Here is a 56467-nt window from a genome sequence, read left to right as displayed (position 1 = left end):
CCTCGCGGCGCAGGTTGCCGCTGGTCGCCGCAAGTCACCGTCAGAGCGCGGAGTCATTCCGGGCCAATAGTATGAAGGACGATCGCCGCGCGGCCTGTCGGCATTGTTCAGCTGCAGCCGCTCGCTAGCCCTGATCGCCGCCGCCGACCGGCAGCACGGTGCCGGTGATATACGACGCTTCATCGGAAGCGAGGAACAGGATCGCGCCGACCTGTTCGTCGATCGTGCCGTAGCGATGCATCAGGCTCGACGCGATCGTCTGATCGACGATGCCCTGATACCACGTCGCTTCCAGCTCGCTTTGCGGTGCCGTATTGCGCGGCACGCGGCGCGGCGGCGCTTCGGTGCCGCCGGTCGCGACCGCGTTGATGCGGATGCCGTGTTCGGCATGCTCGAACGCGAGGCTCGCGGTCAGCGCGTTGACGCCGCCCTTCGAGGCCGCATACGGCACGCGATAGATACTGCGCGTCGCAATCGACGACACATTGACGATCGCGCCGCTCGCGCGCTTCAGCATCGCGGGCAACACCGCGTGGCAGCACCATAGCGTCGGGAACAGCGAACGCCGCACCTCGGCCTCGATCTGGTCTGCTTCATATTCCTCGTACGGCTTCGCCCAGATCGTGCCGCCGACGTTGTTGACGAGCGCGTCGATGCGGCCGAACGCCTCGATCGCGAAGGCCGTCATCGCGGCCGCGCCCGCATAGGTTTCGAGGTCGGCGATGAACGCGCGCGCTTCGCCGCCTGCGCACGTGACCTCTTCGGCCACCTCGTGCACGATCGGCGAACGGTCGACCAGCACCAAAGCCGCGCCCTCGCGCGCCGCGCGCAACGCGACGCCACGGCCGATGCCCTGGCCCGCGCCGGTCACGACGAGCACCTTGCCCTTGAAGCGATCGGTAAAGGTCGAAGTCATGCTACGTTGCTCGCCGAGAATTTTTCGTAGTAGAAGTTCACGGGCTCGACGCTGCTGTCGCGCAGCCAGCCCTGCACCGCTTCGACCATCGCGACCGGGCCGCATAGGTAGACATCGACGTCGCCGTCGTTCAGCCATTCACTATCCACATGCGCGGTCACGTAGCCCTTGCGCTCGTGGCTGCTCGAGGAATCGCCGACACAGGTGCGATAGCTGAAATTCGGCAGCGAGCGCTGCGCCTCTTCGATCTGTTCGAGCGCGACCAGATCGATGTCGTTGGTCACGCCGTACACGAGGCGCACCGGCTGCAGGTTGCCGCTCGCCTTCAGCACGTCGAGCATCGACAGAAACGGTGCGATGCCGGTGCCGCCCGCGAGGAACAGCACCGGACGCTGCGGATCGCGCAGATAGAAGCTGCCATACGGACCCGTGAAGCCGATCCGCTGACCAGGCTGCGCATCGTTGCTCAGAAAGCCGCTCATCTTGCCGTCCGGCACGTTGCGCACGACGAACGCCGCGCGCGTCGCGCCCGGCGCCGAGCTGAACGAATACGACCGGCTCTCGCCGCTCGCGCCCGGAATCTCGACGTTCACGTATTGACCCGCGAGAAAGCTCGGCGCGCTCGCGTCGTCGATATCGATCGAGAAATGGATCGTCGAATCCGACAGCCGTTCGACCGCCGCGAGCGTGCCTTCGAAACGCGACACCCCAGTCTTGCACGCCGCCGACGACGCCTGCACGCGAATCACCAGATCCGAGCGCGGCCGCGTCTGGCACGCGAGGATATAGCCCTGGCTCGCTTCCTCTGGGGTCAACGCATCTTCGACGTAGCTCGACTCGGGCATGTCGTACGCACCCGATTCGCACAGCCCCCGACAGGTGCCGCACGCGCCTTCACGGCAATCGAGCGGAATGTTGATCTTCTGCCGGTAAGCGGCATCCGACAGCGTTTCGTTCTCACGGCAGCTGATGAAGCGCGTGACGCCGTCTTCGAACTGAAGGGCAATAGTGTGTTCCATGACCTGTCTCCTGCAACCGCACCGGCTAGATGTGGTAGATGTCGATGACCTGATTGATGTAGTCGTTCTTCAGCACGACGTACTTGCTCAGGATTTGCGGCTGCGCGCCGTTGAAGTCGATCACGTAGCGCGACATGCCGAAGTAGCTGTAGTTCGTCTTGTAGCGATGGCTCAGCGTGTGCCAGTTGAAGCGCACCGTGTACACGCCGTTGTCCGCGCTCTCCACTTCGACGTTGGCCAGGTTGTGGCTCGTGCGCGTGTCGGGCATCGTCGCGCTCGAACGCTCGGTCTTGATGCGGAACACGCGGTCTTCGAGGCCCTGGCGGTTCGGGTAGTAGATCAGCGAGATCTCGCGCTGCGGATCGGTGACGAGCTTGTCCTCGTCGTCCCACGACGGCATCCAGAACGACGCGTCCGGGTGATAGCAGGCGAGCCACTCGTCCCATTGCTCGTCGTCGAGCAGGCGGCTTTCGCGGAACAGGAAAGCCTGAATATCGGTGATGGCGATGTTGCTCATGCGCGGCTCCCCGGCGCATTCAGCGCCTTTTTCATCGTGTCGATCCAGTAGCGGTGCTGCACCGTGTAGAGGCCCTCGTCCTCGGTCTTCACACCGCTCATCACCGGATTGAGGCCGATCTTTTGCGCGGCTTCGTCCGCGCCGCCGATCCAGTGCTTCGAACCGCGGCACATGTCGTTCCATTCGACCGCGCGGCCCGCATAGCCCAACTGGCAGGCGCGGAATTCCTCGAGGTCGTCGGGGGTGGCCATGCCGCTTACGTTGAAGAAGTCCTCGTATTGACGGATGCGGCGCGAGCGCGCTTCGTCGGACTCGCCCTTCGGCGCGATGCAGTAGATCGTCACCTCGGTCTTGTTGACCGACAGCGGCCGCAGCACCCGAATCTGCGAGCCGAACTGGTCCATCAGATACACGTTCGGGTAGAGGCACAGGTTGCGCGAGTTCTGGATCATCCAGTCCGCGCGCTCGGCGCCGCAGCGCGCGGCGAATTCCTCGCGGCGGCTGAAGTTCGGACGGTCTTCGGGATTCGCCCAGCGCGTCCACAGCAGCATGTGACCGTGCTCGAACGCGTAGAAGCCGCCGCCCTGACGGCCCCAGCTGCCGGCATCCATCGCGCGGATCTGGTCTTCGCGCGCGTTCTCTTCCTTGCGATGATTGGTCGTTGCCGCATAGTTCCAGTGCACGGCCGACACGTGATAACCGTCCGCGCCGTTTTCGGCGGTCAGCTTCCAGTTGCCTTCGTACGTATAGGTCGACGAGCCGCGCAGCACTTCGAGACCGTCTTCCGACTGGTCGACGATCATGTCGATGATGCGCGCGGCTTCGCCGAGGAATGTCTCGAGCGGCGGCACGTCATCGCTCAAGCTGCCGAACAGGAAGCCGCGATAGTTGCCGAAGCGCGCGAGCTTCTTCAGGTCGTGCGAGCCTTCCTTGTTGAAACAGTCGGGATAGCCGGCGTCCGCGGGGTCCTTGACCTTCAGCAGCTTGCCGCTGTTGTTGAAGGTCCAGCCGTGGAACGGGCACGTATAGGTCGCCTTGTTGCCGCGCTTGTGGCGGCACAGCATCGCGCCGCGATGCGTGCACGAGTTGATGAACGCGTTCAGCTCGCCCTGACGATTGCGTGCGATCACGACCGGCTGACGGCCCATGTAGGTCGTGAAGTAATCGTTGTTGTTCGGAATCTGGCTTTCGTGGGCCAGGTAAATCCAGTTGCCCTCGAAAATGTGCTGCATTTCGAGCTCGAACAGACGCTCGTCGGTAAACGCGCTGCGATGCAGGCGGTAATCGCCGCGCTCGCTGTCTTCGACGAGAAAGTCGTCGATGTTCTTCAGTTGCGGAGTGTGATCCGGGTAGATCGGAATCATGCGTGTCTCCTGATTCGGACTGTCGGTATGCGTGCGACGCACGCGTGTAGGGAGCGGCCTGCCTGCCGGGAGGCCGGTGGCCGGTTGGTCTTTCACGTCGGGGAGCGGAGGCGGTGCGCCTCCGTATGGCGTCAGGCCGTGGCGCGCAAGCGCTCGACCTTCGGCACGGGAGGTGGGACCTGGTGCCTGAGGGAATCGGTAGACAACCCTTGCATCGGGGTTGCGATATCAGCATGTCTCATTGCTGCTCCTGAACTCTTTCTAGGTCTTGGATCCCATGCGCGGAGGATTTGCCTGCGCCGTCTCCAGGGGCCGACCGACGCTTCAGACCGGGCCGAGTTATCGATGCTCGGGAGGTATAATTTTGTGGGGCGTCTACGGTAACTGAAGGATAGTTCTACGCCATTTGCATCGTCCAACACTGATTTGGTATTGCGACGATACTTAAAAGGTATTTCTATGGAACTGCGCCATCTGCGCTACTTCGTGGCCGTCGCCGAGGAATGCAATGTCACCAAGGCCGCCAAACGTCTGCATATTGCGCAGCCGCCGCTGAGCCGGCAGATCCAGCAGCTCGAAGACATCCTTGGCGTGCAGTTGTTCGAGCGCAACTCGCGGCCGCTGAAGCTGAGCGAGGCTGGCCGCTTCTTCTATTCGCACGCCGTGCAACTGCTCGCGCAAACGACGGAAATCGAGGCGATGACGCGGCGCGTCGGCAAGATCGAGCGCAGTTTGTCGGTGGGCTTCGTCGGCTCGACGCTGTACGGCATGCTGCCGAAAATCATCCGGCGCTTTCGTACCGAGAACAGCACCGTCGAGCTGAGCCTGCACGAGATGTCGACGATGGATCAGATCAAGGCGCTCAAGGAAGGCCGCATCGACGTCGGCTTCGGCCGCATCCGTCACGAAGACCCGAGCATCCGGCGCGTCGTGCTGCGCGAAGAACGGATGATCGTCGCGCTGCCGCTCGGCCATCCGCTGATCGCCGCGAAGCCGGTGCTGTCGCTGCACGACCTGACCGGCGAAACGCTGATCATCTTCCCGAAGGCGCCACGGCCCAGTTACGCGGACCAGGTGCTCGCCGCGTTTCACGATCGCGGTCTGAAGCCGCAGCGGCTCTACGAGACGCGCGAATTGCAGATCGCGCTCGGCCTCGTCGGCGCGGGCGAAGGCATCTCGATCGTGCCGGCGAGCGTGTACGGCTTGCAGCGCGGCGATGTCGCCTACAAGGACCTCGACGATCAGAACCTCGTGTCGCCGATCATCATGAGCATGCGCATGCTCGACGAATCGGCCGACATCCAGCGCATGCTCGAACTGATCTACGCGCTGTACGACGAAGAGCACATGACCTATCTGCCGCCTTCGCATTCGTAGAGCGGATTGCGCGGTTCGCGACCCGACGCTCAGGCGGGGCGTCGCCGTAACGAAGTTGTATGGACAAGATATCCGCCACGGTATAGACCGCGGGTATGCGCGAAAATTCCGGCTGCGCCCGCAACCCTTCAATTAGCCTTTCAAGCTTGTCCACAAAGGCTTTCACGCCTATTCCCTGTCTCCTTTCCGGGTGCCCGTAAGCACTAACCCCGATTGCCGCTCATCGCTCGTACGGATAATTTGTCTATACAACATCGCACCTCGCAGCATCCCTCCTGGAGACTTTATGAAGAAACTCGCCTTGTCCCTCGCCCTCGCGCTCGCTGCCACCGGCGCCTTCGCCAAAGATTGGTCCACGGTTCGCTTCGGCGTGGATGCGAGCTACGCGCCGTTCGAATCGAAAGCGACCGATGGCAAGCTGGTCGGCTTCGACGTCGACCTCGGCACCGAAATCTGCCGCCGTTTGAACGCGAAGTGCGTGTGGGTCGAGCAGGACTTCGACAGCATGATTCCGGCACTGAAGGCGAAGAAGTTCGACGGCGTGCTGTCGTCGATGTCGATGACGCCGCAACGCGCTGAGCAGATCGTTTTCTCGTCGAAGCTGTTCAACACGCCGACACGTCTCGTCGCGAAGCAGGGCTCGGGCATCCTGCCGACCGCCGATTCGCTGAAGGGCAAGACGGTGGGCGTCGAACAGGGCACGATCCAGGAAACCTACGCGAAGACCTATTGGGAGGCGAAGGGCGTGAAGGTCGTGCCGTATCAGAACCAGGACGCGGTCTATACCGACCTGCAGTCGGGCCGTCTGGACGCAGCGCTGCAGGACGCCGTGCAGGCTGACCAGGGTTTCCTGAAGACGCCGCGCGGCGCGGGCTTCGACTTCGTCGGCAAGACCATCGACGATCCGAAGATCCTCGGCAATGGCGCCGGCATCGGCATGCGCAAGGAAGACGCCGATCTGAAGACGAAGGTCGACAAGGCGATCGCCGACATGATCAAGGACGGCACCTACAAGAAGATCGAGCAGAAGTACTTCAACTTCGACGTGTACGGCAGCTGAGTCCGCCCCCACAAGCCCGCTCCACCCGATCGCCAGGCCCCGCGCGCATGCGCGCGGCTCGCTCCTTCAACAAGGCCCCCCCCATGCTGTTTCAAGGCTTCGGTCCGCTGCTCCTCGCGGGCACGTGGGTAACCATCAAGCTCGCGGTGCTGTCACTCGCGGCATCGTTTGCGCTGGGACTTCTCGGCGCCGCCGCGAAGCTGTCGACGAACCGTGCGATCTCGCGCATCGGCACGATGTACACGACGCTGATCCGCGCCGTGCCCGATCTCGTGCTGATGCTGTTGCTGTTCTACAGCATCCAGATCTGGCTCAATGACCTGACCGACATGTTCAGCATGGAGCAGATCGACATCGATCCGTTTCTCGCCGGTGTGATCACGCTGGGCTTCATTTATGGAGCGTACTTCACCGAAACCTTCCGCGGCGCGTTTCTCTCCGTGCCACGCGGGCAGATCGAAGCGGGCTTCGCGTACGGCATGAGCGCGCGGCGCGTGTTCACCCGCATCCTGTTCCCGCAGATGATGCGCTTCGCGCTGCCCGGCATCGGCAACAACTGGCAGGTGCTCGTGAAGGCCACCGCGCTCGTGTCGATCATCGGTCTCGCGGACGTGGTCAAGGCATCGCAGGACGCCGGCAAGAGCACGCAGTCGTTCTTCTTCTTCACGCTGGCGACCGGGGCCATCTACCTCGCCATCACCACCATTTCGAATCTGGTATTGAACCGCCTCGAGAAGCGCTACTCGATCGGCGTACGGAGGGCCGCGCTGTGATCGAACTGACTCGTCAATACTGGCAGAACTACCTGTTCACGGACGGCTTCAACTACACCGGCCTCGTCATCACGCTGTGGTTGCTGGTTGCGTCGATCCTGCTGGGTTTCGTGTTGGCCGTGCCGCTCGCGATCGCGCGCGCGTCGCGCAACCGCTACATCTCCGGACCCGTCTGGCTTTACACCTACATCTTCCGGGGCACGCCGTTATACGTTCAATTGCTGTTGATCTACACGGGCCTCTACAGTCTGCATTTCGTCCATTCGCACCAGATGCTCGACAGCTTCTTTCGCAATGCGATGAACTGCACGCTGCTCGCGTTCGCGCTGAACGAATGCGCGTATGCCACCGAGATCTTCGCGGGTTCGATCCGGGAGACCTCGCACGGTGAAATCGAGGCGGCCCAGGCTTACGGCATGTCGAAGTTCAAGCTGTACACGCGCATCATCCTGCCTTCGGCGCTGCGCCGGGCACTGCCCTCGTACAGCAACGAGGTGATCCTGATGCTGCACGCGACGACACTCGCGTTCACGGCGACCGTCCCCGACATTCTGAAAGTGGCGCGCGACGTCAACTCCGCGACCTACGCGACGTTCCAGGCGTACGGCATCGCGGCGATCCTGTATGCGGCGATCGTGTTCGCACTGATCTGGGGCTTCCGCAAGATGGAAATCCGATTGCTGGCTTATCTGAAACCGCAAGCGCATTAAACCCGGACGCATTCGCGTCCTGATGGAGCATACGAGCATGTACAAGCTGACGGTCGACGACCTGCACAAGAAGTTCGGCGACAACGAGGTATTGAAGGGCGTCTCGCTGAAGGCGAAGGCGGGCGACGTGATTAGCCTCATCGGGTCGAGCGGCTCCGGGAAAAGCACCTTCCTGCGGTGCATCAACTTTCTCGAATCGCCGTGCTCCGGGCGCATCACGCTGAACGGAGAGGAAATCAACACGAGCAGGGATCGCAACGGCTCCCTACGCGTGACCCATCCGAAGCAGTTGCAAACGATGCGCACGCGTCTGTCGATGGTGTTCCAGCATTTCAATCTGTGGGCGCATATGACGGTGCTCGAGAACATCATCGAGGCGCCGATCAGCGTGCTGGGATTGAGCCGCGCGCAAGCCGAGGAACGCGCTCGGAAGTATCTGACCAAGGTCGGTTTGCCGGCCAGCACGGAGAAAAAATATTCGTCGCATCTGTCCGGTGGTCAGCAGCAGCGCGTCGCGATTGCTCGCGCGCTTGCGATGGAGCCGGAAGTGATGCTGTTCGACGAACCGACTTCGGCGCTCGATCCCGAACTCGTCGGCGAAGTGCTGCGTGTGATGCAGGCGCTCGCCGAAGAAGGCCGCACGATGATCGTCGTCACGCACGAAATGGGCTTTGCGCGCAACGTGTCGAATCATGTCGTATTCCTGCACAAGGGCAAGATCGAGGAGCAAGGGCATCCGCATCAGGTGCTGACGAATCCGCGCAGTGAGCGGTTGCAGCAGTTTTTGGCGGGGCGGTTGAAGTAGCGGCGGCGGGGTATGGCGCGTCGTTCAGCCTCGCGCCTTACCCCGGATCATTTCCAGAACGACTGCGCCACTCACCAGATTGCACTGGTCTCCGCGCGGTTCACAGATACACCGTGTGTTCGCTCTCGCCCTCCGGCAGCACGAGGATCACGCCTGACTCCTGTGACCGCGCCGCGAGGCTGCCCGCATCGCGCAACGCGGGCCCTTGCCGTAAAAGCAGCGGCAATCCTGCTTTGACGCCATGACTTCGGATCCGAAGGACATCGCCGCTGCGCGTCACGCTCACTCTCGTAATCGCCGCACCGTCCGGGCCGCGCAACGTCACGCTCGCCCCTTTGCCCGAATCCAGCTCGAACAGGTGCAACGCGTAGTCGTAATCGGGACGCTGGTTCTCGGTCCCGATCGCAAGCAGCGTATTCGGCCGCACGTACAACGGTAGACTCAGAAATCCGTGCCGTTCGCGCACCCACCTGCCGCCCTCGACCTGCTTGCCGGTGAACAGATGGGTCCAGCGCTGGCTCGCGGTTGAGCGCGAAATGCGGGCCACGGTCGAGCGCGCCGGAAAAGTGTTCGACGCGCACACCGATCACGCCGCTTTGCGGCGAAAAGAAGCGCCACGTAAAGAGCCCGGTATCGAGCTGTCGTTCGCGGTTCGATACGTCACGCGCCGCCACGTGCACGAGCAGTTCGTCGCCGACGATCTCCACGCTGTGCGGTGCCGCCGAATACGACACGTTCAGGCCGTCACGGATCAACCAGTTGCCATCGCGGAGCGAGCCCGATGCGGAAGGCCATAGCCGGTACGTCACCGGAGGGCTGCTGTCGAGACTCGGACGAGACGGCTTGAATGTCCTCGACAGGGTCAGGCGAGCGTCGACTAAGGGTTCAACACGACCCACGCATTCCCGTCGACCGCGATCTTCACCGCATCGAGGTTCGCCCCCGCGCACGGTCCCTCGATACAGCGTCCATCTTCGAAGCGGAAAAGCGCGCTGTGATGCGCGCACATCAACACCTGCGCGCGATAGCACAGCACATCGCCGGGCTCGAAATCGAGCGGCACCGAAAAATGCGGGCAACGGTTCGCGTAAGCCCACGCCTGCTCGCCACGCCGCACGACCACGACGGGCACGCCGGCGGCCGTAGCTTCGACGACCCGCGCGCCGCCATCGGGCACGTCGGCAAGCGGGCACAGCGGTGTTTCGTTCATCGCTCAGACTCTCCGTTCCGGATTGCCGAGGCTCCAGTCCCACGGACGGATCTCGACGCAATCGAACAGCCCCGCCTGCATATACGGATCGTTGCTGACGAACTCCATCACATCGTCGATACGCTCCGCTTCGACGACCAGCAACGTGCCATTCATCGCATCGCATTGCGGCGCGAGCGTCGGACCGCCGAGGCGCACGAACACGCCACGATGCGTATTGCCGCGCAACCACGTCCGATGCACCGGACGCACCCGTTCGCGCACTTCGCGCATGCCGGGCTTGTCGGTCGCGAATACCGCGAAAAAACGTGCCATCGTCGTCAACTCCGATCGAGGATGAAGTCGTAGCGCGCTTCGCGGAACGGTCCATCGAAACCGAAGCGGCGCGCGAGTTCGTGATCCGCGCAGCACTCGCGATAGTCGACCATCAGCGAAGGTTTCACGCCGAACACCGCGTCCGAACCCAGATACGGATCCTCGCGATCGAACACATGCGTGACCAGTGTCCGATGCCCCGGCGCATCTATCATGAAGTGCAGATGCGCGGGTCGCCACGGATGCCGTCCAGTCGCTTCGAGCATGCGGCCGACCGGGCCGTCGGTCGGAATCGGATACCTGACTGGCACGATCGTCGAAATCGCGTAGCGGCCTTCGGCGTCGGTGCGAAAACGTCCGCGCAGATTGCCGTGCGGCTGCTCGGTGTCCTGCCCCGAGTACATGCCGTTATCGGCGGTCTGCCAGACGTCGAGCACCGCGTTGGCAAGCGGCTCACCGTCCGTCGACAGCACGCGCCCATGCACGAGTGCGGGCGTGCCCGGCGTGAACGCGATGTTCTCGCCGTACGCGCGCTCGGGCATGCCGCGAATATAGAACGGACCGAATACGGTGGTGTCGGTCGCGCCCGTCGCGAGACGGTGATTGATCGCGTCGACGAGCATCGATACGCCGAGCGTATCCGACAACAGGATGAATTCCTGACGCACGAGGTCATCGCACATCTTGCCGGTGTCGGTCAGAAAGCGAATGGCCGACATCCATTCGGCCTCGGTCGGCTCGACTTCACGCACGAACGCATGCATGTGCCGCACGAGGCTTTGCATCAGCGTGCGCAGCCGTTCGTCGGGCGTGCCCGCGAAGCTTGCTACCACCTGCTCGGTCAGGGCCTGCTCGGCCTCTTTACTGTCTGTCGACATGTCTTCCTCCATCGATTGTTCTGGCGGCGGTGCGTTGGCCAATGCTCAGGCGGGTTCGGCGCCCTGCCACGCACGTTGCAGCAGCGCGCGGATCGCGTCGCGCTCCACGGGACGCGGGTTCGCATACGGATTCTTGCACGCGAGATCGGCCGCTTCGTCGAGTCCCTGCTCGGGCATGCCGATCTGCGCGAGCGCCATCGGAATGCCGAGCGCGCGGTTCAGTTCGAACAGCAGCGCACCCGCGTCGGCCGCGCGCTTGCCGCCGAGCGCGCGTGCGACGCGCGCAAGCGCATCGGACGCGGCGCCGTGGTTGTAGTGTGCCGTATGCGGCAGCATCGCCGCATGCGTTTGCGCATGCGGCAGGTTGAACGTACCGCCCAACGTATGACACAGCTTGTGATGCAGGGCCATCCCGACCGCGCCCAGACAGGTGCCTGCGAGCCACGCGCCGTACAGCGCGCTGCTGCGCGCGGGGGCATCGTCCGGTGCGCGCACGATCGCGGGAAGCGCTTCGCCGAGCGCGCGGATCGCTTCCTCGGCCATCAGGCTGATCACCGGGTTCGCGTCTTCGGCATACAGCGCTTCGACGGCGTGCGCCATCGCGTTGATGCCCGAGGCCGCTGAAATGCCCGCCGGCAACGACAAGGTCAGCGACGGATCGTAGATCACCGTGCGCGGCAGCACGCGCATGTCGCGGCCGGTGCGCTTCAGTCGGCCCTCGGTGAGGCCGTAGATCGGCGTCATCTCGGAGCCTGCATAGGTGGTGGGTACCGCGATGATCGGCAGCGACGATTCGAGCGCAATCGCCTTGCCGAGGCCGACCGTCGAGCCGCCGCCCACCGCGACGCAGCAGTCGGCATCGAGCGCGGCAGCCGCATCGCGCGCTGCTCGTGCGACTCCGATCGGCACGTGCATCACGGCTTGCGCATGCACACCCGCCGCGCGCGCCCCAAGCACCTCCGCGACCCGATCGGCCAGCGCGTGCTGCTCGGGCGTCGCGAGAATCAGCGCGCGCTTCGCGCCGAGCCGCTCGAGCTCCGCGGGCAGCGTCGCGAGGCCGCCCCATTCGAACACCACACGCGACGGCGTGCCCTGATAGACGAAGCGCTCCATGCGGTCCTCAGCGTTTGAAATGCGGCGGCACGTTGCCGTCGACGTTGACCCACACCGAGCGCGCTTCAGTGTAGTCGTGCATCGCCTCGAAGCCCATCTCACGACCGTAGCCCGACTGTCCGACGCCGCCGAACGGGCTGCCCGGATTGACCCGCTTATAGCAGTTGACCCAGCACATGCCCGCCTGGATTCGCGCGGCCATCGAATGCGCGCGCGACAGATCGCGCGTCCACAGGCCGCTGCCGAGGCCGTAGTCGGTGCCGTTGGCGATCGCGAGCGCTTCGTCGTCGGTACGGAAACGCAGCACCGTGACGAACGGGCCGAACACTTCCTCCTGCGCGACGCGGTCGTCCGGACTCGCGGCCTCGACGACGGTCGGACGCACGTAGTAGCCATTCGCGAGCGTTGCGTCGCTCGGCGCGGCGCCGCCGGTCAGCACGCGACCGCCCTGCTGGCGCGCGATGTCGACGAACGCGAGCACGCGCTCCTGATGCTGCTTCGACGTGAGCGGACCCATCTCGGTGTCGGCATCGAGCGGATTGCCGAGCCGGATCGACGACGCAAGCGACACGAAGCGTTCGAGGAACTGATCGGCGATGCGCTCGTGCAGGATCAACCGCGAGCCCGCGATACATGCCTGGCCCTGATTGTGGAAGATCGCCCAGGCGGCGCCGTTGATCGCGGCGTCGAGATTCGCGTCGTCGAACACGATGTTCGCGCCCTTGCCGCCGAGCTCGAGCTGGACGCGCTTCAGATTGCCCTGCGAGGCCTCGACGATGCGCCGTCCGGTCGCGGTCGATCCGGTGAAGGCGATCTTGCCGACGCCCGGATGCCCGGCGAGCCGCTGCCCTGCCGTATGACCATAGCCCGCGACGATGTTGACGACGCCCTCGGGAACACCGACCTCGGCCATCAGCTCGACGATGCGCAGCGTGGACAGCGGCGTGATCTCCGACGGCTTGAGCACGACCGTGTTGCCGGCCGCGAGCGCCGGGCCCATTTTCCAGCTCGTGAACATCAGCGGGAAATTCCACGGCACGATCTGTCCGACCACGCCGATCGGCGCGCGCTGCACGTAGTTCAGAAAGCCCGCTTCGACCGGAATCACCGAGCCTTGCAGCTTGTCGGCCATGCCGCCGAAATAGCGGAAGCATGCTGCCGTACGCGGCACGTCGAGCGAGCGCGAATCGCGGATCGGGTGGCCCGTGTCCAGCGATTCGAGTTGCGCGAGTTCTTCGGCGTTGGCCTCGATCGCGTCCGCAAGCTTGAGCAGCAGGCGGCCGCGTTCGGCGGCGGGCAGCGCGGCCCACTTCGGGAACGCGCGCGCGGCGGCGTCGACAGCGAGATCGACATCGGCGGCGGTGGCCGCGGCGATCCGCGTGATCAGCGAGCCGTCGTGCGGATTGAGCACGTCGATCGTGCCGCCTTCGACGGCGTCCGTGAAGCGGCCGTCGATGAACAGTTGGGTTTGCATGAATGATCCTCGGTGAATGCGGGCGCGGGACTCTTCGATCGAGCCTTCAGAAATCGACGGGGTACGGCTTCAGCTCGCCGCTCTCGTAGCGTTTCGGCAGATTCGGCGTCGCGTTCTCCCATACGAGCAGCATCGAGCGCTTCGTCGAATAACCCTGATGGCGGATATCGGCTGGCATTGCGCAGATGTCGCCCGCGCGCATCGTGATCCGGGCGCGCGGCGCGCCGGTGTTCTTGTCGCCGATATCCCAGACGATTTCATCGGACAGTTGCAGGAACCACTCGACGCGATCGTTGCCGTGAAAAACCGGCAGGATGTATTCCTCGGTGGTCGGGCAGAACAGGCTCTGGCCGCACACCGACGTGACCGACGGATTCCAAGTGACGTCCGAGCGCGACAGATACTTGAACAGGTTGAACGCGTGCAGCTGGCCCTCGAAGCCAGGCTCCACGTGCACCTCCGGATCGTCCTGCGTGACGTCGGCGAACGCTCGGTTCACCGGCAGATCGTCGCGCAGCGGCGAGTCGTCTTCGAGGCCCGGCATGCGGCGCGTCGCGATGCGCGTGCGCTCGATCGCGGCATCGTTGTCGCCATGCTTGCGACCGAACGCGGTGCCGGTTTCCTCCGGGGCGGCGAATGGGTCGAAGCCCTCGTTGGTCCAGTCGTGCAGGATCGCCTTGAAGGTCGCCATGATCGTCGGCGTCTCGAAGGTCTCCACGTAATCGACGCCCGCGTCCTTCATGATGCCGTTGAACGAGCCCGCATACACGTCGACCTTGCCGTAGTGATTGCGCGTGCCGAACACGTGGTCGAAGTTGACCCAGCCGTAGAAGAAGCCCCAGGCGACGTCGCGCATCATCGCGCGCAGGAACGCATCGGCCGGCACCGCGTGGGTGCGGGTCTGGCCTTTCGCGGGCCAGTTGATCTTGACGAAGTACTCGTCGCGCAGGAATTCGAACGCGCCGAGCGTGAAGCGGCGATAGCCGGTGACCGCGTCGGGTTCGCTGGCGCGCACGGTGTCGGCGCCGAAGCCGGCCGGGTGATCGAGAGTTTCGAGGGATGCCATGTTTTGTCTCCTGTGTCGACCAGAGTTGGCGCTTTAGCTGTCGACCGGTGTTGGCGCTTTAGCGCCTACTCCGGTCCCATGCAAAGCTCTTACTCTGGTCCCATGCAAGGTACTTGCTAGGTAGTCTGCGTATCAGTGCAGGCAGATGTCGGCCCACTTCTCTACCGACAATTCCCCGAGCATCGTTTGCACGAGCGCGACGCCGGGTTTCTGCGCGGTGAAGCGATATGCGCAGCCGGCCGGCAGCAATGCCTGATGACCGCGACGCAGCACCACGTGGCCCATCGCGCGGCCGGCGGGTTGCGCTCCCGCTGCGACGGTGCCCGTGCCGCTCTTCGGCGGGTTGTCGAGCTTGATGAAATCGATGCGCACCTCGCCGTCCATCAGAATCGCGAACTCGTCGTGCGCGCAGGCGAACCATTGCGATTGGCCTTCGGTGCGCAGCGCCTCGATCACGTAGTCGAGGTTCTTGCCGACCACGACCTTTTCGTACGGCGCGGCTTCGGATGCGACTTCGAAGATGTTGGAAAACACGTAGTGGCGCGCTTCGCCGCTCGTGATTTCGATTTCGCCTTTGCGGTAGCCGTCGAGCGAGCCAAAGACGGTGTGGAATGACTGTTCGGTCATTGCTGTCTCCTTGTTGGAAGCGGGTGCTGTTGGAATCAACTTTAGAAGCGCAACAGGATGGCAACAACCGGCGATCGGGCGATTACACCATTTGCACTTTGCAAATAATCGCCGCGTGAGCAGCCGCCTTACGTCACCCAGCCACGCTCGATAAGCGGCCGGTCCCACGCGGGTTCGGGACCCAGGTACTCGGCCAGAAACTCGACCAGCGCTTTCACCTTGAGCGCCTGTCGTTGTGTCGCGGGATACACGGCCGCGAAATTCAGCGGCGACAGCGTGTAGTCGGTCAGAATCGGCACCAGCGAACCGTCGAGCAGCGCGGCGCTCGCGACGAGCGTCGGCAGACAGACGACGCCGCCGCCCGTCAACGCATAGTCGCGCAGCAAATGCACCGAATTCGAACGGATCATGCCCGGCAGCTCCATTTCGACGACCTCGTCGCCGTGCGCCATGGTCCAGCGATTGCGCGACGGGTAGCCCGAATACAGGGCCGTGGTGTGTTGCAGCAAATCGCGCGGATGCTGCGGCGCGCCATGCTCGGTCACATATGCGGGCGTCGCGCAGAAAAGGCGCCGCACTTTGAACAGCCGTCGCTCGATCAGCGATTCGGCGATCGGCGGAAAAATCTGGAAGGCGACGTCGAAGCCCTCTTCGATCGGATCGACCACCCGGTCGTTGACGATCACGTCGAGCTGGATGCCCGGATAGCGCCGATTGAACTCGGCGAGCGGCGCCCCGAAATGGCCGAGCGCGAAGCCCGGCAGCATCTGGATGCGCAAGCGGCCCGTCGGTGTAGCGCGCAACTCGCGCATCTGATCGGTCAGTTCGTTGACACGTCCGACCACCTCCGCGCATTCGCGATAGAACGTCTCGCCCACTTCGGACAGGCGCACGACCCGTGTGCTGCGATGAAAGAGCGGCGCGTTGACGAACTTCTCCAGCTGCTGGATGCGCGTCGTGATCACCGAACTCGTCACGCCCAACTGCCGCGCCGCTTCGGCGAAGCTGCTCGTCTCGGCCACGCGTACGAAGGCCTCGATGCTCAGAAAACGGTCCATGCTGCGTCCTTGTCCACTCGTCCAGCCTGTCAGTGTATCTGGGCTGGGGCGCGTGAACGCGCCGCTCGGTCGGCGACAACGGTCTTGTCGTAGAGCTCGGCGCCCACTGCGTTGCCGAGCGCCGCGCCGACCGGTTGCAGCGCATCATTCCGGTTGCTCACCGGCCGGCAGGTCGAGCGATGGCGTGAGCCTCTGACGACGCACTCGGGCCGGCGCGGTTTCCTCGAGCAGCAGGCTCACACCGATGCCGAGCAGCACCGCGCAGATCGGCAGCCACAGGATGTGCTGGATGCCGAAGTGTGTCGCGACGAAGCCCGCCAATGCCGGCGCGATGCCGCCGCCAAAAATCTCGCCCGCGCCGACGACGACGCCGATCGACGTCGAGATCATGCCGATCGGCGCAGCTTCGGTCGCAACCGGACCGGACAGCAGCGACACGAGTCCGAGCGTGAAGAACGACGCAACGAACAGTACCGCGAACAGCTGCACCGGCTGCGCGCCCAGTCCGCGGAACAGGTACAGCATCACCGCGGTGCCCGCAAAGCCGACGATGCTCGCCGCGCGCCGCCCGGTCAGGTCCGACAGCCCCGGCAAACCGAACTGGCCGATAAAGCCGCCAAAGCCGATCGCGGAGACGACGACGCCCATGCGCTGCGTGTCGAGCGACAGATACTCGGTCAGGTACAGCGGCAGCATCGCGCCGAGCACGAACACGCCGGTCATCGCGCAGAACAGCGCGGCCATCGCGATCGGGATGTTGCGGCTCTTCAGCACGTCGCGCCAGTTGCCGTGTTCGGCCGGGCACGTGGCGCGCTTCGGCGTGGCTTGCGGCGCGGCTTTCGGTTCGCGAATCACGAAGAACATCAGCACGCCGAGAATCAGACCCGGCACCGACACCAGCGCGAACACCCAGCGCCACGTGACCACGCTGAGCAGCTGCGTCGCGATGATCGGCGACAGCGCGAGGCCGAACAGCGCGAAGCCGCTTTGCTGCAGGCCGAGATTGAAGCCGCGGCGTTTCGGATGCGATGCATCGGCGGTCGCGGCGAAACTGGTCGGGCAGAACGAGCCTTCGGCGACGCCCATCAGCGCGCGCACCGCGAGCAGGCTCATCAGCCCGCCGGCGAGCCCGGAGAAACCGGACAGCAGCGAGAACGCCAGAATCGCCGGAATCAGCACCTTGCGGCGCCCGATCCTGTCGGAGATGCCGCCCATCAGCGCCGCGAAAATGCCCCACGACAAGCCGAGGATGCCGATGCAGTTGCCGACGTCCTGCGCGGTCAGCTGCAGGTCCTTCATGATGGCCGGAAAGAGCGGCGCGATCAGCCACCGGTCGAGTCCCACGAGGCCGAAGCCGAGGGCCAGCAGCACGACGGCCTTCCATTCGTAGGCCACGTCCCAGTCATTCGATTTCATCTTTGTCTCCATAGGCCGGCCGCTTTGCGCGCGGACGGCATTCGCTGGCGCGGAGGCGCGCCGCCGGGTTCGTCGAATTCAGCAATGGGTGTCGTGCCGCGCGTCGTCGGTGCGGCAGCGACGCGGCCAAGATTGGCGCAAGTGCGGCGGCTCAAGTACGGGACAAGCGGCGAATGCGGTATTCGTGAATCGCAAATAATCGCGATGGATGGCGCGGCAGCGAGCGTGGGCAAGGCTCGGCGGTATGCGGCGGGAGCGAATCGCATGCGCGTGAGGACACCCCAGGACAAGCCCGGGTAGACGCGCGGATGGGCCGCGGGCGGGTGGGGTGCGGGTCACCTGATGTAATACGTTCGGCTACCCGCGTTTGGATCGAATGCCTGTTTGGAGTCGGCTCGCTATTGGTCGGCGAAGACTGCAGCGCGGTGCCTATGCGGCAGACGATTCCCGCGACAGCTCAACAACCGCCTGCAGGATCGCGGCGCGCGCCTGACCGAGAATCAGCCCGAGCCACACGTGGTCCTCGCAGTAGAAGCCGGCGCGGATCTCGGCGCGAATCGCGTCGATCTGTTGCGGGTCAGCGTCGGGATGCCGACGCACCCACGCATCGGCGCGCAGCCGGTGCAGCATGTCGACGAGCTGCACCGCGCCCTACTCGATCGCAATCGCCGTCGTACGCGCGTGCGTGCAGGTGCGGAGCAGCGTATCGAGGACCGGACCCGCGACGTTTGCCGCGACCCACGTCAGCACCCGCAGACGGCGCGCGCTGGCCGGACCGATGCGCGCGACGTCGGTGGCGAGCTCCTCGTTGCCGAGGCCACCCAGACCCGCTATCACGTGACTTTCGACGCGCGCCGCAGCAGCCGCGGCGGACCGCAGACAAAGCCGCCGCGCCTCCCCGTACGACGACGCGAAATACGACGATGGGTTCATCGAAGCTCCGGAAAGTTATGCAGGCGTCAGGAAGGATTCGGTCAGACGCACCCAGTAGGTCGAACCGAGCGACAGCACGTCGTCGTTGAAATCGGTCGATCTCGCCGCGCGCGTCGATTCGGGCGAAATCGACGCGGCCGTGATCATCGACACGCCGGGCCGCCGCCCGGCCAGTGCCCAGTGGACGCCGGTCTATTCGGAGCCGCTCGTGCTGCTCGTCAATGCGAACGTGGCTGAAGCGCCGGTGGTCGAGTTATTGCGCGCGCGGCGCTTTCTGCGTTTCGATCGGACGCAGCGCACCGGTGTGATCATCGACCGTGCGTTGCGCAAGCAGCGCGTGAAGGTCAACGAGTTTCTCGAACTGAATTCGCTGGAAGGGATCGCCGAACTCGTGCGCCAAGGTATCGGTATTGCGGTGGTACCGCTGCTGCGCCGCTGCTCATGGACTCGCGATGACGCATTGCGCGTCGTGCCGCTGCCCGACGCTGGCGTGCGGCGCAACGTGGGAATGCTGGAGCGCGCGCAGCATGGAAAGATGAGCGTGACGGCGGCGATCGTTCGGCAGTTGAAGGAAGTGATCTGAACACGTCAAACCCTCGAGCAACTGCTCTTGCCCGTCGCCAGATCTGCGTTGCGACGCCGAGCCGCATCGGAAACCGGGGATGACTAACCGCGCAGGCTCCCGGCTGGCTTGACAGTTAGTAGCGTTTTACAGCTGTCAGCCGAGCCGGGATAGTTCCGGCCAGTCGCGCCCGATATACTCCGTTCACCCCTGAACGTCTTTCAGCCACGGGCGACCACTCGGACAATGAAAGCAACGGACCTCGAACAGCGCATCCTCAAACAATCGCTGCTGTGCACGGCGCTGATCGCCGGCCTCGGCATCGCGGCCGGGATTCTGAGCGGCTCGCTGGCGATCATCTTCGACGGCATGTTCTCGGCTCTCGACGCCGCGATGTGCAGCCTGTCGCTGCTCGTCACCCGCCTGCTTCGGCAGGAGAGCAGTCGACGCTTCCAGCACGGCTTCTGGCACATCGAGCCGCTCGTGCTCGTGTTCAACGGCAGTCTGCTGTCGGTGCTGTGCTTTTACGCTTTCATCAACGCGGTCAAAGGCCTGCTCGACGGCGGCCACGAGCTCGAGTTCGGCTGGGGTGTCTTCTACGCAGTGGTGGTTGCCACGTTCGCCTTCGTCATGTTCTTGCGCGAGCGGCGCGTGAATCGCGCGATCGACTCCGAACTGATAGCGCTCGACATCAAGAGCTGGCTGATGTCGGCGTGCGTCAGCGCGGCCCTGTTGCTGGCGTTTTCGATTGCATGGCTGCTCGAACGAATCGGGCACGGCCACCTGACACCGTACATCGACCCCGGCGTGCTCGCACTACTGACGCTCGTCCTGATCCCGATGCCGATCGGAACCGTGATCGACGCGGTCAAGGAAGTGTTGCTGATCACGCCGCTGGATCTGGAGCGCGAGTTGCACGACCTGATGCAACAACTGACCGCCGACTACGGCTTCGTCAAGCACTCGCACTACGCGACGCGCGTCGGCCGCGGCCTGTTCGTCGAGGTGCATATCGTGCTGCCCGAAGCGATGGAGCACGCCGGCGTCCGCCAGTTCGATCAGATTCGCGACAGGATCTCGCGCGCAATCGGCGAATCGGGCCCGGACCGCTGGCTGACGGTGGCGTTCACGCGCGACCCGCGCTGGTTGTAACTTTCGCGGCTAGTCCCCGAACGGGTTGCCGGTGTCCTTCACTTCGGTACTGAGGTTGTATTCCGCACGCATGGCCTTGAGTACGCCCTCGATGTCGCGCTCGAAACCAATCGCGTTTCCGAAGTGGGTCATGTTCCAGTTGCAGCCTGTCTTGTCAGCCTCTTGCAATTGCGGCCGCGGCACGCGAATCTTCACGCCATCCTCGACGATTTCCTGCAGTCGATGGATTCGCCGATTGACCTCCTGCTGAAGCTGCGAGGCATTAAGCGTCTTGCGTATCATCCAGGTCTCCTCCCGGTTGCTCGAGCCAGTCTAACGTAAGTGATGCGTTTCGCGACCTGGCGCTGAAATGCGAAGCGCCAGAGAGAAACCAGGCATATCGGTTCGTGGGGGTGCGTCAGCCAGCGCCGACGCGCGCGAAAGTCTGGCGGCTTTAGACGACGATGGTTGTGCATCGCACCACACATTCGTTCGCGTTCTCTGTCGCCGGCCTGGATTGTTTCCCCGATAGCCAGACATACGGATTACGAGGAACATAGGCATGCGCTAAAAGTTGCCAACGTGTAAAACCGGTGGGGGTAAGCATGGGACAACTCGACTTCAGTACCTTCGAGCACGAAGGTTGGGAGCGGGTCGCGCAGGCCTATCATGAGTATTTTGGTGATTTGACCGCCCAGTCGAACCAGGCCATGCTCGAGACCCTCTGCATTCGGCGGGGAGCCCGTTTTCTCGACGTCGCCTGCGGCCCGGGCTACCTCGCGGCGGCCGCCGCGCGCAGCGGCGCGGATGTCACCGGCGTGGATTTCTCGGTCGCGATGGTCGACAAGGCGAGACGCGTCTTTCCGGCACTTGAGTTCCGCGTCGGCGACGCGGAGGATTTGCCATTTCCCAACGCAAGCTTCTCGGCAGTGGGGATCAGCTTCGGAATGTTGCACTTTGCGCACCCCGAGCGCGCACTCGCGGAGGCGTTTCGTGTACTGCAACCTAACGGCAGAATCGCCTTCACGGTATGGGCGACACCGAACAAGGCGGTTGGCTTCGGCATGGTGTTGAAGGCGATCGAGGAGCACGGGACGACCGACGTACCCGTCCCGCCGGGACCACCCTTCTTCCGATTCAGCGATTGGGAGGAATCGAAGCGCCTGTTGCTCGATGCCGGGTTCGTCCAACCGGAGGTGCGGGAGTTGGACCTCACGCTCGTGCTTCGTGCTCCCAATACACCTTTTCATGCACTCCTGCGTGGTGGCGTGCGGGTTTCCGCGTTGCTACACGCGCAGACGCCGGCCGCGCTAGCGTCTATTGAACGGGCCGTCGCACACGACGCGCAGGCGTATCGCAGCGATACTGGGGACCTGCGGCTTCCGATGAGCTGCGTTCTGGCTTCCGCACTCAAGCCTTAGGGCGAGCGGGCTGACTCAACTCACCTAGACCGTCGCGGCGAGCTTGAATTCATCGAACCTGGCTACTGGTGGCGATAGTTCCTGGACTTCCAGACGGTCGACCAGACCTGCATGCGCACCGTCAACCAGCCAATGGCAGATTCGCTCGAGTTCTTCAGCGTGTCCTTGCAACACAGCCTCGACCGAACCGTCCATCCGGTTGCGCACCCAACCCGTGATGCCTCGAGCCGTGGCCTCGTTGATGCAAGCCTGCCGGTAACCTACACCCTGCACGTGGCCATATACCCTGACCAGTCTGGTCCGTAAATCGGTATCGAACTGTGGCGTCATGATGCACGTAACTCCAGGCCGGATAAGACGCAGCGCGGTTGCCTCTGGTCGCTGTCGCTGTCAGTCCGCAAACAAAAGCTCTGCTCGACACGAATCGCGGGTTCGACAGTCAACCTCCGCGCACCTCGTCGCTTTCGCCTGCCGAGTCTGTCGCCTCCCAATCCGCGTTCGTCGTTGCTGCTGGCGTCACCGGCTTGATACGTGTCCACCACGCGGTATTTGCCGGTGCATGGAAGCGGAACTGCGTGCTCCATGCCGCCCAGAACTCCCGCTGTGCGGCCTGGGACGTCGGGAGAACAAAACCTAACTTCTCAGCGAGTGCCGGCAGATAAAGGTCAAACGCTGATTTGACAACGTCGCCCCAGCTTCTTGCCTCAAGAATCGCAAGTCGATACGCAATTGCCGCAATGGCGGCCGCAATCGCAGCGTTCTGAAAAAGATCCGCCAACAGGTAATTACCGGCCAGTCCGTCCGCAAGCCAGAGGTCAATCGCTCGCACAAAGGTAAAGATGGACGTAAAGGTACCCAGAACGACGAGTCCGACCAGAAAGTCAACTGGAGCTCTCGCATCCGCAATGATTGCTTGATAGTCCTTTGGGATGACTGCAAGAAGACGCGGCCATACGAATATGCTGTCAACCTTATAGACTTCGCTCGAGTAACCCTCGAATGCACGCAACGTGTTCCCAAAGGCCGTAGGAAGAACGAGATTTTCATTCCGGGGGAAATCACGGGCGTTCCGCTCCTGGTTGCGGTACAGCCTCGCCCTTACGGTGGCTCGGTTCGATTCAGCCTTTCTGTATTCCAACGATTCCTTTGAGGCTTTAAGCCGCTCGATTGTACTGTTCTCTGTAGCGAGTTCCGTACCGAGGCGTTCTATGAGGTCCAGCTGACGATTGCGGCGATTTCGCTCATCGCGCTTCCAGGCCTCGCGATTGAATGGCCATTTGTATCCTTCGAGGACCTGATAAAACCAGTTGTTCAATACCAACAGGATCAGCGATAGGACCCATACGATTATGAGGAAAGAGAACAGGCTTCCAACCTTGTCGCTGTCCGAGGTCACCTTGTGTAGCAAATCGCAAAATGCCGGGATATCGGCGTTTGCCGCGAGAAAGCCTGTAAAGCCCAGCAGGGCCGGCAAAAAGAAGCCGAGGATAAATGCTTTGTCCAGCAGTTTCGATAGGCCCGAGAGCATCGGAGATTATCCCTTGGCAAATTCAGCGACGCACTGGCGGTGGGTTGTCGTCATCTGGGTCCTGCTGCGACTGTCCCGGAAGACCTCCGAATTGAAGAGCCCGGTGAACGGCATTCAAATCGATGCTTGCAAGTTTGCTCGGAGGCGTTGCTGAGCCGGAGTCGTCCACAAGATGTTGATAGAGGAAATCGACAACCGCACTGAGGGCATTGAGGGCGCTCGCGTAATCTCGTGCAATCGCCAGGTCGTGGACTTCTACGGCCCGCCTCATTACCAATTCGCGTAGCGGTTCCGGTGCTGATTCGTATTGGCGAGCAAACGCGGCGTTCCGTTTGATCTCTTCAAGCCGGTCAATCGCTTTTGAGGCACTGCGGCGGCTCTGCCCCCTAGGTACATGCGTGGCGCTGCGCCCGACCACTTTTGTCAGCAGTTCGACGATTTCACGAGATGAGTTTTCTTTCATCCTGGCTCTCCAAGGGGAAAACACACTCGCCTCCCCGGCCCCGCCCGGTCGTCAATGCTCGAACCGTTACTCTCGATGTTAGTACAGCTGTTCGGTAGGAGGAAACAGTATATCGGTGCGCAGGCCGCAGAAGTGTCACGTGGAATTCGCAACAAGTGAACTATCGCCGGGTTCCTCGCTGCCTCGCACATACGGTTGTTCAAGCGAGCGACACAGGACGATCCCTGAACGCTTGCCGGGCAATGTTCAGGAACGTGCGGGCGCAATTCTCCGCAGCGAAATGTTGGTTTCGGACAGTCGGTGCGCGGTCAAAGTGTAGGGCGAGTCCCACCACCGAGTCCACGTCGCCACTGTCACGCGAGCATTCAACGCCTACGCAGCGGGTTAGCGGCACGCTTGCCTGACAGCCCCTCCATCGGCACGGTCTTTGCGTTCAGAAACTGCGTCAACCGGAGATAGCCATGATGCGATGTTTTGCGGACTTCGCTCCCAAGCAAGCGCTGCGCGGCAGTGCAGCCGTAGTTGCTGCCACCATACTCCTGGCAGCATGCGGGACCGGAATGGCGGCATTCGCCGGACTGCTTCCGAAATCCGACGGCGTAGCGACTGCAGTGACCGCTACGCCGTTGGTCGAACTGCAGACCACGATGACGAATCTAATCCAATCCGGTTTCGAGGACATTTCCGCAGCTGCTGACTAAGCTCGCCCGCAAGCTCGGCGGTGCCGCGCCGCGCCGCGTGATATCACTGTCGGAACCGACTTCACCGTTCATCAGGCGTTGAACACGGTTCGTCTTCAACTCTGTTCTCTGCCATTAGGTATGCTTCTCTCTGTGTCTTGCGCCCACCGCGAAGCACGGCCACCAAACACCGGCACAGTCGCTTGCGCACGACCCAATGATCGGTCCGACAGGTACCGTTACGTCACCAGCGGGCAGGCACGGTCGCATTGATTGCGTTCGAGCAATCCCCAACACCTGGCGGGCCACCGCGTACTGCACGAACATAGGAGCGAAACGTGGCAAGTATTGACTTCGAGAACCTCTGGCAGTTGTTTCCAGTCACCGACGATATTCCCGAGACCGCCCGCCTCGCGGAGCCGATTCATCAGCGCGTCTCGCTCGTCGATGGAGAACTGAAGGCGTGGGATGGCGCCTGCAAGAACGTGCAGTCGCCAGTCTGCGTGCGACAAGCCTCCGGCGACGCTGAACAGGTCGTAATTGGCAGTTATCCGGTCATGGGCGAGGTCGAGAGCGATGCCGCGCTGAACGCGGCCGTGCGAGCCTACGATCACGGCCGCGGCGAGTGGCCAACGATGACAGTCGCGCAGCGCATCGGCTGCATGCAAGACTTCATTCGTCTCATGGCGGCCAGGCGCCATGAGATTGTGAATCTGATCATGTGGGAAATCGGCAAGAGCCTTGCCGATTCGCAGAAGGAGTTCGACCGCACCATCAGCTATATGCAGGACACTATCTCGGCGCTCAAGGAGCTAGACAATAGCAACTCGCGCTTTGTCATCGCCGAGGGAACCATCGGCCAGATTCGCCGCGCCCCGCTGGGCGTCGTACTGTGCATGGGCCCTTACAACTATCCGCTGAACGAAACGTTCGCGACGCTCATTCCCGCATTGCTGATGGGCAACACCGTCGTGTTCAAGCCGCCCCAATATGGCACGCTACTGTTCTTTCCACTGCTCGAGGCTTTCCGCTCTGCTTTCCCGAAAGGCGTCGTCAACACGATTTATGCACCGGGTGCGGTGGTGGTGCCACACATGCTCGCCTCAGGAAAGATCGACGTGCTTGCCCTCATCGGCTCAAGCAAGGTTGCAGACCACCTGAAAAAACAGCACCCAAAGTCGCATCGGCTACGCGCCGTTCTCGGCCTTGACGCCAAAAACGCCGCGATTGTGTTGGCTGACGCCGACATAGACCTCGCCGTGAAGGAATGTCTGCTCGGTACGTTGTCGTTCAATGGTCAGCGGTGCACAGCGCTCAAGATATTGATGGTGCACCGCTCGATCGCCGATACGTTTCTTCAGCGCTTTAACGCAGCGCTCAAAAATCTCAAGGTCGGCATGCCGTGGGAACAGGGTGTGTCCATTACACCGCTGCCGGGCATGCATCGCACGGCCTACATGACCCAGGCAATTGACGATGCGAAAGCGAAAGGCGCGGCGGTCGTGAACGAAGGTGGTGGCGTGTTCTGCAAAACTCTTTTCTATCCGGCCGTGGTGTACCCCGTGAAGGAAGGGATGATGCTCTATCGTGAGGAGCAGTTCGGACCGATCATCCCAGTCGTGCCGTTCGATGACATCGATACACCACTCGAGTATGTCATCACTTCGGACCACGGTCAGCAGGTCAGCATTTTCGGCACCGACGCTGCCCAAATTGGCTCGCTGATCGACCCACTCGTCAATCAGGTGTGCCGCGTCAATCTCAACAGCCAGTGCCAGCGAGGCCCAGACGTCTTTCCGTTTGCCGGCCGCAAGGATTCTGCGGAAGGTACGCTATCGGTCACCGATGCATTGCGCGCGTTCTCGATTCGCTCCATGGTCGCGGCCAAGGAGACCGACCTGAACAAGACGCTGCTCGATACGATGGTCACGAATCATCACTCGAAGTTCGTGAACACCGGTTTTATCTTTTAGCGGCTCGATGGGTATCGAGCTCGAGTCCCGATGCGGAGATTCAGCGCGCGATGCCGTAAAGGTCAGCGCATCGCGCGCATGTTGAGTGAAAGGGTCCATTCTTCAGTTGGCGCGATTTCGCGCGACGTCCGGCCAGTCGATGCCCGTAGAAAAGCATAGGTCTAAAAGCGACGAATATTTGCGACGTCCTATGGCGCTGCTTCATGCATCGACCCAACGCTTTTCCCCGGTGCAGGATGCGCGGAGCGGGTCACTGCGGGTCCGGATGAGCCAAGCCCGCTTGCTCGATAATCTGTTCGTATTGTTCCACACCGACTACGGCTCGGTACTCCTGCATCAGCCGGATGAGCGCCTGCGACGTCCTGGAAATCACACCGTAGACTTCCAACTGCTCAGCGTGCACCAGGGCCTGCCCCAAAGTCATGGCCACGTCAGTCTCCTTATTGCAGTTGAACAGCGAGCAAGTCGTTGGCGAACGCGGGCCGGGCGGAGGCGAACTCCATCAGGTCGAGGAAGCCCTCGCTGACCGCAAATTCATGCAGCGCATCATCGCCGCTGTCAGCTTTGATGCGACCGTAGCTTTCGACCATTTTCAGGTCGGTAATCAAGTACATCATCTCAACCTCTTTCTGTCTGGGAATGCCCCGAGTTGTCGCGCCCATACCTCGACGGAAAGAATGCGCCCCGTCGGGCCGTTGTCGTCTCATGCTTCGGTCCGAAGAGTACGTAGCGTGGCTGAATTCAAGCTTAAACAATGCCAAGATGAGAACGCCTCGCCGGAACGGAGATTCGGCGGCGCCCAATCGGAAAACCTCGCAGAATAGCATTCAATCCGTCGCGAAGCGGTTGAACATTGGACGGTCGTTTGGCGGGATAATAATAAAGTGCCCTCGGGTCACTGCGGTTCACAGCGAATATTGCTGCATCGCACTACGCAACATGTCGGTTGGCACCAACCTAATCGTTAATCAGGTAGTGAAAACGGTTTGACGCGGACTTTCTTGTGTCCCATTAGCCGCGTGAAAATCTGCCTTGTCCTGCATCTCAGCCGGTAAAGTTAACCTACACTCCAGGCGCCTCGGCACCGCGGCCTTGCCCCCGGTGCGTCTGCCGAAATCGCGCGACGCGTGCAACCGGTGAGGACTCGTCGCGGCCCGCGCAGGAGAAGAACATGCGCGCGCTCGACATCATGACTTCTTCGGTCATTACCGCCAGAGCCATCTGGAGTCGCCGAGTGTGATTGCGACGATGTAGCTGGCGCACCGTGTACGTGCCGAACTTTCCCAGCTTGACTGCGGGCGGCGCGGTTTAAAACCGCGCCGAGTTCGACCATTTCCTGATCACGATTTGAAGGTCGCCAATTGAGCAGCAAGTGAGACGAAGGATGCGATCGTCCCCGCTGCGCGTTGCGAGGAGATACTTGCTCCATGGCGGAGAAAGCGGCTGTTATTGAACGTCAGTCCGCAATCTCCGGCTCGACCAGCTTCGCCAGTTGCGCGAGCGACTCCTGCCAGCCGAGGTAACACATCTCGACCGGAATCATCTCGGGGATGCCTTCCTGCACGATGTTCAGTTCGGTCCCGCACGACACCTGCCGCAACGAAACGGTCGTGTGCATCTGACCGGGCAGATTCGGGTCGTCGAAATGGTCCGAATAGCGGATCTTTTCGAACGGCACCAGTTCGATGTACTCGCCGCCGAACGAGTGCCCCTTGCCCGAGCCGAAGTTATGAAACGACATCCTGTAGGTGCCGCCGACGCGCGCATCCATCTGATGCACGTCGCAGGTGAAGCCATACGGCGGTAGCCATTTCGCCATCGCGGCGGGTTCGAGGAACGCGCGATAGATACGCTCGGGCGTCGTGCGCAATACACGGTGGAATTTGACGGTTCCGGTAGCCATGATGAGTATGCCTTTCACTGGAGGGGTTGAACATACTGTCACGACGCGCCCGCGTTGCGGGAATCGACACGCACGAGACCAGGCAAAACCCGTAGACGGTTGACACTCGTTTAGCAGATGTATCGCCACATACGGACTGCGTTGCGGTCGAAGCGTCCCCGGTCGCCATAGCGTCCCCGTCCGTTTTAGATGATCGATGATTGCAACCCGCGCCTTCTTTTCGCCTAGAGAGAATCAAAGGGACTTCCCCGTCCCGAGGCTACGGCGGAAGCCGCGAGTCGGCATCAATGTGCCAAGATGAAGTTGCGAATGTTCATCGACACCAGCGAGAAGGGAGTCCATGCCTATTGTCACCATCGGAATCGATCTTGCCAAGAATGTATTCGCCGTTCACGGTGTGGACGAGACCGGCAAGGCGATGCTGATCAGGCCGCGTGTGCCGCGCGATCAACTGGCGACGTTGATTGCACAGCTGCCAGCGTGCCTCATCGGAATGGAGGCTTGCTCCGGTGCGCATCACTGGGCACCCGTGTTCCAGCAGCACGGCCATACCGTCAAACTCATGGCGCCCAGCCTTGTTGCGCCTTATCGCACGTCCGGCAAGCGCGGCAAGAACGACGCGGCGGATGCTGCTGCCATCTGCGAAGCAGTGACGCGTCCGACCATGCGTTTCGTGCCGCTGACGGACGAACATCTGCAGGCGACGCTTTGCGTGCAACGGACACGACAAGGTTTCGTCCAGGAGAGGACCGCGACTTACAACCGGTTGCGAGGCCTGCTCCCGGAATTTGGCGTGGTGCTGCCACAGAGCCCGGAGAAGTTGCGCAGGTACATCACCGAACATCTGGACACATTGCCAGGCTGGGCGAAGCGCAGCATCAGCGATCTGCTTGAGCATGCCGGCAATATCGAAGATCGCCTGCTCGGATACGACCGTGCGATCGCCAAGATCGCGCGTGAGGATACACGCAGCAAGAGGCCAATGCAGTTGCGCGGCATCGGCCCAACCACGGCCAGTGCGTTGCTCGCCAGTATCGGTGCCGGGCACGACTTCAGAAACGGCCGGCAGGTGGCAGCCTGGATCGGACTGACGCCCGGTCACAATACAGCAGTGGCGGTAAGGCGCGGCTGGGCAGCATTACGAAGGCAGGCGACGTCTGTTTGCGCGGCCTGCCGGTCAACGGCGCCCGCGCCGTCATTGCCAGTCTCGGCGAGAAACAGGATCGCTTCAGCCGGTGGGTCCGAACCTTGGTCGAGCGCCGGGGCTACTGGCGGGCCGCCATCGCGATTGCTGCAAAGAACGCGAGATTGGCGTGGGCCTCACTGAAATATGGAGATGACTTCAAGCTCGAACCAGTGACCGACTGATCTCGATTTGGATTTATCGATCACTCGGCAATTGGACACGGACGCGGACATCACGAGCACGTAGAAACGATCACTTTGCACTGCCAGCGGTGATGTGAAGCGGGTGGGACCCGCGCGGGGTGGACAGCGTCAAGCAGCACGGCCTCCTTCCTGCTACAGCGCAAAGCGCTCCCTCCACGCCCGCAGCGCCGGCATGATGGCAAGGTCGCGGTGGCGAAGAGCAACCAGCGCTGGTGCTTGGACGGCTTTGAGTTTCGTTGCGACAACGGTGAGCCGCTGCGTGTCACGTTCGCTCTGGATTGCTGTGACCGTGAAGCGATGAGCTGGGTGGCGACAACTGGTGACCACAGTGGCGACGTGGTGCGTGACGTCATGCTGGCAGCCATCGAGACGCGCTTTGGCAACGTCTCGAAGGCACTGGCTGAAATTGAATGGCTGACGGACAACGGCTCAGGCTACACGGCGGAGAAAACCAGGACCTTGGCGTCCGACATTGGTTTGAAACCGGTGACCACACCGGTGTGCAGCCCGCAAAGTAACGGCATGGCAGAAAGCTTCGTGACAACGATGAAGCGTGACTATGTCGCCTTCATGCCGAAGCCAGATGCCGCAACCGCCGCGCGCAATCTCGCCGTCGCGTTCGAGCATTACAACGAGCAGCACCCTCATAGCGCGCTGAAGTACCGCTCGCCACGCGAGTTCAGGCGCAGGACCGATTCATCAACTCAAGTGTGAGGCGGTGTCCGGAGGTACAGGGGCAAATCCACGTACGGCCATAAAACATAATTCGTATTACATTTGGACAAGACCCGCTGCATGATGGCCGAAACTGACGGTGTGATGCGCCCCCGAGAGCACCCGTGTCCCACTATTCTCATCGTCATGGCAGCGTTCTCCACATCTCGAATGGGAGAAAAATGATGCAAATGTTCGATGTGTTGACTTATGTTGCTCATACCTTGCGTGCGGGAGAGCGCGTAGCTGCTGCCTCTATTCTCTGCGTCGCCGTCGAGATAATGCTGCCGTATGGCAAGGTGTCGTTTGCATCACGCGCGCGCGGCATTCTATTTCACATTTGTTATTTGTTTATAGGTGGGCTTTTCTTCGAACTTTATCATTCTGTAATCGTCGCACTGCATCTCCGACCGCTTTTCTCGATATCGCTTGACGGCGTATTGGATTCGCCGCAGCCAGTCTGGCGCGCCACCGGCATCGCCCTTGCTATCGCTGGGACGATAATGATTGGTGATTTGCTGTACTACTGGTTCCATCGCGCGCAGCATACGTTCGGTTTCTTATGGCGGTTCCACCAGGTCCACCATTCGATTCGCGAGATGAATGCGTGGAACTGCAATATGCATGTATCGGAGGAGTTGCTCCGTCCCCTCGTTGTCACGCTTCCAATGGCACTACTGATCGACTTCCATCCTCCTTTCCTATGGTCGTTGGTTGGCATGGTGATACTCATTCAAGGCACCTTTGAGCACGCCGATACACGCATCAGCTTTGGCCCGATTTCCTATCTGTTCGCAGACAATCGGTTTCATCGAATTCATCATTCAGTCGAGTTGCGCCATTACAACCGAAATTTCGCTGCAGTCGTGACCTTATGGGACGTATTGTTTGGGACCGCACACTTCCCGAAGAAAGGCGAATGGCCCGAGGTCGGTCTTGACTACACTGATGAACCTGACGGTCTGGTTGATTATCTGCTGATGCCATTCACCGTCAGGCTACCCGCCACCGCTGTACCAGACCCATCCCCACGGAGTACGGAGTGATGTCCCCACTCGCAACGACACTCGGATCGCGGCTTGCCGATGCGAAAAACAGGCCATCGGGTTTCGACTACTTGCGTCTCGTGCTCGCCGTCCTCGTGGTCGCGAGCCACACCATTAACGTCTGTTATGGTCACAAGTTCACTCAAGCGGTATGGTCCGGGCCTGCACGAGCACCGCTCGCGCTAATTTTGCCAATGTTCTTCGCTCTGAGCGGTTTCCTGGTTGCTGGCAGCTTCGAACGTTGCCGCACAATCGTTTCCTTCTGCGGACTGCGGGTGCTGCGGCTGCTACCCGCATTGGCGGTCGACACGCTGATCGCCGCATTGCTGATCGGGCCGTTCTTTACCACGCTTCCACTTCATCAATATTTCACTGATCCCGGGTTCCGGGCGTACTTCCTGAACATTCTCGGAGACGTCCATTTCGCGCTGCCAGGTATGTTCGCCAACAATCCCTGGCCGGATGCAATCAATCAGCAATTGTGGACGTTACCCTACGAACTAGCCTGTTACGTCGCATTGACTATTGCGTCGTATGCCGGCATGGCACAACGACCGCATCTTTTACTCGCCGCATCGATTGGTGCGAACGTCTTACTCGTTGCGCTTGCGAACCGTTCCGGTTCGGCTGGTACGACCGTACACGGACCGATGCTCGTTCTCTGTTTCTTCTATGGCGTTTGCGCGTACCAGTTCCGCAACCGGATCGTCTGGAGTTCATGGCTCTGTGTGCTATCTGGCCTCGTCGCAGTGATTTGCCTATCCGTTCGCGGCGCGGATTACTTCGCGGCGCTGCCCGCCGCCTATCTGACCGTCTTTCTCGGACTCACGCAACCAAGACGCCACCGCTTTGTCGCAAGCGGTGACTACTCATACGGCATCTTTCTTTACGGTTTCCCGATACAGCAAACTGTGGCCGCGATGCTTGCCCCGGCCGCCCTCACCTGGTACGTTCATTTTCCGATTTCCCTCGCCCTCACACTTCTCTTTGCAATGATGTCGTGGCATGGCGTCGAAAAGCGTGCCCTGAAACTGCGCGGCTTGCTAGACCGTATCGAAACCGGTGCGTTGCATATTGCCACCGCCGTGCCGGGGGGGCGATATCTCGTACCGGCGCCCGCGGTCCGAATCACGAAGTCGCCGACCCTCGAATGATCGTCAGAAGGCGGGGAGAGGTAGCCGCAGAGATTCAGGTGGGGCAAGAGAGAACTATTGGAAGGACCGCGAAAGGAGGAGAGCCACAAAGGAAGGTCATGGGCATCGACTCGACACATCAAACTGCAATCAAAGCTTTCGTGTTCGATGTCTTCGGAACCGTGGTTGACTGGCGAAGCGGCGTCGCGCGCGAAGCGCAACCGTTTCTGCAGCGGCACGCGCCGAATCTCGACGCATCCGACTTCGCGGACGCATGGCGACGCGAGTATTCGCCCGCGATGGAAGAAGTACGTAGCGGACGCAGACCGTATGTGCGTCTCGACGTGCTGCACCGGGAAAACCTCGTCAAAGTGCTGGCGCGTTTCGGCATCGCCAACGTTCCCGAGCCGGAGATCGATGAGTTGAACCTGGCCTGGCATCGGCTGGACCCCTGGCCCGATGCCGTCGACGCATTGCAGCGCCTGAAGGCGCGCTTCATCATCGCACCGCTATCCAACGGCAACATTCGCCTGATGGTGGACATGGCAAAGCGTGCCGGTCTGCCCTGGGATGCCATTCTCGGTGCCGAAGTCGTCCGCGCTTATAAACCCTCGCCGCTGGTCTATAGCGAAACGGCGGAAATTCTCGGCATTGCGCCACGCGAATTATGCCTCGTGGCCGCACATAACAACGATCTCGCCGCTGCCCGGCGCGTCGGCTTGAGCACCGCGTTCGTCGTGCGGCCCACCGAGCATGGCCCTCAACAGACGAGCGATCTGAAGGCGGACGAGGCGTGGGACTTCATCGTCGACGATCTGCACGAACTCGCGACGCAACTAGGCTGCGCGCGCTGACGCAAACCCGCGCAAGGCGACGTACTGCAACAGCATGATCGTCTTGCCGTCGATGATTTCCCCTACGTCGACCGCTCGCAACGCGGCTTGCAACGGCATTTCCATCACCTCGAGATCTTCCCCTTCATCCTCGACGCCGCCGCCGTCGTTGACCCGCATCGACGCGTCGTACTCGCCGACATAGAAGTAGAGCTTTTCGGTTACGGATCCCGGGCTCATGTAGGCCTCGAAAATCTTGTGGACCTGACCCACGCGATACCCCGTTTCCTCCTCGACTTCGAGCCGGATGCGTTCTTCCGGCGAAGCGTTGTCGAGCAATCCGCCCGGCGCTTCGATCATCATGCCGTCGTGACCGTTCACGAACGCGGGCATGCGGAATTGTCGCGTGAGTATCACGTTGCCGGTGCGCGGACTGTGCAGCAGGATCGTCGCGCCGTTGCCGCGATCGTAGGTCTCGCGGTTCTGCCGCTGCCATGTGCCATCGCGACGCAGGAAGTCGAACGTCACCTTCTTCAGCGTGTACCAGTCGTCGGATAGCAAGGCCGTTCCGACGATGCGAACCCGGTCTTTCGTTGCGGTCATGGCGCCTCCTGTCGATCATCGACAATGATTCATGGTATCGTGCAACTTCGTGCAATTTCAAGATATTTCGTGCAATGCAATGTTGACGACCCAACGCAAGAAAGCGATCCTCGACGAACTCGCGCGCAACGGGCAGGTCCTGGCAGGCGAGCTGAGCGCGGCGTTTGGCGTGTCGGAAGACACGATCCGCCGCGATCTACGCGAACTGGCCGCGGAGGGGCGCTTGCAGCGGGTCCACGGCGGCGCGTTGCCCGCGTCGGTGGCGCTCGCGTCATTCGAGCAGCGTCAGGACATCGAGACGCTCGCCAAGCGGCGCATCGCTCGGCGAGCGGTCGAGCTGATCGCGCCGGGGCAAACCGTGATCGTCGACGGCGGCACCACGTCGGCGCTATTGGTCCAGGAGTTGCCGTCCGATTTGCACGCGACCATCGTCACGCATAGTCCGAGCGTCGCCACGGCGCTTGCCGCGCATCCTTGTGTCGAGGTGATCCTGATTGGCGGCCGGCTTTACAAACATTCGATCGTGGCCGTCGGCGCCGCGGCGATGGAAGGCATTTCGCGCATCCATGCCGACCTGTACTTCATGGGGGTGACCGGCGTGCATCCCAGCGCTGGGCTGAGCACCGGTGACTTCGAGGAAGCCGCGATCAAGCGCGCGCTCGCCGCACGGGCGGCGGAAACGGTCGTGCTCGCGTCGTCGTCGAAACTGAACGCCGCATCGCGGTTCGTGATCGGCGAGATCAAACTCGCGCAGACCATCGTGGTCGAGAAGAAGACCAGCGCGGAATTGACGAAGCCGATCGAAGCGGCTGGGGTCACTGTGGTGAGAGCGTAGGGGTGGCGAGGTCGCCACCCGGCGCGCTCAATCGTCCATCGGCCGATCGTTAGGCATTACCGAGCTGATCGCGCTGACGTTTCTGCCCCGCCTCGTGCGCGAGATCAGGCTCGCGTATCCGGCGGTGTCGTTCGAGCCGGAAATCGACGTCAGCACGAAACTGACGTCGCGACTCTTCGCCGGCGAAATCGACTTCATCATCACGCCGACCCCGATCCGCACGCCGCGCTTCACATCGATACCGCTGCGCAAAGCTGCATCTCGCGTGGATGGCCAGCCCGTCGCTGGTCGGCGACGCGCGCACGTTCTCGCTCGACGAGATCGCCGCGTGGCCGATCCTGATGCAGGCCGGCACGTCCGGCGTCGATGCGATCTACGAGCGCTGGTTCGAGTCGAACAATGTATCGATACGCCGTGCCTTTGCGGGCAATAGCCTGATCTCGCTGTGTTCGTTGACGATCGCGGGAGTCGGCGTCAGTTATCTGCCCGCGCTTTATTTCGCCGAATTCGTCCGGCAAGGCGAGCTCGCGGTACTGTATTCGCAGCCGGAACTGCCGCCGGTAAGGTACTACGCGGTCTATCGCAACGACGGGCCGCAGCGGCTCTATTCGCACGTCGCAAGCCTCATGCGGGAGTTCTGCGATTTTTCGAAGCCGGCGTTTCATCCGCGCGCGCCCGCTTCCGAACAAAGATAAAACAGGCGACTTTTGAAGTGCTAGGATGACGCGCGCAACCCGGCCTGTTCCACGAAGCGACACTGCCGGGTTGCCGACACGATGGTGAAATCGTTGCGTTGTGCAGCCTGATACTCAAGTACAGAGGAGACACTCAATGAAACTTTCGAAGCTGCTTATAAACGCGTTGGCGCTCTCGGCTCTCAGCTTTACCGCGGTCGCGGCTCATGCCGAAGATCTGCTCGATTCGGTCAAACAGGCCGGAGTCCTGAAGATCGGTCTCGAAGGCACCTATCCGCCGTTCGACTCCCGCAACAAGGACGGCGAGCTCGAAGGCTTCGACGTCGATGTCGCGAAAGCCGTGGCGGCGAAGCTCGGCGTAAAGCCGGTATTCATTCCGACCGAGTGGAGCGGCATTATCGCGGCGCTGCAAGGCGGCAAATTCGACGTGATCATCAATCAGGTCACCATTACCCCGCAACGCAAACAGGTTCTTGATTTCAGCCAGCCGTACACGTACTCGGCCGCGCAGCTGATCCAACGGGCGGACGACAAGCGTGAGTTCAAATCGCTCGACGAATTCAAGGGCGACAAGAAGATCGGCGTGACGCTCGGCACCAACTACGACCAGATGGCGCGCGCGGTACCTGGCATCAACGTGCAAACTTATCCGGGTGCGCCCGAGAAACTGCGCGATCTCGCCGCCAGGCGTATCGATGCGACGATCGACGACCGGCTGATGCTGCCGTACATCATCAAGAACTCGCAGTTGCCGTTGCGTACGGGCGCGGTGCTGAAAGGCGCCGAGCAGGAAATGGGCATCCCGTTCCGCAAGGACAATCCGAAGTTCGCGAAAGCACTCGACGACGCGCTGACTCAAATGAAGCAGGACGGCACGCTCAAGAAAATCTCGATGCACTGGTTCGGCACGGACGTGACTCAGCCTATCGCGCAGTAATTTTCTCGTTGTTCTCGCGTACCCGCGCCGACCTGCCGAATGGTCGACGCGGGTACGCCGCTTGCTCGCTGAGCGGTTTTCTGCCGCGGAATCGCTCGCGATCAACGCTTCCGTTGCTTCGAATCACGAAGCAAGCGCGGGTACGCCATTACGCGCACCTTCTCCCTCGTTCATCACGTTTCATTCTTCATGCTGAATGCATGCACGCTCTGCTGCGCCGCAGTTGCCTGATGCTTCGAAAGCGTGCGATGCTTTCGGAGCCATTGATCCGGCCACCTCGTGTCGGACTCGCATGTCGCCGGGAGACGACCTCGAATGGCACGCGATGAGACCAGTGAAATGCCCACAACCTTGGAGGCATCATGAGCATTCAATCACTGTCTCGCAGCCGCAACGCATCAACCGCCCATCTCTTCCCCAGCTCAAGTAAGTACTTCGTGCCGTGGCGTTCGCCGATCACGCTCGGCGTCGCCTGCATCGCCTCGCTCGTCTTCGCATCCGCGAGCTGTCTGGCCGATACCCAGGTGGGCGCCACGCTGCCGCCGGCGCCCGACATTCTGTACGGCGATCTGTTCGTCGCCGTGCAAACCGCGCAGATCTTCGCCGACCAGAAGACGTTCGTCGACGCGACGCCGAATGGCAATCCCGCCGCGATCGTCCAGCTATACGAAACGCAGAAGAACCAGCCCGGCTTTTCGCTGCAGAAATTCGTCAACCAGTACTTCACGCCGCCGCCCGATCAGAGCATCACGCCGCCGCCGAACCAGAGTCTGCGCGAGCACATCGACTGGCTCTGGAACGGCCTCACGCGCACGACGACGAGCGCGCCCGACTACAGCTCGCTGATCCCGCTGCCCAAACCCTACGTCGTGCCGGGCGGCCGCTTTCGCGAAGGCTACTACTGGGATACCTATTTCACGATGCTGGGGCTGCAGGAGTCCGGACGTGAAGATCTCGTCGACGATATGCTCGACAACTTCGCGTACATGATCGACACGTTCGGCCACATACCGAACGGCAATCGCACGTACTATCTGAGCCGCTCGCAGCCGCCGTTCTACTCGTATATGGTGGAGCTCGCGGCGCAAAGGGAAGGCAACAAGGTTTATCAGAAGTACCTGCCTGTGCTGCGCAAGGAGTACGCGTACTGGATGCAAGGCTCGTCCAGCACGCCGCGCGGCGGCGCTACGCGCAATGTGGTCGTGCTCAACGATGGCACCGTGCTGAACCGCTACTGGGACGATCTGGACACGCCGCGCGACGAGTCGTACCTCGAGGACGTGCAGACCGCGCAGGCGAGCGGCCGGCCGGCCAACCAGGTCTACCGCGATCTGCGCGCGACCGCCGAAAGCGGCTGGGATTTCAGCTCACGCTGGTTCGGCGACAACCAGACGCTCGCAACGGTGCGCACGACATCGATCATCCCGGTCGATCTGAACAGCCTGTTGTTCCATCTGGAGACGACGATCGCGCGCGGCTGCTCGGAGACACGCGACTTCCGTTGCGTCGCGCAGTTCATCGGCTACGCGGCGCGGCGCGCGGAAGGCATCAACCGCTATCTGTGGAATCGCAACGGCTACTACGGCGACTACGACTGGCAACTCGGCAAGTCGCGCGACAACCAGACACCGGCGATGCTGTATCCGCTGATGGCCGGCGTGGCGTGGCCCGATCGCGCGTGGAAGACCGCCCGGACCGTGGAGAATGTGCTGCTCAAGCAGGGCGGCCTCGCGACGTCGACCTATAACACCACGCAGCAATGGGACGCGCCGAACGGCTGGGCGCCGTTGCACTGGATCGCGATTCAGGGCCTCAAGCGCTACGGACGCGCCGACCTCGCGCAGCCGATCGGCACGCGCTTTCTCGCGGACGTCGAGAACGTCTACAACACGCAGCACAAGCTCGTCGAGAAGTACGTCGTGGAAGGCGCGGGCGAAGGCGGCGGCGGGGGTGGCGAGTATCCGTTGCAGGACGGCTTCGGGTGGACCAATGGCGTAACGTTGATGCTGCTCGATCTGTATGGCAATGGGCAGTGAGTCCCCGCGGCATCGTCAAGCGAGTGCCGTGCGGCTAGTCCCAATGGAAGCAGAATGATCTGGCTCGCCAATATTGTTCTCGTGCTGCACGCGCTGATCGTGGTGTTTATCGTCGGCGGACTATTCGCCATCTGGATCGCCCACGGTTTGCGACTTCCGTGGGCGCGCAATCGCACATTCCGGGCGGTACATGTTCTCGCCATCGGTATCGTGGCGAGCCTTGCGGTGCTCAATGTGCCGTGCCCGTTAACCGTTCTGGAGGATCGTCTGCGCACGGGAACGGCCGGTCCGCAAGGCTTCATACAGCGCTGGGTCAGCGCCTGGCTGTATTACGATTTTCCGGGCTGGGTGTTTGTGGTCGCCTATGTCGCGTTCTTGCTGGCGGTGATTGTTACGTGGTACCGAATTCGGCCACGAGCGTGACGGGCGTACCGGCGCCCCGCTCGCCGAAGCGATCGACGCCGCCCGGACGGAAATTCCCCAGCCTGCTCTTTTTTTAATTCTATTGAAGACGCGTTTTCACCGGTTAAATTTACCATTCAGTTATATTTATCGAACGCAATTAATTCCGACAACATAGCCACGAAAATCCGCAGTTCGTCGTCGCCATTCAATGCAATTCGGATAAATCCGCCAGCGTTTTTCTGCCCCCCGTGCGGCGGCGACCGCGCCAGCGCTCGATCGCAAAGCGCTACTCCTCCACAAGATCCAACTTTATTCTGAATCGCATAGTTGCCGCTTGATTCTTGACAAGACCGCATTTCACAACCTATTTTCACTCTTGCTGTAAGCATCGGAAAGATTCAATTTTTAATTTCCCTTGAAATGTCGAGATAAATCGACAGGGAATTCCTTTATCCATTCAATTAGCAATTACAGAAAGCGAATGGAAATATTAATGCAAGTATTTTGAATTAATGCATTGCGAAAAGCTGTCCATGCAACCGCTGCGTGCCATCGAGTGCGGTGCGGGTTATTCGATCTCCAATGCGCGCGACCGGCGAAAAGCGGCCTTTGTGTAGCGGTATCACTCACCAGGGAACGAGATGAAACCAGACAGAAGGAGTACCGAAGATGGTCGCGTCCGTCGTCATGGCCGGCTCGCCGCGCTAAGCGCGCTGACACTCGGAATCGTTATGCTCGCCGGATGCGGCGGCAGCGACGGAGGTTCGTCGGCGTCGGCGGTGCCAAGCGGCATGGCGCAGGTCGCCAATCAGGCGCAAGCGGCGTCGGCGCCGCAGACGCCATCCGCCAATCAGCCCTACACCGATCTCACCACCTATTCGACGAGTGCGACGTCCGGGATAGCCGCGTCGCTGGTCGCGGAGAAAGCGGCGATCATGCATTACCAATGGACGTCCGGCAGCACCACCGTCAATTACACGACGACCACCGGCCACCTGACCGCAATGGATCTGACGAGCGGCGCACCCGAAGCGACGATGTCCTACGTGGCCTACACGGCGCCGAGCACGAATGGCAAACCGCGCCCCGTTACGTTCGTCTATAACGGCGGGCCGGGTTCTTCGTCGATCTGGCTGCGTCTCGGATCGTTCGCGCCGACGCGCGTGGCGACCACCGATCCGCTGCTGAACGGCACCAGCTGGCCGAACTATCCGCTTGTGAACAACACCGAGAGCCTGATCGACACGACCGATCTCGTGTTCATCGATCCGCCGGGCACGGGCCTCTCCGAAGCGATCCTGCCGAACACGAACCAGACCTACTGGAGCACCGATGCCGACGCGAACATCATGCGCGACTTCATCATCCGCTACCTGACGGTCAATTCACGCAGCAGCTCGCCGATCTATCTGTACGGCGAATCGTACGGCACGCCTCGCACCGACATCCTCGCGCTCGCGCTCGAATCGGCCGGCGCGCATCTGACGGGGATCACGCTGCAGTCTTCGATCCTGAACTACTTCGCGGACGCGATCGAGGCGGTGGCAATCACGGGTTCGCCCGACCAGCTCGCGCTCGAAACCGATACGTTGAGCGGCTACATGCCGGGCTATGCCGAGGTCGCGGCGTACTACAACCAGGTATCGCCAGCGCCAGTGAGTCAGGCGACCTACGCGCTTCGCAGCGAGGCGTTCGTGACCGCCAACTACAACCTGTTCAAGAATTATTCGCTGTACTGGACCTTGAGCCAGCTCGGCGCGCCCACCTACGCGGGACCGCCGAACTTCCCGCCGACGTGGCTGGAGAGGGTCTGGGACGCCGAATCCGGTCTCACGTTGCAGGCGATGCAGGGCTACTTCAACATCAATCCGTTCAACATCACGCTGGTGCCGGGCTCGACGATAGGCCGCTACGATGGTCGCGTGTCGTTGCCCAACTCGGACTCGCGTCTGCAGAGCGACGGCGACCCGTCGGACATCCTGATCTCGCTGCCATTCACCAATGCGTTGGCGACACAGATGCCGGATTACCTCGGCTACACGGCGCCGAACGCGGCGTACATGCCGCTGAACGACGCGATCATCCAGGTGTGGGATTTCTCGCACGGCGGCCAGCCGCTGCCCGACACGATCCCCGATCTGCTCGGCGCGCTAAAGCTGAATCCGCAACTAAAGGTGCTGGCGGAAAACGGCTTCCACGATCTCGCCACGCCGTTCTTCAATACCGAGAAGCAGCTCGCGCGGCTCAAGACGGTCCAGGGTCTCAACCCGAATCTGCAGGTCAACTTCTTCCAGGGCGGACATATGATTTATCTGGATGACGTGGCGCGCCCGCAGATGAAGGCGGATCTCGCGGCCTTCTATGGTGGCACGCCGATAGCCGGCGCGCTGACGCTCGCGACGCTGCCTCCGCCATGGGCCGACGAAGCGTCAGCCGCTACGCCGACGAGCGAGGCGGTCGCCGCGGCCGCGCCCTGATCGATGGTGGTTTCGCTTCGCGCGAAACCCTCTGACTACTTTTTATGGCGAATGATCATGTCTTCAATCGATATCTTGCGACGTGCTCTGGCGTTGATCGTCCTCGGTGTGATCGTCGGCAGTGCGCATGCGTTGCCGCCTCAGCCGGTGGCGCCCGTGACGCTACCCAACGGCGGACACGGCGTGGACGGTCCGTTCTTTCCTCATAACCGTGCCAACGCGGTCGCGCCGACCACCGGCTCGACGCTGCAGCAGCAGGCTCAGCAGCGCGTGGAGAACAGACTGGGCGCGAAATCGGTGCTCAGCAACGGCTCGTCGATCACCAAGGCCCAGGCGCAAAGCAATGGGCTCGGCTATATCGCCAGGCATTTTGACGAGATCGATACCGCGCATTCGGGCCGCGTGACGTTGAACGACGTTCGGCAGTATCTGCAGCAGCATCAGCAGTGAGAGTCCAGTAGTCCAGTGGTCCGGGATGACGGCTGGCGGTGCGTCGCGATCGTGCGACGCACCGCCGGCCGTATGCGGCTGCGCGCCGCGCCCGCGCGCGGCGGATCGCTCACGCTCACTTGCCCGTTGCCGCCTGGATCATCTTCCATCCATTGCCCGCCGGATCGCGAAAGCCCGCATCGACGCTGCCGAAACGATCCACCGGCTCCTGCGTGAATTCCACGCCGCGCGCCTTCAACTGCTCGTAGCTCGCGCGACAGTCGGCAACGGACAGCACCAATGGCGGCATCGCCCCCTTCGCGACCATCGCGCGCAGCGTTTGCGCGGTCGCTTCATCGTGGACCGGCGGCCCCGGCGCGAACAGTCCCAACTGGAAAGACGGCTGTTCCGGGTGCTGGACCGTGAGCCAGCGGTAAGCACCGTTGCGCACGTCGGTGTGGACGCGAAAGCCGAGTTTGTCGACGTAGAACGAAAGCGCCGCATCCTGATCATCGACGTACAAACCGACCACATTGATACCCTGATTCATGACTCCTCCCTCGCTGGTTGAGGGTTCGACTGTATCGCGGGCCACGCGGCGGCGCTTCTCCAAAACTGCGATCGGCAGGTTCGGGCGTTTGCCCGGCCTTCGGCACGCCGGCGCGCCGGTTCAATGCAATTCGTTGAATTCGACGCGCCCGCACTTCATAACCAGCGGGATGCGCTCGCCCTGGCCCGTCAGACAAGTCAAGTCGCGCAATGGATCGCCGTCGACTACCAGCACGTCGGCGTAGGCACCCGGCGTCAGGCACCGGCAGCATGAAGGCCAGCACGGCGGCATCCATCGCATCGAAGACGTAGCCGAGTCCTCCCAGCCATAGTAGTTTGCGATGAAAGCTCGAGTACGGCAGGCGCTCTATACGGGCGGGAATCGTCGACATAGCTTGCTTCCAGAAAGGGCAGCGCCGTGGCGCCGGGCATGGTCGAACGAATATAGGAAGTCGGAATGAGCGGGTCTTGGTTGGAAACCGCATCGAACATGCGGATTCCGGCATCAGGGCGCGGCGTGCCGCGAGACGCTAAAGCGCTTCGCAAAGGCAGCGGGGCGTCGGTATCGCGGCGCTCGCGCGTCGAACGCGAGCGCTGCGTCCCTTCAGATCGTCGACGTGCGCGCCGACCACATCGATACCCTCATTCACGACGTCTCGCTGGTAGGAGGCTCGACGGTGTCGCTGACCATGCGGCGGCGCTTTTCCAGAACTGCGGTCGTCAGATCGGGGCGTTGCGCGGCCTTCAGCACGCAGGCGGGCACGCGATCGAGTTCAGCGGGATTGGCGCGTGCCTGCACGCGCATCTCGCTCGGGCTCAGGCCGGTAATGTCGCGAAAGACGCGGCCGAACGTGCCGAGGCTTTCCCAGCCGGTCGCGAACGCAATGTCGGTAATGCCGAGGTCGGTGTCACGCAGAAGCGTGGTGGCCTGTTCGATACGCCGCGTCAACAGATAGCGGTGTGGCGGCACGCCGAAGGCCCGCTTGAACGAACGCGCGAAGTGCGCGTCCGACACGCCGCTGACTTCGGCCAGCCGCCGCACCGGCCAGGCTTCGTGCGAGGCGGCATCGATACGGTCTTTCGCACGCAGCAGGCGACGCAGCAGCGCCGGGTCTTCGAGTGCTTCGGCGCCGCCCGAGACGGGGGTCGGCTGGACTGCAGGGTCGTGTGAGCCGGGCATATGTTCCCGTTAGAACCGATAGCCGATGCCCAGCCGCCGCCGCGGCAAGAACGATCGCGGCCATGAGGAGCGTCCAGGCAGGCTTTGTCATCGAGCGGCAGGCCTCGTGTTGATGGAAAGACGCACAAGCTGCGGCCCCTGGCCCTGGCCGCAACCCGGGGCCATTGTTGCACGGCTTTGCGTGAACCTCGCGTCAAAGGCCGATCGAAAATTTTTCGATTTATTTGAAGAGATGGCAACGGTGCTGTGGACGATACCGCGAAGAACACCGACGCGTTCGACCCGGGTTCGGCCTCGAAGGCGGTCACGCAGGCGCTGGCGACCGGCAGCACCACGACTTCGTCGGCCGGCAAGATCGCGTTCGACGGCTACCTGAAGAACCTCGTGTTCGCCTACAACTACATCAGCACCGGCGGCGACGACATTGCGATCAAGGGTTCGAACAACCCGAGCCCGGCAGGTTCGGGCCTGTATGGTGTCGACGGCGATCGCGACGTCGCGACCGATCGCAAGTATGGTTTTGTCATCGCGCACAACCATATTTACGCGGGTCACGGCGTGTCGGTCGGCAGCGAGACCAATGCGGGCGTGACGAGCGTGCAGGTGTACGACAACTCGTTCGATGGCTCCGAACAGGCGCTACGCATCAAGTCCGACTGGGCGCGCGGCGGTCTCGTGACGAACATCAACTACAACAATATCTGTATCCGCAATAGCGGCCAGGCGCTGTTGTTCACGCCGTACTACAGCACCAAGGCGCTGTCGAATCCGAATTCTCCGCTCTATCCGGACTTCCACGACATCACGCTGTCGAACATCCACATCATCGGTGGCACGTCGGCGATCTTCGAGGGCTTCGAGGCGAACTCGGGCGGCATCGCGCACGCGCGGATTCCGCTCGGCATGACGCTCAACAACGTGCTCGCCTTCGTCGACGACCGGCCAGACGTGGTCGGGTTCTTCGCAGTAAGCAGCAAGAGTTAAACGCTGATGGCAACAGCGTGCGGCGGCGGCAAGCCGCACGCGTCGAGATAGACGTGTTTCATTCGACCGCCCGCGCGGACTATTCCGCAGGGGCCGTTTTCATTTCATGCGCCGGGTCGATCATAGGTCCGCCATGGTGGGCGCTTCACGCGGTCTGTTCGGTCTTGCCGTAAGTGAGCCGGCCGTTTTTCGACAGCAGCACCGCAACCGGCCGCGTCATTTCGAACTCGGAGAAAATGATCGTCATGCTGGCGGTGATCGGCACCGCGAGAAAGGCGCCCGGCACGCCCCACAAAGCCGACCACACGGCCATGCTCGCGAGAATCGCGAACGGGCTCAGGTTCAGGGAGTTGCCCGTCAGATACGGATCGAGAATATTGCCGATCACGAAGTGAATCGCGGTCAGCGACACCAGCACGACCAGGATCGAGTTCAGGTCGCCGAACTGCAGCACCGACATCAGCACCGGGAACACGATCGCGAGCACCGAGCCGATATATGGCACGTAGTTCAGCAGCGCGGTCAGTATCGCCCACAGCCCGGCGAACTCGAGGCCGACGCTGCGCATCGCGAGCCAGCAGATCCCGCCTAGCAGCACGCCGAGAAACGTCTTCAGCGCGAGATAGGCGCCAATGCGCCGGTTGATGTCGGTGACCACGCCCCGGATGCGCGCCGCGTTGGTCGAATTGGCGGTCATGTTCGTCAGCTTGTCGCCGAACGTCCGGCGCTCGACCAGCAGAAAACTCGCATACAGCACGATCACGAACAGGTCGATGATCACTGACGACAACGACGCCAGCATGCCGGTCACCATCGCCTGAATATTCAACTGCGTGAGCATGTTCCGCCGCAGCGATTCCCACGTCGGCTCGCTTTCGAGGTGCAGCAGCGTCGAAATCTTGTGGATCATCAGCAGGACCGAGTCCTGATAGCGCGGCGCGAGCGCGACGAGCGCGTCGTAGTTCTCGACGAGCATGTCGACCGCGAAGAAGATCGCGGCGCCGATCAGGAACATCGAGAGTCCATAGCGCAACTGGACCGGCAGCCGCGGGCCGATCACCGGAATGCGTTGCAGCAGCCGCGTGAAGTCGACCACCACGTATACCGCGATCGCGCCGAACACGATCGGCACGAAAACCGCGCGCCCGATATACAGCACCCAGCCCACAATCAGCAGCAGCACCACTACATATACGGATGCTTGCAATCTGTCGGTCATTGGTCAGTGCTCCATGAATCCGCAAACAGTGCGCCAGAGAGTCACCCCAGGGTCACCCGAGGACGAAGGCGATGGCCGGGCACGCGCCCGCCGTGCGATCCCCTTACCCGCCGGTCGCGCGATGGACAGCACTGATCTTCGCACAGAACGATGACAGCTCACATAAAAAGCGCGCCAGATCGCTCCGCCGGCAAGCTCCGGGCCGACACCTCGAAATGCGCCAGCAGAATGTCGCGAAACGTTGTGATGCGCCGGATTCGCTCGTGAAACCCATCTGCTACGCTGCCCTAATCGGTTTCAATCACCTCAGGTGATCCGAAGCGAGCGCCTGCGTCACGCGGTGGCAGCGCACGGCCGAATCCATGCAGTGAAGCCGCGCCGCGCGTGCCGTGCGATGTCCGCGCTGTATCTGTGCGTGATGTCCGACTGCACGCATCCTCTCACCTCACGACATGGGAGTACGAGATGCTGCAACGGCTGGGGTCGCGATTCGTCGCAGTGGGTCTGATGTGGACATTGTCCGCTTGTGGCGGTGGTGGGGGCGGCAGCGGCGCCGCCCCGGGCAGCACCGGCTCGAACGGCGCGGCTGGCGCGACCACGCCAGCATCGAGTCCCGCGCCCGCGTCGAGTCCGACACCGGCATCGAGTCCGACCCCGGCGTCGAGCCCGTCGAGCGCATCCGACGCGAGCGCTACGACACCGAAGCTCGCCGCCGCGACGCCGATCATCGACGGCACGACACTCGGCGCTGCGATCTGGCCCGCGGGCGCCACGTCATCGGGAGGAACCGGTCAGCCCGTCAGTGGACTGAACTGCGGGTTGCGTAGCACCGCTTACACGTACGCGCACGTCTCGATCTACCAGAACGGGCAGCTACTGACGCTGCCACCCAACATCGGCATGGTCGAGCCGACCATGACCACGCCGACTGGCTGCGCATATCCGGTGCACACGGTCGATTCGAGCGGCAAGATCCATATGGACGCGACGACCGGCGCGACCTATACGCTCGGCCAGTTCTTCTCGATCTGGGGCGAGACGCTGAGTGCGTCGAACGTGGCAGGTTTGACCGCCTCGCCAGTCGCGATCTACGTGAACGACGGCGGCACGCTCACGCAATATACGGGCGACCCCGCGAGCCTCGTGCTGAAGCCGCACACCGAAATCACGGTCATGGTCGGCACGCCTGTCACCCAAGTGCCCACCTACACCTGGACCGATCCGCCGCCGTTCGACCCGAACCCGATCACGCTCGTCTTCGGAGGCGTGGTCGGCTCGTCGTTCTGGCCGAACGGCACGACCTCGACGGGCGGCACCGGCACGCCGGTCGACGGCCTGACCTGCGCGCCGGACATGAGCGTGCTGTACCACGTGCACGCGCACCTCGCGATCATCAAGGACGGGCAGTGGCTCGCGTTGCCGATGAACGTCGGCATCCTGTCGCAATGCACGTATGAGATGCATACGCACGACAACACCGGCATCATCCATATCGAAGCGCCGAACGTGAAGACCTATACGCTCGGCGACTTCTTCGATATCTGGGGCGAGCCGCTGACGAACACGAACGTCGCGGGCATCATGGGCAACGTGGTCGCGTATATCAACGACAACGGCGATTCCCGCCGCTATATGGGCGATTTGCGCAGTATCGAGCTGACGTCGTTGCGCGACATCACGTTGCAAATCGGTACGCCGCCGGTAAGCACGTTGGCGACGTATTCGTGGTACGAACCGCAGTGACGTCGGCCGGAGGCCGCGTCACTTCGCCATGGCGCGGCTTCAACGCGACGTACCCGAATGCCCGATACCGCCCGGCCGGCGCGGCACGATGCCCGCGACGGAGCGCGGCGCCGCGTTCGCGACCAGAATCATCGCCGCGCCGGCGAGACCGCTCGACACGTGCTTCAACGCATGGCCGGCGATCACGTGATGCGTCAGCTCCCATATCTGCCAATCGAGGCTTTCGAAAATCTTCGCGACGCCGTAGAAGACGATCACGAGCGTCCATGCGATCACGCCGTCCACCTTGCGCGTGAACGTCAGGCCGACGATCAGCATGAGCCCGCCGAACTGAAGAATCGCGTAAGGCCACAAGCTGTTGAACACGAGCCAGTAGCCGACGGTGGCGGGCGACACGACCACCATGATCAGCATCTGCGCCCAGCCGACGCGCTGTCCGCTCCACGACGTCCATAGCATGGCGAGGATGCCGGCGAACACGATGGTCATCGGCAGGCGGTCCCAGACGAGCGTCGCATCGTTCGGCGCCATGTGGTAGTAAGCCGAGCCGAACGCGGTGAAGAGCAGCCCGAGCGCGGCGGCGACCATGCCCAGAAATTGCGCCGGCTGGTCGGACGCATGGCGCCGGACCCAACGCAGACAGAACACACCGGCGATCAGAATGACGACGTTCGACAGCACGTCCGCCGCATGGTGCAGCGGCCCCAGCGAGCGTTGATCGGCGAAGTGGTGATACGAGGCCGGCTGCGCGAGCGGCCATATCATCTGCAGCGCGGTGCCCACCACGAAAAGCAGCACGCTAGCAAGCAGCAAGCGGGAGATCTTCACGTTGCTCGACTCCACAGTGGGCGAAACGCTCGAAGGCGCCGTGAACCGGACCCTTTACGCTGACACGGAGCGGATCACGCTCGATTGCATGGAAACCATGCGGTCGACGCGCGGCCGGGTTGGCCCCCTTTCGAATTCGCGCAGCCTGCTCGTATCATCGGACAAAGCGCTTTGCGCAACAAGAGCGTCGGGCGGCGCACCAATGGGCATGCGCTCATAGTATTCTTCTCCACCAATGCAAGTTGCGTGCAAGCATGCGCGCGACACCGTCAGTACAGGCGGTCGAGCGAAGCTTTGTCGAGCAACGCCACGCGATGTTCCGATTCTGGAACCGGCCGGGTCGCGCGACCCAAAGGAAGACCTGGACTCCATGCAAGCGCAGATACACCACCCGTCGTTCCCGCATCGCCGATGGAGAAGCGCGCTGTGCGCGCTGCTGTGCGCAAGCCTGCTGGCCGGCTGCGCGCCGTTACCGTCGCTCGAGGATCGCAAGGAGTCGCATGCGTTGTCGCCCGCGGTGGCCGCCACCACGGATCTCGGTCGCGCGGTCGCGCCGGAGCTGGCCGCGCATGCGGGGCTGGCGGGCATTTATCCGCTGGCGGATGCGCATGTCGCGTTTGCCGCGCGCATGGACCTGATCCGTTCCGCGCAACGCACGCTCGACATCCAGTACTACATCTGGCGCGACGATCTGACCGGCACGCTGCTGCTCGAACAGATCCACGAAGCGGCGGACCGGGGTGTCCGGGTGCGCCTGCTGCTCGACGATCTCGGCATCGCCTCCGCGCTCGACCCGACACTGGCGGCGCTCGACGCGCATCCGAACATCGAGGTGCGCCTGTTCAACCCGTTCGTCGTGCGCAGCCCGAAAATCCTCGGCTTCGTGACCGACTTTTCGCGCGCCAATCGGCGCATGCACAACAAGTCCCTGACCGCCGACGCCACCGCGACTATCCTCGGCGGCCGCAACATCGGCGACGAGTACTTCGATGCCACCGACGGCGTCGTCTTCGCCGACCTCGACGTACTCGCGGTCGGACCGGCCGCGACCGACGTCTCGCGCGATTTCGACCGCTACTGGGCAAGCGCGTCGGCGTATCCGGTCGGGAAGATTCTGCCGCACGAGAGCGTCGATGAGCTGGTCACGCTGGAGCGTAATGCGCAGGCGATCGAGCAGGATCCTGCCGCCGCTGAGTATAAGCAAGCGCTGCGCGGCCCGCGCGTCGTGCAGAACCTGCTCGACGACAAGCTGCCGCTCGACTGGGCCAAAACGAAGATGATCAGCGACGACCCAGCGAAAGGCCTGAACGACGCGCCGCCGGAAGCGCTGATTTCCCACCAGCTCCGCGAAGTGATGGGCCAGCCGACGAAGTCGCTCGACCTCGTCTCCCCGTACTTCGTGCCAGCAAACACGGGCACGCGGTATCTGAGCGGGCTCGCCGCCCAGGGCGTCGACGTGCGTGTGTTGACGAACGCGCTCGAAGCGACCGATGTCGTCGCCGTGCACTCGGGCTATATGAGGCGGCGCGTCGAGTTGCTGCAAAACGGCGTGCACCTGTATGAATTGCGGCGCGTGGCGGGCGCCACCTACAAGAAAGAACAGTCGCCGGGGCCGTTCGGCAGCTCCGGGTCGAGCTTGCATGCGAAGACATTCATCGTGGACTCCCAGCGGGTCTTCGTCGGTTCGTTCAACTTCGATCCGCGCTCCGCGCATCTGAATACCGAGCTTGGACTCGTCATCGACAGCCCCGATCTCGCGACGCGGGTCGATCGCAAGTTTCTCGCGCTGCTGCCGACCGTCGCGTACGCGGTGCATCTCGACAAAAACGGCAAGCTGTACTGGATCGAAACCAACGGCGACGTCGAAACCCGCCACGACACCGAACCGAATACGACGTGGTACGCACGGCTCGGTGTATGGATGCTGTCGCTTATGCCAATTGAGTCGCTGCTATAGCTCGCAGTTCAGAATCGTCGCAAATCGCGATCTCGCAGTGGATCGGGCGTGCGCTGCGTCTCGCGCAACACGCCGTTGGTGTCGAACGCGAAATTGAACAGCATGTGGTGGATGTTGCTTTCGATATAACGGTATGACCAGACTTCGCGTTGCGAGAGCCGGAAGAACTGCGTTTGCACGGGGCGGCCGAAATTGATCAGCACATCGTCGCGCGTCCATTTGCCGATTTCCGCGCGATTGAATTCGCTCAACTGCAAGACCTGACGCACGTTCACGATCTTGCCTGAAGCGTCGATATCGGCGGCGACGGTGGTCGAGCCCATCGGCTGGGTCGGCCACATCAGTCGGCGGCCGCCCCCCGGCAGGTCATAGACTTCGCGCGGCGGACCCATGCGGGCGACGATCGCCGCTTGATCCTGACCCGCCTGGAATTGCTGCCACGGTTGCGCGCAAGCCGCGAGCATCAACGCCGTCGCGCACGTGAGCGCGGCGCGGCGCAATGCCAGCGGGGCGCGCGCGGTTCGCGCGGCAGCGTTCCGAACGTGGGCGAGGCGGGTAAACAAGGGTTCCTCCCGTTACGTTCGATCGCGCGGTCCCTCACCGCGCAAAAGCGGAGGCGACACGGGCTGCGCGCCCGCTCGCCCATGGCTGCAGTCAGGTAACCGACGCTTACTGCACGAGCTTCGCGCGCAGACGCGAGTGCTCTTCCCCGGAAATCGAACCGGACGCTTTCAGCTTGTCGAGCTTCTCGATTTCGTCGGCGACACTGAAGCCCACCACATTGCGCAGATCTTCCCGCACCTGCTTGGCCCGCGCCTGATCGCGTTCCGCCATGCCGCGATGCTGCGTGAGCAGATACGCGAAAATGCCGATATACGGCAGGATGATGAGAAAAATCACCCACAGAACCTTGCCCCATCCGGACACGTCATGGCGGCGGAACAGGTCGCTCGACACCGTGATCAACAGCCAGAACCACAGGATAAAGATGAAGATGGAGAAAACGTCGGCCAGAAAATTCGGGAATGTGAAACCATCATTGAAGAAAAGCATTGTTGTTCTCCAGTCATTCCGGTTGCAATTGAAAGGCTTAACGGATTTCGACCTATGGTTGCCCCGCTATGGATGACGCATACGATCAGCACGGCAGCGCCGAAAACCTACCATGACCGCATGTCGATTGCGCACGCGCATTCATACTGTATGAAAGACATGCATGAGTTTCAATGGCTCATTTAAAGCTGCAAACCCGCTGTTCGTCACGTCTTTCATTTGTGCTCCTCACTTCGGGCGCCGCAAATGCATGATGCGGATCTTTTTTGTCTTTATAGCTTATCCCGATCGTGTAACGCGAGCAATTTTTAAGGATTCCGTTCGATTGACGATTTCTGGTGGTGTGGCGATCATGCCGCGTGGCATTGAACATGCATAAGTGAAAATGATGTCAAAAACCAGCGCTTTTGCCCGGCAAAAAAAATGCCAAAAGAGACGTTTGCGAAGCATCCATGCAGCCCCTGACCGGCCGGCTATGCGCCTCGTCACGCCGCTGCACGATCAACGCGACTCGTCATTCGCGATGCAGGTCACCGAGTGCGAAGCCGACTACACATGGCAGGACGACCGAACCACGAGCGCTTCAACAGGTGCCGCGGCCGGATCGCTCACCTCGATCGTCATATGCGTGAGCGCGCTTTTCGCTGCAAACGCATCGAGCCACTGCCGGGCGAGGCGCGGCAGCACGTGCTGTTCGATGAAGCCGATCAAAAGACGCGCACCGGTCTCCTGCACGAGGCAGCGCCCGACGATGTAGTCGACCACCTCCGCCGCATAACTCAGCGCGATGCGGTTGTTGTCCGCCATCCGCCGAACGACTCGATCGAGATGCAAACGCACGATCCGCGCGAGCGAATCCGAGCCCAGCGGACGATACGGCACCAGCGTCACGCGTCCGAGGAAGGCGGCCGGAAACGCCTTCAGCAATTCCGTCGAAAGCGCGGAACGCAGACCGTCAAAGTCCGGCGCGAGCATTTCGTCCGCGCATAGGCTCGCGGTCAGATCGGAGCCGACATTGCTGGTCATCAGGATGGTCGTATTGCGGAAATCGATATAGCGACCATCGCCGTCTTCCATGTAGCCTTTGTCCAGCACCTGGTAGAACATTTCGTGCACGTCGCCGTGCGCCTTTTCAATCTCATCGAGCAACACGACCGAGTACGGACGTCGGCGCACCGCTTCGGTCAGCACGCCGCCATCGCCATACCCGACGTAGCCAGGCGGCGCGCCCTTGAGTCCCGAGACCGTATGCGCCTCCTGGTACTCGCTCATGTTGATCGTGATGAGGTTCTGCTCGCCGCCATAGAGCGCCTCCGCCAATGCGAGCGCGGTTTCCGTCTTGCCGACGCCGGACGGCCCCGCGAGCAGGAAGACGCCGAGTGGCTTGCGCGGGTCCGCGAGCCCGGCGCGCGCCGTCTGCACGCGCTCGCCGATCTGCTGCAACGCGTCGTGCTGGCCGATCACGCGTGCCGCGAGCGTGGCGGGCAGCACCTGAACGGCGCTGACCTCATCGGTGATCATGCGTCCGACTGGAATACCGGTCCAGTCAGAGACGATGTCGGCGACGATCGCTTCGCCGACTTCCGGGAACACGAATGGCGTCTCCGCCTGCAGGTTCGATAACGTCCGCTCCAGCTCGCGCAACGTCTCCAGCGCGGTCGCCGCGCGATCGCGCGCGTCGGCCTCAGGTCCGGCTGCGGCGGCGCGCTCGCTTTCGACCTCGCGCGCGTGCGCCAGCGCCTTCGCCACATCGGACTGGGCCTGCCAGGCGGCTTCGACAACACTTTCCTCGAGCTCGAGCGTCGCGATGGTCGCCTTGACGTCGGCCAGCGCGGCCTCGCTGCCGAGCCCGATGCGCACCTCGTTACCGAGCAGCTCGGCTTCGACGCGCGCGGCTTGCAAGCGCTCGCGTATCCGCTGCAATTCGCGCGGCGGCGCATGCTGCGATAGCGCGACGCGCGCGCAAGCGGTGTCGAGCAGGCTGATCGCCTTGTCCGGCAACTGACGCGACGGGATGTAGCGATGCGACAGTGACACGGCTGCGCGAATCGCTTCGTCGAGAACCACGACGCCATGATGGCTCGCGAGCGTGCGCGCGAGTCCGCGGACCATATCGATCGCGGACGGCTCCTCGGGCTCGGCGATCTGCAGCACCTGAAAGCGCCGCGTGAGCGCCGGGTCCTTCTCGATGTGCCGCTTGTACTCGGCCCACGTCGTCGCGCCGATCGTGCGCAACGTGCCGCGGGCGAGCGCCGGTTTCAGCAGGTTCGCCGCGTCGCCGGTGCCGGCCTGGCCGCCGGCGCCGACCAGCGTGTGAATCTCATCGACGAACAGCACGACCGGCTCCGACGACTTCGCCGCCTCCTCGAGTACCGACTTCAGCCTGGCCTCGAACTCGCCCTTCATGCTCGCGCCGGCAAGCAGCGCACCGACGTCGAGGCTCAACAGCCGCACGTCGGCAAGTTTCGGCGGGACTTCGCCGGCCGCGATCGCGCGCGCGAGGCCTTCGACTACCGCCGTCTTGCCAACCCCGGCGTCGCCGGTCAGACGAACGATGCTCTGACCTTTGTCATTTGCCTCGACATGCCACTTCAGCTGGGCCCGCCCCGCCGTTGGGTCATCGAGCAACGATACCGGCCGGTAGAACATCTTGATACGCGTTCGGAACGCGAGCTGAATCATGTTCCGGTCATCAGCGTCCTTAGGCTTCGGGGGAATTTCGAGAACGTTCAGCCAATAGACAGCCTCACGGTCCTTCGGCATGTCGCCGCCTGTGAACATGATGCGCAAAGCCTGCCCTCTGTGAGGCTCGACCCGAAATACCGCCGGCAGTAACGTGAACGGCACCTTGATTTCATTCGGGGCAGCTGCCGCATCGCCGTCGTCCAGCCACGCCTGGACCAGGACCGGACGGCTGTCAACATTGTTCAAACGAACATTGACTTCACGGTTTTGCGCCGGATAAATAACTCGGGTACCGGTAATGGTGATAGCAGCTTGTGCAGCAAACGAGGTCACACTTAAGGCGACAGCTGCGGCGAACAACATTGGAAACTTCATTGAAGACACTCGCTCCTCCACGCGACAGATAAGCGGAATGCCACTTCGGGTTGCCTTCGAACTAGAAGAGCAACCCGATGCCATTCGGCTTAGATTCGCTTACTGGTATGCCAACGTGTAGCGAACAACAGCCGTCACGTTACCGGCCGTGGCTTTGTCTGTTGCATAGTACTGGCCGGCGTAGTACATCGTTGCCGTACCGTCGCTCCCAACATCAACGAACTCGCCCGTGCTGCCCAGCGGAAGCACCGACATCGTGCCATTCGCGCCATTGTGGTCAAGCAATTGCACTTCGACGTGCTGGGCCGGCGAGGTAGTTGCCTGGTTAATGGCATTACGCGTAACCGGGTCCATGTTCGTGGTCTCGAAATGCGCCGCGACCTGTTTCAGCGTTGCCGGGCACTGCGACACCGAAATGTTGAAAGGCGTGGACCCGCCGACTACGCCAGCCGCAGGCAGCGTCTGCGAAGACACCCGAGGCAGCGTGACCGTTTGGTCCTCGTCACCCGAGTTGATCACACAGGTGTCGTCATACAGTTCTCCATTGAACGTTACCTGACCTGTGCCCGGTGCAGCTTGGGCGAAAACCATCGGCGCGACGGACAGGCCCATCAGCGCGATCATGAGTTGCGTTACTTGTTTTTTCATGAGATTCCTCTTTGTTGCCATTTCAGAACTACAAACCCTTGTGAAGCCGGGACGTCCAGCGATCGTCAAGGCAGAGGAATGATGTCATTGAAGAAGATCGGTGTTAATGGGCCGATACCCAAAATGAAAGACCAAATAGGTCAGTCGAGAAACGGCGTGTCGATTCCTCGAACTGAACAGGTCACAGGACCACCATACGATAGGGAGAAGGCGTCACGAGAACTACGGAATCCGCCTGAGAATCGAGGCAATTGCTACGAGCAGGACCACTCGCGCACGATCGTGACGAGTTCTACGTCGTTTCTGGCACCGAGCTTCTTCATGCCAGCGTTCTTCTGATTGCTCACGGTCTTGGGGCTGCGATTGAGCCGCTCGGCAATTGTTGCGATCGACATCCCGTCGCAGATCATTCGCACGACCGTCGATTCTTTTTCAGATAGCAAATTGAGAGAAGATCCGCCTTGCGCTGCGCGCCCCGTTGCGCGCAACATCTTGTCCGCAATGGAATCAGGCAGAAACACGCTTTTATTTTTTGCAACGCGAACGGCAGCGGTAAGGCTGACAAAGCCCTCGGGACCCTTACCGACGAAGCCGGCCGCCCCCGCGTTGAGCGCAGCTGAAATGATGTGCGTGGAAGAATGCGTGCTCAGAAAAACTACTCGTATGGATGGGGCGACACGCCGGATCCGGTCAAGAAGATTGAGACCGTCGGCATACGGATCGCCTTCGAATTCGTAGTCGCACACAAGAACATCGACTGGCACTTCAACCAGCCGCTGGAGAAGCAGGCCGATACTTTCGCTTTTGAAGCAGACCTGGATGTCAGGACAACGCTGAAGAAGATGCTCGACGCCGAGGAGAATAAATGGATGATCGTCGGCGATACCCACTCTTATTTTGTTCACTCACACTCCATACCACGCAGGTGAATACCTTTTTCTTGCCGAAACGCCCTGCATGATTTGTCACCAAAGTACCATGTCATTTCACGCCGTTACATGATGAGAAAGGCGCAGGGCATCTCGTCCCATGCCACTCGTCGACTTCCCTGATCCTGTGTGTCGCCACGGGACGCTGCGTTTGCGTGGGCCTAGACGCACACCTCAGCAGCAAGATCGAGAGCCGCAACCTTCCTGCTTCTAATGAAGCGAACGGCGTCGGGAACGCCTATCATCTAAGCGCACCAGTCGGTGCAGTCCAAATAGCGCATATCAAATTGGCTTGATCAATCCACAAAAGCATTTTGCACCACGCAAATAGAAGTTTTCGAACCACTATTAGTTAAAACGATGCAAAATCGGTGAGAAAGCCGGTGTGCTTTGGTAAAGACAAAGCAATTTTTCGGCATACAACCTGGCATGGATCAATCATGAAGATGGGATAGCGCAACGCACCCCAACTCGTCGGCGAGGAATTAAAACA

At 61.9% G+C, this 56467-nt stretch carries 55 protein-coding genes and 5 pseudogenes; 26 read left to right on the top strand and 34 right to left on the bottom strand.

Annotation, left to right across the window (positions count from 1 at the left end; all coding sequences use genetic code 11):
* Positions 1 to 124: 124 nt before the first annotated feature.
* From OKW41_RS18820 to benA, 4 genes are read right to left on the bottom strand one after another with little or no spacing between them, the layout of a single operon-like run.
* Complete coding sequence (locus tag OKW41_RS18820) at positions 125 to 916, bottom strand: 1,6-dihydroxycyclohexa-2,4-diene-1-carboxylate dehydrogenase (RefSeq protein WP_429573568.1); 792 nt, start codon at positions 914 to 916, stop codon at positions 125 to 127.
* Complete coding sequence (benC, locus tag OKW41_RS18815; RefSeq protein ID WP_429573567.1) at positions 913 to 1935, bottom strand: benzoate 1,2-dioxygenase electron transfer component BenC; 1023 nt, start codon at positions 1933 to 1935, stop codon at positions 913 to 915. The genes OKW41_RS18820 and benC overlap by 4 nt, the downstream gene beginning before the upstream one ends.
* A 25-nt stretch (positions 1936 to 1960) precedes the next feature.
* Positions 1961 to 2452, bottom strand: coding sequence for a benzoate 1,2-dioxygenase small subunit (gene benB, locus OKW41_RS18810; RefSeq protein ID WP_018422598.1), 492 nt, complete (start codon positions 2450 to 2452; stop codon positions 1961 to 1963).
* Positions 2449 to 3816, bottom strand: a complete 1368-nt coding sequence (benA, locus tag OKW41_RS18805) for a benzoate 1,2-dioxygenase large subunit (RefSeq protein ID WP_429573566.1) — start codon at positions 3814 to 3816, stop codon at positions 2449 to 2451. Before benA ends, benB begins: the two co-directional genes overlap by 4 nt.
* Positions 3817 to 4275: 459 nt before the next feature.
* Here benA and OKW41_RS18800 point away from each other — a divergent pair, with 459 nt between their 5' ends.
* The 5 genes from OKW41_RS18800 to OKW41_RS18780 all read left to right on the top strand — a co-directional run bounded on the left by OKW41_RS18800 (position 4276) and on the right by OKW41_RS18780 (position 8541).
* Positions 4276 to 5193 (top strand): LysR family transcriptional regulator, encoded by a 918-nt coding sequence (locus OKW41_RS18800; protein ID WP_429573565.1) that lies wholly within the window; start codon positions 4276 to 4278, stop codon positions 5191 to 5193.
* 286 nt (positions 5194 to 5479) lie between these two features.
* Positions 5480 to 6253, top strand: coding sequence for an ABC transporter substrate-binding protein (locus OKW41_RS18795; protein WP_429573564.1), 774 nt, complete (start codon positions 5480 to 5482; stop codon positions 6251 to 6253).
* Positions 6254 to 6336: 83 nt separating this feature from the next.
* Positions 6337 to 7026: an ABC transporter permease gene (locus OKW41_RS18790; RefSeq protein WP_429573563.1), complete on the top strand. Its 690-nt coding sequence runs from the start codon at positions 6337 to 6339 to the stop codon at positions 7024 to 7026.
* Complete coding sequence (locus OKW41_RS18785) at positions 7023 to 7736, top strand: ABC transporter permease (protein WP_429448657.1); 714 nt, start codon at positions 7023 to 7025, stop codon at positions 7734 to 7736. The genes OKW41_RS18790 and OKW41_RS18785 overlap by 4 nt, the downstream gene beginning before the upstream one ends.
* 37 nt (positions 7737 to 7773) lie before the next feature.
* On the top strand, positions 7774 to 8541 hold the full coding sequence (locus OKW41_RS18780) for an ABC transporter ATP-binding protein (protein WP_429448659.1): 768 nt from the start codon (positions 7774 to 7776) through the stop codon (positions 8539 to 8541).
* A 100-nt stretch (positions 8542 to 8641) separates the two neighbouring features.
* On the opposite strand, the gene OKW41_RS18775 is transcribed toward OKW41_RS18780, so the two are convergent.
* From OKW41_RS18775 to OKW41_RS18720, 12 genes are all read right to left on the bottom strand, one after another.
* Positions 8642 to 9088 carry a hypothetical protein gene (locus OKW41_RS18775; protein WP_429573562.1) on the bottom strand — a complete coding sequence of 149 codons (447 nt, stop codon included), beginning with the start codon at positions 9086 to 9088 and terminating at the stop codon, positions 8642 to 8644.
* Positions 9089 to 9418: 330 nt separating this feature from the next.
* Complete coding sequence (locus OKW41_RS18770; protein ID WP_429573561.1) at positions 9419 to 9751, bottom strand: Rieske (2Fe-2S) protein; 333 nt, start codon at positions 9749 to 9751, stop codon at positions 9419 to 9421.
* Positions 9752 to 9754: 3 nt separating this feature from the next.
* A complete protein-coding gene (locus tag OKW41_RS18765) occupies positions 9755 to 10066 on the bottom strand; it encodes a YciI family protein (RefSeq protein ID WP_429345846.1) in 312 nt (103 codons plus the stop codon).
* Between the two features lie 5 nt (positions 10067 to 10071).
* Positions 10072 to 10944, bottom strand: coding sequence for an intradiol ring-cleavage dioxygenase (locus OKW41_RS18760; protein ID WP_429573560.1), 873 nt, complete (start codon positions 10942 to 10944; stop codon positions 10072 to 10074).
* A 45-nt stretch (positions 10945 to 10989) separates the two neighbouring features.
* A complete protein-coding gene (locus tag OKW41_RS18755) occupies positions 10990 to 12057 on the bottom strand; it encodes a maleylacetate reductase (protein ID WP_429573559.1) in 1068 nt (355 codons plus the stop codon).
* Between the two features lie 7 nt (positions 12058 to 12064).
* On the bottom strand, positions 12065 to 13531 hold the full coding sequence (locus OKW41_RS18750) for an aldehyde dehydrogenase family protein (RefSeq protein ID WP_429448667.1): 1467 nt from the start codon (positions 13529 to 13531) through the stop codon (positions 12065 to 12067).
* A 46-nt stretch (positions 13532 to 13577) separates the two neighbouring features.
* Positions 13578 to 14597, bottom strand: coding sequence for a hydroxyquinol 1,2-dioxygenase (locus tag OKW41_RS18745; protein WP_429573558.1), 1020 nt, complete (start codon positions 14595 to 14597; stop codon positions 13578 to 13580).
* Between the two features lie 132 nt (positions 14598 to 14729).
* Positions 14730 to 15224 carry a hydroxyquinol 1,2-dioxygenase gene (locus OKW41_RS18740; RefSeq protein WP_429448671.1) on the bottom strand — a complete coding sequence of 165 codons (495 nt, stop codon included), beginning with the start codon at positions 15222 to 15224 and terminating at the stop codon, positions 14730 to 14732.
* Positions 15225 to 15352: 128 nt separating this feature from the next.
* Positions 15353 to 16282 (bottom strand): LysR substrate-binding domain-containing protein, encoded by a 930-nt coding sequence (locus tag OKW41_RS18735; RefSeq protein WP_429448673.1) that lies wholly within the window; start codon positions 16280 to 16282, stop codon positions 15353 to 15355.
* Positions 16283 to 16426: 144 nt separating this feature from the next.
* Positions 16427 to 17698, bottom strand: a complete 1272-nt coding sequence (locus OKW41_RS18730) for an MFS transporter (RefSeq protein ID WP_429573557.1) — start codon at positions 17696 to 17698, stop codon at positions 16427 to 16429.
* A gap of 429 nt (positions 17699 to 18127) precedes the next feature.
* Positions 18128 to 18343, bottom strand: coding sequence for a hypothetical protein (locus OKW41_RS18725; protein ID WP_429573556.1), 216 nt, complete (start codon positions 18341 to 18343; stop codon positions 18128 to 18130).
* A 6-nt stretch (positions 18344 to 18349) separates the two neighbouring features.
* Positions 18350 to 18631, bottom strand: a complete 282-nt coding sequence (locus tag OKW41_RS18720; RefSeq protein ID WP_429573555.1) for a DUF2817 domain-containing protein — start codon at positions 18629 to 18631, stop codon at positions 18350 to 18352.
* Between the two features lie 85 nt (positions 18632 to 18716).
* Here OKW41_RS18720 and OKW41_RS18715 point away from each other — a divergent pair, with 85 nt between their 5' ends.
* Positions 18717 to 19214: a LysR substrate-binding domain-containing protein gene (locus tag OKW41_RS18715; RefSeq protein ID WP_429448681.1), complete on the top strand. Its 498-nt coding sequence runs from the start codon at positions 18717 to 18719 to the stop codon at positions 19212 to 19214.
* 225 nt (positions 19215 to 19439) lie between these two features.
* Positions 19440 to 20345 (top strand): cation diffusion facilitator family transporter, encoded by a 906-nt coding sequence (locus OKW41_RS18710; protein ID WP_429573554.1) that lies wholly within the window; start codon positions 19440 to 19442, stop codon positions 20343 to 20345.
* A 9-nt stretch (positions 20346 to 20354) separates the two neighbouring features.
* Here OKW41_RS18710 and OKW41_RS18705 read toward each other — a convergent pair whose 3' ends face one another.
* Positions 20355 to 20627, bottom strand: coding sequence for a hypothetical protein (locus OKW41_RS18705; protein WP_429448683.1), 273 nt, complete (start codon positions 20625 to 20627; stop codon positions 20355 to 20357).
* 302 nt (positions 20628 to 20929) lie between these two features.
* On the opposite strand from OKW41_RS18705, the gene OKW41_RS18700 reads away from it, so the two are divergent.
* Positions 20930 to 21745, top strand: coding sequence for a class I SAM-dependent methyltransferase (locus tag OKW41_RS18700; protein ID WP_429573553.1), 816 nt, complete (start codon positions 20930 to 20932; stop codon positions 21743 to 21745).
* Between the two features lie 24 nt (positions 21746 to 21769).
* On the opposite strand, the gene OKW41_RS18695 is transcribed toward OKW41_RS18700, so the two are convergent.
* The 3 genes from OKW41_RS18695 to OKW41_RS18685 form a co-directional block, all read right to left on the bottom strand.
* Positions 21770 to 22075 carry an acylphosphatase gene (locus OKW41_RS18695; RefSeq protein WP_018422631.1) on the bottom strand — a complete coding sequence of 102 codons (306 nt, stop codon included), beginning with the start codon at positions 22073 to 22075 and terminating at the stop codon, positions 21770 to 21772.
* Positions 22076 to 22184: 109 nt separating this feature from the next.
* A complete protein-coding gene (locus OKW41_RS18690; protein ID WP_429573552.1) occupies positions 22185 to 23273 on the bottom strand; it encodes a hypothetical protein in 1089 nt (362 codons plus the stop codon).
* 22 nt (positions 23274 to 23295) lie between these two features.
* Positions 23296 to 23736: a hypothetical protein gene (locus OKW41_RS18685; protein ID WP_090810764.1), complete on the bottom strand. Its 441-nt coding sequence runs from the start codon at positions 23734 to 23736 to the stop codon at positions 23296 to 23298.
* A 1018-nt stretch (positions 23737 to 24754) separates the two neighbouring features.
* Between OKW41_RS18685 and OKW41_RS18680 the strand changes: the two genes are divergently transcribed.
* Positions 24755 to 26389, top strand: a complete 1635-nt coding sequence (locus OKW41_RS18680; protein ID WP_429573551.1) for an NADP-dependent glyceraldehyde-3-phosphate dehydrogenase — start codon at positions 24755 to 24757, stop codon at positions 26387 to 26389.
* 250 nt (positions 26390 to 26639) lie between these two features.
* Here OKW41_RS18680 and OKW41_RS18675 read toward each other — a convergent pair whose 3' ends face one another.
* The 3 genes from OKW41_RS18675 to OKW41_RS18665 all read right to left on the bottom strand — a co-directional run bounded on the left by OKW41_RS18675 (position 26640) and on the right by OKW41_RS18665 (position 28292).
* Positions 26640 to 26819, bottom strand: a complete 180-nt coding sequence (locus OKW41_RS18675; protein WP_429290767.1) for a hypothetical protein — start codon at positions 26817 to 26819, stop codon at positions 26640 to 26642.
* A gap of 10 nt (positions 26820 to 26829) precedes the next feature.
* Complete coding sequence (locus OKW41_RS18670) at positions 26830 to 27006, bottom strand: hypothetical protein (protein ID WP_184005448.1); 177 nt, start codon at positions 27004 to 27006, stop codon at positions 26830 to 26832.
* 839 nt (positions 27007 to 27845) lie between these two features.
* Positions 27846 to 28292, bottom strand: coding sequence for an SRPBCC family protein (locus OKW41_RS18665; RefSeq protein WP_018422638.1), 447 nt, complete (start codon positions 28290 to 28292; stop codon positions 27846 to 27848).
* Between the two features lie 340 nt (positions 28293 to 28632).
* On the opposite strand from OKW41_RS18665, the pseudogene OKW41_RS18660 reads away from it, so the two are divergent.
* From OKW41_RS18660 to OKW41_RS18640, 5 genes and pseudogenes are all read left to right on the top strand, one after another.
* Positions 28633 to 29660 (top strand): annotated as a pseudogene (locus tag OKW41_RS18660) (IS110 family transposase).
* A 144-nt stretch (positions 29661 to 29804) separates the two neighbouring features.
* Positions 29805 to 30395, top strand: a pseudogene (locus tag OKW41_RS18655) (DDE-type integrase/transposase/recombinase); the annotation flags it as partial.
* 182 nt (positions 30396 to 30577) lie between these two features.
* Complete coding sequence (locus OKW41_RS18650; protein WP_429573550.1) at positions 30578 to 31441, top strand: sterol desaturase family protein; 864 nt, start codon at positions 30578 to 30580, stop codon at positions 31439 to 31441.
* Positions 31441 to 32595 carry an acyltransferase family protein gene (locus tag OKW41_RS18645; RefSeq protein ID WP_429448697.1) on the top strand — a complete coding sequence of 385 codons (1155 nt, stop codon included), beginning with the start codon at positions 31441 to 31443 and terminating at the stop codon, positions 32593 to 32595. Before OKW41_RS18650 ends, OKW41_RS18645 begins: the two co-directional genes overlap by 1 nt.
* 98 nt (positions 32596 to 32693) lie before the next feature.
* A complete protein-coding gene (locus OKW41_RS18640) occupies positions 32694 to 33428 on the top strand; it encodes a haloacid dehalogenase type II (protein WP_429573549.1) in 735 nt (244 codons plus the stop codon).
* On the opposite strand, the gene OKW41_RS18635 is transcribed toward OKW41_RS18640, so the two are convergent.
* Positions 33411 to 34010 (bottom strand): NUDIX domain-containing protein, encoded by a 600-nt coding sequence (locus tag OKW41_RS18635; RefSeq protein WP_429573548.1) that lies wholly within the window; start codon positions 34008 to 34010, stop codon positions 33411 to 33413. The genes OKW41_RS18640 and OKW41_RS18635 overlap by 18 nt on opposite strands.
* Positions 34011 to 34089: 79 nt before the next feature.
* Between OKW41_RS18635 and OKW41_RS18630 the strand changes: the two genes are divergently transcribed.
* From OKW41_RS18630 to OKW41_RS18595, 8 genes and pseudogenes are all read left to right on the top strand, one after another.
* A complete protein-coding gene (locus OKW41_RS18630) occupies positions 34090 to 34845 on the top strand; it encodes a DeoR/GlpR family DNA-binding transcription regulator (RefSeq protein WP_429573547.1) in 756 nt (251 codons plus the stop codon).
* Between the two features lie 94 nt (positions 34846 to 34939).
* Positions 34940 to 35035, top strand: a pseudogene (locus OKW41_RS18625) (hypothetical protein); the annotation flags it as partial.
* A 79-nt stretch (positions 35036 to 35114) separates the two neighbouring features.
* A complete protein-coding gene (locus tag OKW41_RS18620; RefSeq protein WP_429573546.1) occupies positions 35115 to 35540 on the top strand; it encodes a substrate-binding domain-containing protein in 426 nt (141 codons plus the stop codon).
* A gap of 136 nt (positions 35541 to 35676) precedes the next feature.
* Positions 35677 to 36477 carry a transporter substrate-binding domain-containing protein gene (locus OKW41_RS18615; RefSeq protein ID WP_429573545.1) on the top strand — a complete coding sequence of 267 codons (801 nt, stop codon included), beginning with the start codon at positions 35677 to 35679 and terminating at the stop codon, positions 36475 to 36477.
* A gap of 362 nt (positions 36478 to 36839) precedes the next feature.
* Positions 36840 to 38513, top strand: coding sequence for an alpha,alpha-trehalase TreA (gene treA, locus OKW41_RS18610; RefSeq protein ID WP_429573544.1), 1674 nt, complete (start codon positions 36840 to 36842; stop codon positions 38511 to 38513).
* Between the two features lie 54 nt (positions 38514 to 38567).
* Positions 38568 to 38936, top strand: a complete 369-nt coding sequence (locus OKW41_RS18605; RefSeq protein WP_429573543.1) for a DUF2784 domain-containing protein — start codon at positions 38568 to 38570, stop codon at positions 38934 to 38936.
* A 623-nt stretch (positions 38937 to 39559) separates the two neighbouring features.
* Entirely contained in the window at positions 39560 to 41395 is a 1836-nt protein-coding gene (locus tag OKW41_RS18600; RefSeq protein WP_429573542.1) for a S10 family serine carboxypeptidase-like protein, read from the top strand.
* 51 nt (positions 41396 to 41446) lie between these two features.
* Complete coding sequence (locus tag OKW41_RS18595) at positions 41447 to 41845, top strand: 2-oxoglutarate dehydrogenase (protein ID WP_184005432.1); 399 nt, start codon at positions 41447 to 41449, stop codon at positions 41843 to 41845.
* A 115-nt stretch (positions 41846 to 41960) separates the two neighbouring features.
* Here the strand turns inward: OKW41_RS18595 and OKW41_RS18590 are convergent, their stop codons facing one another.
* The 3 genes and pseudogenes from OKW41_RS18590 to OKW41_RS18580 form a co-directional block, all read right to left on the bottom strand.
* Positions 41961 to 42374, bottom strand: a complete 414-nt coding sequence (locus OKW41_RS18590) for a VOC family protein (RefSeq protein ID WP_184005430.1) — start codon at positions 42372 to 42374, stop codon at positions 41961 to 41963.
* A gap of 120 nt (positions 42375 to 42494) precedes the next feature.
* A pseudogene (locus OKW41_RS18585) lies at positions 42495 to 42632 on the bottom strand (amidohydrolase family protein); the annotation flags it as partial.
* A gap of 387 nt (positions 42633 to 43019) precedes the next feature.
* Positions 43020 to 43553: a helix-turn-helix domain-containing protein gene (locus OKW41_RS18580; RefSeq protein ID WP_429448713.1), complete on the bottom strand. Its 534-nt coding sequence runs from the start codon at positions 43551 to 43553 to the stop codon at positions 43020 to 43022.
* Between the two features lie 252 nt (positions 43554 to 43805).
* Here OKW41_RS18580 and OKW41_RS18575 point away from each other — a divergent pair.
* A pseudogene (locus OKW41_RS18575) lies at positions 43806 to 44519 on the top strand (glycosyl hydrolase family 28 protein); the annotation flags it as partial.
* 163 nt (positions 44520 to 44682) lie between these two features.
* Here OKW41_RS18575 and OKW41_RS18570 read toward each other — a convergent pair.
* On the bottom strand, positions 44683 to 45756 hold the full coding sequence (locus OKW41_RS18570; protein WP_184061789.1) for an AI-2E family transporter: 1074 nt from the start codon (positions 45754 to 45756) through the stop codon (positions 44683 to 44685).
* A gap of 465 nt (positions 45757 to 46221) precedes the next feature.
* Here OKW41_RS18570 and OKW41_RS18565 point away from each other — a divergent pair, with 465 nt between their 5' ends.
* Entirely contained in the window at positions 46222 to 47499 is a 1278-nt protein-coding gene (locus OKW41_RS18565; protein ID WP_429573541.1) for a hypothetical protein, read from the top strand.
* Between the two features lie 39 nt (positions 47500 to 47538).
* On the opposite strand, the gene OKW41_RS18560 is transcribed toward OKW41_RS18565, so the two are convergent.
* Positions 47539 to 48327, bottom strand: a complete 789-nt coding sequence (locus OKW41_RS18560; RefSeq protein WP_429573540.1) for a hypothetical protein — start codon at positions 48325 to 48327, stop codon at positions 47539 to 47541.
* Positions 48328 to 48697: 370 nt separating this feature from the next.
* Between OKW41_RS18560 and OKW41_RS18555 the strand changes: the two genes are divergently transcribed.
* A complete protein-coding gene (locus OKW41_RS18555) occupies positions 48698 to 50284 on the top strand; it encodes a phospholipase D family protein (protein WP_429573539.1) in 1587 nt (528 codons plus the stop codon).
* Positions 50285 to 50292: 8 nt separating this feature from the next.
* Here the strand turns inward: OKW41_RS18555 and OKW41_RS18550 are convergent, their stop codons facing one another.
* Positions 50293 to 50847: a hypothetical protein gene (locus OKW41_RS18550; RefSeq protein ID WP_429447036.1), complete on the bottom strand. Its 555-nt coding sequence runs from the start codon at positions 50845 to 50847 to the stop codon at positions 50293 to 50295.
* 106 nt (positions 50848 to 50953) lie between these two features.
* The gene (locus OKW41_RS18545; RefSeq protein WP_184045085.1) at positions 50954 to 51337 is read right to left on the bottom strand and encodes an SHOCT domain-containing protein; all 384 of its coding nucleotides are present in this window, start codon (positions 51335 to 51337) and stop codon (positions 50954 to 50956) included.
* A 163-nt stretch (positions 51338 to 51500) separates the two neighbouring features.
* Between OKW41_RS18545 and OKW41_RS18540 the strand changes: the two genes are divergently transcribed.
* A complete protein-coding gene (locus OKW41_RS18540; protein WP_429447038.1) occupies positions 51501 to 51716 on the top strand; it encodes a hypothetical protein in 216 nt (71 codons plus the stop codon).
* Positions 51717 to 51886: 170 nt separating this feature from the next.
* Here OKW41_RS18540 and tssH read toward each other — a convergent pair whose 3' ends face one another.
* The 3 genes from tssH to OKW41_RS18525 form a co-directional block, all read right to left on the bottom strand.
* On the bottom strand, positions 51887 to 54385 hold the full coding sequence (gene tssH, locus OKW41_RS18535) for a type VI secretion system ATPase TssH (RefSeq protein WP_429573538.1): 2499 nt from the start codon (positions 54383 to 54385) through the stop codon (positions 51887 to 51889).
* Positions 54386 to 54496: 111 nt separating this feature from the next.
* Positions 54497 to 55045 (bottom strand): fimbrial protein, encoded by a 549-nt coding sequence (locus OKW41_RS18530; protein WP_429573537.1) that lies wholly within the window; start codon positions 55043 to 55045, stop codon positions 54497 to 54499.
* Between the two features lie 254 nt (positions 55046 to 55299).
* Positions 55300 to 55950 (bottom strand): response regulator, encoded by a 651-nt coding sequence (locus OKW41_RS18525; protein WP_429573536.1) that lies wholly within the window; start codon positions 55948 to 55950, stop codon positions 55300 to 55302.
* Between the last annotated feature and the right edge of the window lie 517 nt (positions 55951 to 56467).

It is taken from the genome of Paraburkholderia sp. UCT70 (assembly GCF_050434085.1).
Classification (GTDB): Bacteria; Pseudomonadota; Gammaproteobacteria; order Burkholderiales; family Burkholderiaceae; genus Paraburkholderia; species Paraburkholderia tuberum.
This window is presented reverse-complemented; position numbering and strand designations above follow the sequence as displayed.

Coding starts and splice junctions, on each gene's coding strand:
- OKW41_RS18665 (WP_018422638.1), bottom strand. CDS start 28,292: ATGGCTACCGGAACCGTCAAATTCCACCGTGTATTGCGCACGACGCCC.
- OKW41_RS18565 (WP_429573541.1), top strand. CDS start 46,222: ATGCTGCAACGGCTGGGGTCGCGATTCGTCGCAGTGGGTCTGATGTGG.
- OKW41_RS18540 (WP_429447038.1), top strand. CDS start 51,501: ATGAGTTTCAATGGCTCATTTAAAGCTGCAAACCCGCTGTTCGTCACG.
- benB (WP_018422598.1), bottom strand. CDS start 2,452: ATGAGCAACATCGCCATCACCGATATTCAGGCTTTCCTGTTCCGCGAA.
- OKW41_RS18740 (WP_429448671.1), bottom strand. CDS start 15,224: ATGACCGAACAGTCATTCCACACCGTCTTTGGCTCGCTCGACGGCTAC.
- OKW41_RS18800 (WP_429573565.1), top strand. CDS start 4,276: ATGGAACTGCGCCATCTGCGCTACTTCGTGGCCGTCGCCGAGGAATGC.
- OKW41_RS18780 (WP_429448659.1), top strand. CDS start 7,774: ATGTACAAGCTGACGGTCGACGACCTGCACAAGAAGTTCGGCGACAAC.
- OKW41_RS18605 (WP_429573543.1), top strand. CDS start 38,568: ATGATCTGGCTCGCCAATATTGTTCTCGTGCTGCACGCGCTGATCGTG.
- OKW41_RS18620 (WP_429573546.1), top strand. CDS start 35,115: ATGGCCAGCCCGTCGCTGGTCGGCGACGCGCGCACGTTCTCGCTCGAC.
- OKW41_RS18770 (WP_429573561.1), bottom strand. CDS start 9,751: ATGAACGAAACACCGCTGTGCCCGCTTGCCGACGTGCCCGATGGCGGC.
- OKW41_RS18595 (WP_184005432.1), top strand. CDS start 41,447: ATGATCATGTCTTCAATCGATATCTTGCGACGTGCTCTGGCGTTGATC.
- OKW41_RS18755 (WP_429573559.1), bottom strand. CDS start 12,057: ATGGAGCGCTTCGTCTATCAGGGCACGCCGTCGCGTGTGGTGTTCGAA.
- OKW41_RS18720 (WP_429573555.1), bottom strand. CDS start 18,631: ATGAACCCATCGTCGTATTTCGCGTCGTCGTACGGGGAGGCGCGGCGG.
- OKW41_RS18530 (WP_429573537.1), bottom strand. CDS start 55,045: ATGAAAAAACAAGTAACGCAACTCATGATCGCGCTGATGGGCCTGTCC.
- OKW41_RS18760 (WP_429573560.1), bottom strand. CDS start 10,944: ATGTCGACAGACAGTAAAGAGGCCGAGCAGGCCCTGACCGAGCAGGTG.
- OKW41_RS18570 (WP_184061789.1), bottom strand. CDS start 45,756: ATGACCGACAGATTGCAAGCATCCGTATATGTAGTGGTGCTGCTGCTG.
- OKW41_RS18555 (WP_429573539.1), top strand. CDS start 48,698: ATGCAAGCGCAGATACACCACCCGTCGTTCCCGCATCGCCGATGGAGA.
- tssH (WP_429573538.1), bottom strand. CDS start 54,385: ATGTTGTTCGCCGCAGCTGTCGCCTTAAGTGTGACCTCGTTTGCTGCA.
- OKW41_RS18820 (WP_429573568.1), bottom strand. CDS start 916: ATGACTTCGACCTTTACCGATCGCTTCAAGGGCAAGGTGCTCGTCGTG.
- OKW41_RS18650 (WP_429573550.1), top strand. CDS start 30,578: ATGATGCAAATGTTCGATGTGTTGACTTATGTTGCTCATACCTTGCGT.
- OKW41_RS18590 (WP_184005430.1), bottom strand. CDS start 42,374: ATGAATCAGGGTATCAATGTGGTCGGTTTGTACGTCGATGATCAGGAT.
- OKW41_RS18730 (WP_429573557.1), bottom strand. CDS start 17,698: ATGAAATCGAATGACTGGGACGTGGCCTACGAATGGAAGGCCGTCGTG.
- OKW41_RS18710 (WP_429573554.1), top strand. CDS start 19,440: ATGAAAGCAACGGACCTCGAACAGCGCATCCTCAAACAATCGCTGCTG.
- OKW41_RS18670 (WP_184005448.1), bottom strand. CDS start 27,006: ATGATGTACTTGATTACCGACCTGAAAATGGTCGAAAGCTACGGTCGC.
- OKW41_RS18700 (WP_429573553.1), top strand. CDS start 20,930: ATGGGACAACTCGACTTCAGTACCTTCGAGCACGAAGGTTGGGAGCGG.
- OKW41_RS18580 (WP_429448713.1), bottom strand. CDS start 43,553: ATGCCCGGCTCACACGACCCTGCAGTCCAGCCGACCCCCGTCTCGGGC.
- OKW41_RS18745 (WP_429573558.1), bottom strand. CDS start 14,597: ATGGCATCCCTCGAAACTCTCGATCACCCGGCCGGCTTCGGCGCCGAC.
- OKW41_RS18630 (WP_429573547.1), top strand. CDS start 34,090: ATGTTGACGACCCAACGCAAGAAAGCGATCCTCGACGAACTCGCGCGC.
- OKW41_RS18685 (WP_090810764.1), bottom strand. CDS start 23,736: ATGAAAGAAAACTCATCTCGTGAAATCGTCGAACTGCTGACAAAAGTG.
- OKW41_RS18705 (WP_429448683.1), bottom strand. CDS start 20,627: ATGATACGCAAGACGCTTAATGCCTCGCAGCTTCAGCAGGAGGTCAAT.
- benA (WP_429573566.1), bottom strand. CDS start 3,816: ATGATTCCGATCTACCCGGATCACACTCCGCAACTGAAGAACATCGAC.
- OKW41_RS18635 (WP_429573548.1), bottom strand. CDS start 34,010: ATGACCGCAACGAAAGACCGGGTTCGCATCGTCGGAACGGCCTTGCTA.
- OKW41_RS18600 (WP_429573542.1), top strand. CDS start 39,560: ATGAAACCAGACAGAAGGAGTACCGAAGATGGTCGCGTCCGTCGTCAT.
- OKW41_RS18545 (WP_184045085.1), bottom strand. CDS start 51,337: ATGCTTTTCTTCAATGATGGTTTCACATTCCCGAATTTTCTGGCCGAC.
- OKW41_RS18645 (WP_429448697.1), top strand. CDS start 31,441: ATGTCCCCACTCGCAACGACACTCGGATCGCGGCTTGCCGATGCGAAA.
- OKW41_RS18750 (WP_429448667.1), bottom strand. CDS start 13,531: ATGCAAACCCAACTGTTCATCGACGGCCGCTTCACGGACGCCGTCGAA.
- OKW41_RS18735 (WP_429448673.1), bottom strand. CDS start 16,282: ATGGACCGTTTTCTGAGCATCGAGGCCTTCGTACGCGTGGCCGAGACG.
- treA (WP_429573544.1), top strand. CDS start 36,840: ATGAGCATTCAATCACTGTCTCGCAGCCGCAACGCATCAACCGCCCAT.
- benC (WP_429573567.1), bottom strand. CDS start 1,935: ATGGAACACACTATTGCCCTTCAGTTCGAAGACGGCGTCACGCGCTTC.
- OKW41_RS18695 (WP_018422631.1), bottom strand. CDS start 22,075: ATGACGCCACAGTTCGATACCGATTTACGGACCAGACTGGTCAGGGTA.
- OKW41_RS18795 (WP_429573564.1), top strand. CDS start 5,480: ATGAAGAAACTCGCCTTGTCCCTCGCCCTCGCGCTCGCTGCCACCGGC.
- OKW41_RS18690 (WP_429573552.1), bottom strand. CDS start 23,273: ATGCTCTCGGGCCTATCGAAACTGCTGGACAAAGCATTTATCCTCGGC.
- OKW41_RS18790 (WP_429573563.1), top strand. CDS start 6,337: ATGCTGTTTCAAGGCTTCGGTCCGCTGCTCCTCGCGGGCACGTGGGTA.
- OKW41_RS18640 (WP_429573549.1), top strand. CDS start 32,694: ATGGGCATCGACTCGACACATCAAACTGCAATCAAAGCTTTCGTGTTC.
- OKW41_RS18765 (WP_429345846.1), bottom strand. CDS start 10,066: ATGGCACGTTTTTTCGCGGTATTCGCGACCGACAAGCCCGGCATGCGC.
- OKW41_RS18615 (WP_429573545.1), top strand. CDS start 35,677: ATGAAACTTTCGAAGCTGCTTATAAACGCGTTGGCGCTCTCGGCTCTC.